This is a genomic window from Streptomyces sp. NPDC096079, assembly GCF_040303145.1.
In the GTDB taxonomy this organism is placed as follows: domain Bacteria; phylum Actinomycetota; class Actinomycetes; order Streptomycetales; family Streptomycetaceae; genus Streptomyces.
Window position 1 is genome coordinate 288,358 of sequence record NZ_JBEOST010000009.1, and the last position, 53,843, is coordinate 342,200.

The 53,843-nt window shown below is 73.8% G+C and carries 53 protein-coding genes (1 of these 53 running past the window's edge); 29 read left to right on the top strand and 24 right to left on the bottom strand.

Going from position 1 to position 53,843, the window contains the following annotated elements; genetic code table 11:
- The 3 genes from ABTY59_RS20575 to ABTY59_RS20585 form a co-directional block, all read right to left on the bottom strand.
- Positions 1-247, bottom strand: partial view of an alpha/beta hydrolase gene (locus tag ABTY59_RS20575; protein WP_352020425.1) — the start only. Its footprint begins 1,658 nt before the window's first position; 247 of the gene's 1,905 nt are visible here — the first part of the coding sequence; it begins with the start codon at positions 245-247; its stop codon lies off the left edge, out of view.
- A gap of 141 nt (positions 248-388) precedes the next feature.
- Positions 389-1,693 (bottom strand): sensor histidine kinase, encoded by a 1,305-nt coding sequence (locus ABTY59_RS20580; RefSeq protein WP_352020426.1) that lies wholly within the window; start codon positions 1,691-1,693, stop codon positions 389-391.
- Positions 1,690-2,364, bottom strand: coding sequence for a response regulator transcription factor (locus ABTY59_RS20585; protein WP_352020427.1), 675 nt, complete (start codon positions 2,362-2,364; stop codon positions 1,690-1,692). The genes ABTY59_RS20580 and ABTY59_RS20585 overlap by 4 nt, the downstream gene beginning before the upstream one ends.
- A gap of 119 nt (positions 2,365-2,483) precedes the next feature.
- On the opposite strand from ABTY59_RS20585, the gene ABTY59_RS20590 reads away from it, so the two are divergent.
- The 5 genes from ABTY59_RS20590 to ABTY59_RS20610 all read left to right on the top strand — a co-directional run bounded on the left by ABTY59_RS20590 (position 2,484) and on the right by ABTY59_RS20610 (position 7,673).
- The gene (locus ABTY59_RS20590; RefSeq protein ID WP_352020428.1) at positions 2,484-3,356 is read left to right on the top strand and encodes an Fpg/Nei family DNA glycosylase; all 873 of its coding nucleotides are present in this window, start codon (positions 2,484-2,486) and stop codon (positions 3,354-3,356) included.
- 47 nt (positions 3,357-3,403) lie between these two features.
- Entirely contained in the window at positions 3,404-4,156 is a 753-nt protein-coding gene (locus ABTY59_RS20595; protein ID WP_352020429.1) for a LytR/AlgR family response regulator transcription factor, read from the top strand.
- 78 nt (positions 4,157-4,234) lie between these two features.
- The gene (locus ABTY59_RS20600) at positions 4,235-4,621 is read left to right on the top strand and encodes a DUF485 domain-containing protein (protein WP_352020430.1); all 387 of its coding nucleotides are present in this window, start codon (positions 4,235-4,237) and stop codon (positions 4,619-4,621) included.
- An 18-nt stretch (positions 4,622-4,639) separates the two neighbouring features.
- Positions 4,640-6,442: a sodium/solute symporter gene (locus ABTY59_RS20605; protein WP_352020431.1), complete on the top strand. Its 1,803-nt coding sequence runs from the start codon at positions 4,640-4,642 to the stop codon at positions 6,440-6,442.
- 19 nt (positions 6,443-6,461) lie between these two features.
- Positions 6,462-7,673, top strand: coding sequence for a histidine kinase (locus ABTY59_RS20610; protein ID WP_352020432.1), 1,212 nt, complete (start codon positions 6,462-6,464; stop codon positions 7,671-7,673).
- A 6-nt stretch (positions 7,674-7,679) separates the two neighbouring features.
- Here ABTY59_RS20610 and ABTY59_RS20615 read toward each other — a convergent pair whose 3' ends face one another.
- The 3 genes from ABTY59_RS20615 to ABTY59_RS20625 all read right to left on the bottom strand — a co-directional run bounded on the left by ABTY59_RS20615 (position 7,680) and on the right by ABTY59_RS20625 (position 9,371).
- Positions 7,680-8,177: a hypothetical protein gene (locus ABTY59_RS20615; RefSeq protein WP_352020433.1), complete on the bottom strand. Its 498-nt coding sequence runs from the start codon at positions 8,175-8,177 to the stop codon at positions 7,680-7,682.
- A 209-nt stretch (positions 8,178-8,386) separates the two neighbouring features.
- Positions 8,387-8,800: a PaaI family thioesterase gene (locus tag ABTY59_RS20620; protein WP_352020434.1), complete on the bottom strand. Its 414-nt coding sequence runs from the start codon at positions 8,798-8,800 to the stop codon at positions 8,387-8,389.
- 4 nt (positions 8,801-8,804) lie between these two features.
- Positions 8,805-9,371: a sigma-70 family RNA polymerase sigma factor gene (locus ABTY59_RS20625; protein WP_352020435.1), complete on the bottom strand. Its 567-nt coding sequence runs from the start codon at positions 9,369-9,371 to the stop codon at positions 8,805-8,807.
- A 260-nt stretch (positions 9,372-9,631) separates the two neighbouring features.
- On the opposite strand from ABTY59_RS20625, the gene ABTY59_RS20630 reads away from it, so the two are divergent.
- Entirely contained in the window at positions 9,632-10,834 is a 1,203-nt protein-coding gene (locus tag ABTY59_RS20630) for a CapA family protein (protein WP_352020436.1), read from the top strand.
- A 115-nt stretch (positions 10,835-10,949) separates the two neighbouring features.
- The gene (locus ABTY59_RS20635; protein ID WP_352020437.1) at positions 10,950-11,810 is read left to right on the top strand and encodes a polysaccharide deacetylase family protein; all 861 of its coding nucleotides are present in this window, start codon (positions 10,950-10,952) and stop codon (positions 11,808-11,810) included.
- Positions 11,811-12,039: 229 nt separating this feature from the next.
- Here the strand turns inward: ABTY59_RS20635 and ABTY59_RS20640 are convergent, their stop codons facing one another.
- Positions 12,040-12,702: a class F sortase gene (locus tag ABTY59_RS20640; protein ID WP_352020438.1), complete on the bottom strand. Its 663-nt coding sequence runs from the start codon at positions 12,700-12,702 to the stop codon at positions 12,040-12,042.
- Positions 12,703-13,093: 391 nt separating this feature from the next.
- Here ABTY59_RS20640 and ABTY59_RS20645 point away from each other — a divergent pair, with 391 nt between their 5' ends.
- A complete protein-coding gene (locus ABTY59_RS20645) occupies positions 13,094-13,621 on the top strand; it encodes a hypothetical protein (RefSeq protein WP_352020439.1) in 528 nt (175 codons plus the stop codon).
- Between the two features lie 113 nt (positions 13,622-13,734).
- Here the strand turns inward: ABTY59_RS20645 and ABTY59_RS20650 are convergent, their stop codons facing one another.
- The 3 genes from ABTY59_RS20650 to ABTY59_RS20660 all read right to left on the bottom strand — a co-directional run bounded on the left by ABTY59_RS20650 (position 13,735) and on the right by ABTY59_RS20660 (position 15,973).
- Positions 13,735-14,292 (bottom strand): hypothetical protein, encoded by a 558-nt coding sequence (locus tag ABTY59_RS20650; RefSeq protein ID WP_352020440.1) that lies wholly within the window; start codon positions 14,290-14,292, stop codon positions 13,735-13,737.
- A 163-nt stretch (positions 14,293-14,455) separates the two neighbouring features.
- A complete protein-coding gene (locus ABTY59_RS20655; RefSeq protein ID WP_352020441.1) occupies positions 14,456-15,220 on the bottom strand; it encodes a bestrophin-like domain in 765 nt (254 codons plus the stop codon).
- 9 nt (positions 15,221-15,229) lie between these two features.
- Positions 15,230-15,973, bottom strand: coding sequence for a hypothetical protein (locus tag ABTY59_RS20660; protein ID WP_352020442.1), 744 nt, complete (start codon positions 15,971-15,973; stop codon positions 15,230-15,232).
- A gap of 543 nt (positions 15,974-16,516) precedes the next feature.
- Here ABTY59_RS20660 and ABTY59_RS20665 point away from each other — a divergent pair.
- A complete protein-coding gene (locus tag ABTY59_RS20665) occupies positions 16,517-17,329 on the top strand; it encodes an SAM-dependent methyltransferase (protein WP_352020443.1) in 813 nt (270 codons plus the stop codon).
- Positions 17,326-19,491 carry a putative bifunctional diguanylate cyclase/phosphodiesterase gene (locus tag ABTY59_RS20670; protein WP_352020444.1) on the top strand — a complete coding sequence of 722 codons (2,166 nt, stop codon included), beginning with the start codon at positions 17,326-17,328 and terminating at the stop codon, positions 19,489-19,491. The genes ABTY59_RS20665 and ABTY59_RS20670 overlap by 4 nt, the downstream gene beginning before the upstream one ends.
- Before the next feature lie 255 nt (positions 19,492-19,746).
- Here the strand turns inward: ABTY59_RS20670 and ABTY59_RS20675 are convergent, their stop codons facing one another.
- Positions 19,747-20,628, bottom strand: a complete 882-nt coding sequence (locus ABTY59_RS20675) for a LysR family transcriptional regulator (RefSeq protein WP_352020445.1) — start codon at positions 20,626-20,628, stop codon at positions 19,747-19,749.
- A 195-nt stretch (positions 20,629-20,823) separates the two neighbouring features.
- On the opposite strand from ABTY59_RS20675, the gene ABTY59_RS20680 reads away from it, so the two are divergent.
- The 6 genes from ABTY59_RS20680 to ABTY59_RS20705 all read left to right on the top strand — a co-directional run bounded on the left by ABTY59_RS20680 (position 20,824) and on the right by ABTY59_RS20705 (position 27,313).
- Entirely contained in the window at positions 20,824-21,450 is a 627-nt protein-coding gene (locus ABTY59_RS20680) for a succinate dehydrogenase (RefSeq protein WP_352020488.1), read from the top strand.
- A gap of 1 nt (position 21,451) precedes the next feature.
- Positions 21,452-23,392: a fumarate reductase/succinate dehydrogenase flavoprotein subunit gene (locus tag ABTY59_RS20685; RefSeq protein ID WP_352020446.1), complete on the top strand. Its 1,941-nt coding sequence runs from the start codon at positions 21,452-21,454 to the stop codon at positions 23,390-23,392.
- Complete coding sequence (locus ABTY59_RS20690) at positions 23,389-24,138, top strand: succinate dehydrogenase/fumarate reductase iron-sulfur subunit (RefSeq protein WP_352020447.1); 750 nt, start codon at positions 23,389-23,391, stop codon at positions 24,136-24,138. The genes ABTY59_RS20685 and ABTY59_RS20690 overlap by 4 nt, the downstream gene beginning before the upstream one ends.
- A 291-nt stretch (positions 24,139-24,429) precedes the next feature.
- Positions 24,430-24,813: an apotyrosinase chaperone MelC1 gene (melC1, locus tag ABTY59_RS20695; protein WP_352020448.1), complete on the top strand. Its 384-nt coding sequence runs from the start codon at positions 24,430-24,432 to the stop codon at positions 24,811-24,813.
- Between the two features lie 21 nt (positions 24,814-24,834).
- On the top strand, positions 24,835-25,662 hold the full coding sequence (gene melC2, locus ABTY59_RS20700; protein WP_352020449.1) for a tyrosinase MelC2: 828 nt from the start codon (positions 24,835-24,837) through the stop codon (positions 25,660-25,662).
- A 199-nt stretch (positions 25,663-25,861) separates the two neighbouring features.
- Positions 25,862-27,313 (top strand): MFS transporter, encoded by a 1,452-nt coding sequence (locus tag ABTY59_RS20705; RefSeq protein WP_352020450.1) that lies wholly within the window; start codon positions 25,862-25,864, stop codon positions 27,311-27,313.
- Between the two features lie 118 nt (positions 27,314-27,431).
- Here ABTY59_RS20705 and ABTY59_RS20710 read toward each other — a convergent pair whose 3' ends face one another.
- On the bottom strand, positions 27,432-29,795 hold the full coding sequence (locus tag ABTY59_RS20710) for an ATP-binding cassette domain-containing protein (RefSeq protein ID WP_352020451.1): 2,364 nt from the start codon (positions 29,793-29,795) through the stop codon (positions 27,432-27,434).
- Between the two features lie 127 nt (positions 29,796-29,922).
- Entirely contained in the window at positions 29,923-30,945 is a 1,023-nt protein-coding gene (locus tag ABTY59_RS20715) for an MsnO8 family LLM class oxidoreductase (RefSeq protein ID WP_352020452.1), read from the bottom strand.
- Between the two features lie 58 nt (positions 30,946-31,003).
- On the opposite strand from ABTY59_RS20715, the gene ABTY59_RS20720 reads away from it, so the two are divergent.
- Positions 31,004-31,492, top strand: a complete 489-nt coding sequence (locus ABTY59_RS20720) for a phosphatase domain-containing protein (RefSeq protein WP_352020453.1) — start codon at positions 31,004-31,006, stop codon at positions 31,490-31,492.
- A gap of 16 nt (positions 31,493-31,508) precedes the next feature.
- On the opposite strand, the gene ABTY59_RS20725 is transcribed toward ABTY59_RS20720, so the two are convergent.
- Positions 31,509-31,724 (bottom strand): dodecin, encoded by a 216-nt coding sequence (locus ABTY59_RS20725; protein WP_352020454.1) that lies wholly within the window; start codon positions 31,722-31,724, stop codon positions 31,509-31,511.
- A 280-nt stretch (positions 31,725-32,004) separates the two neighbouring features.
- Here ABTY59_RS20725 and ABTY59_RS20730 point away from each other — a divergent pair, with 280 nt between their 5' ends.
- The 3 genes from ABTY59_RS20730 to ABTY59_RS20740 all read left to right on the top strand — a co-directional run bounded on the left by ABTY59_RS20730 (position 32,005) and on the right by ABTY59_RS20740 (position 35,124).
- Complete coding sequence (locus ABTY59_RS20730) at positions 32,005-33,255, top strand: extracellular solute-binding protein (protein ID WP_352020455.1); 1,251 nt, start codon at positions 32,005-32,007, stop codon at positions 33,253-33,255.
- Positions 33,256-33,394: 139 nt separating this feature from the next.
- Entirely contained in the window at positions 33,395-34,228 is an 834-nt protein-coding gene (locus ABTY59_RS20735; RefSeq protein ID WP_352020456.1) for a GNAT family N-acetyltransferase, read from the top strand.
- Entirely contained in the window at positions 34,225-35,124 is a 900-nt protein-coding gene (locus ABTY59_RS20740) for a lysophospholipid acyltransferase family protein (RefSeq protein WP_352020457.1), read from the top strand. The genes ABTY59_RS20735 and ABTY59_RS20740 overlap by 4 nt, the downstream gene beginning before the upstream one ends.
- Here the strand turns inward: ABTY59_RS20740 and egtD are convergent.
- Genes egtD through egtA form a run of 4 tightly spaced genes read right to left on the bottom strand, consistent with a single transcriptional unit; the run spans position 35,019 to position 39,314 of the window.
- Positions 35,019-35,984 (bottom strand): L-histidine N(alpha)-methyltransferase, encoded by a 966-nt coding sequence (gene egtD / locus ABTY59_RS20745; protein WP_352020458.1) that lies wholly within the window; start codon positions 35,982-35,984, stop codon positions 35,019-35,021. The two genes, ABTY59_RS20740 and egtD, sit on opposite strands and share 106 nt — an antisense overlap.
- Complete coding sequence (gene egtC / locus ABTY59_RS20750) at positions 35,981-36,733, bottom strand: ergothioneine biosynthesis protein EgtC (RefSeq protein ID WP_352020459.1); 753 nt, start codon at positions 36,731-36,733, stop codon at positions 35,981-35,983. Before egtC ends, egtD begins: the two co-directional genes overlap by 4 nt.
- The gene (egtB, locus tag ABTY59_RS20755) at positions 36,733-38,058 is read right to left on the bottom strand and encodes an ergothioneine biosynthesis protein EgtB (RefSeq protein ID WP_352020460.1); all 1,326 of its coding nucleotides are present in this window, start codon (positions 38,056-38,058) and stop codon (positions 36,733-36,735) included. Before egtB ends, egtC begins: the two co-directional genes overlap by 1 nt.
- The gene (egtA, locus tag ABTY59_RS20760) at positions 38,055-39,314 is read right to left on the bottom strand and encodes an ergothioneine biosynthesis glutamate--cysteine ligase EgtA (RefSeq protein WP_352020461.1); all 1,260 of its coding nucleotides are present in this window, start codon (positions 39,312-39,314) and stop codon (positions 38,055-38,057) included. The genes egtB and egtA overlap by 4 nt, the downstream gene beginning before the upstream one ends.
- A gap of 179 nt (positions 39,315-39,493) precedes the next feature.
- Here egtA and ABTY59_RS20765 point away from each other — a divergent pair, with 179 nt between their 5' ends.
- The 3 genes from ABTY59_RS20765 to ABTY59_RS20775 all read left to right on the top strand — a co-directional run bounded on the left by ABTY59_RS20765 (position 39,494) and on the right by ABTY59_RS20775 (position 40,993).
- Positions 39,494-40,324, top strand: a complete 831-nt coding sequence (locus ABTY59_RS20765) for a TIGR02452 family protein (protein WP_352020462.1) — start codon at positions 39,494-39,496, stop codon at positions 40,322-40,324.
- A gap of 121 nt (positions 40,325-40,445) precedes the next feature.
- Positions 40,446-40,616, top strand: a complete 171-nt coding sequence (locus ABTY59_RS20770; protein WP_352020463.1) for a hypothetical protein — start codon at positions 40,446-40,448, stop codon at positions 40,614-40,616.
- Between the two features lie 161 nt (positions 40,617-40,777).
- Positions 40,778-40,993, top strand: coding sequence for a hypothetical protein (locus ABTY59_RS20775; protein ID WP_352020464.1), 216 nt, complete (start codon positions 40,778-40,780; stop codon positions 40,991-40,993).
- A gap of 52 nt (positions 40,994-41,045) precedes the next feature.
- Here ABTY59_RS20775 and ABTY59_RS20780 read toward each other — a convergent pair whose 3' ends face one another.
- From ABTY59_RS20780 to ABTY59_RS20795, 4 genes are all read right to left on the bottom strand, one after another.
- On the bottom strand, positions 41,046-42,452 hold the full coding sequence (locus ABTY59_RS20780; protein ID WP_352020465.1) for a flotillin family protein: 1,407 nt from the start codon (positions 42,450-42,452) through the stop codon (positions 41,046-41,048).
- An 82-nt stretch (positions 42,453-42,534) separates the two neighbouring features.
- Positions 42,535-42,738, bottom strand: coding sequence for an NfeD C-terminal domain-containing protein (locus tag ABTY59_RS20785; protein ID WP_403537084.1), 204 nt, complete (start codon positions 42,736-42,738; stop codon positions 42,535-42,537).
- 41 nt (positions 42,739-42,779) lie between these two features.
- A complete protein-coding gene (locus ABTY59_RS20790) occupies positions 42,780-43,487 on the bottom strand; it encodes an alpha/beta fold hydrolase (protein ID WP_352020467.1) in 708 nt (235 codons plus the stop codon).
- A gap of 124 nt (positions 43,488-43,611) precedes the next feature.
- On the bottom strand, positions 43,612-44,883 hold the full coding sequence (locus ABTY59_RS20795; protein ID WP_352020468.1) for an MFS transporter: 1,272 nt from the start codon (positions 44,881-44,883) through the stop codon (positions 43,612-43,614).
- A 156-nt stretch (positions 44,884-45,039) separates the two neighbouring features.
- On the opposite strand from ABTY59_RS20795, the gene ABTY59_RS20800 reads away from it, so the two are divergent.
- From ABTY59_RS20800 to ABTY59_RS20810, 3 genes are all read left to right on the top strand, one after another.
- Complete coding sequence (locus tag ABTY59_RS20800) at positions 45,040-46,074, top strand: LacI family DNA-binding transcriptional regulator (RefSeq protein ID WP_352020469.1); 1,035 nt, start codon at positions 45,040-45,042, stop codon at positions 46,072-46,074.
- Positions 46,075-46,139: 65 nt separating this feature from the next.
- Positions 46,140-46,409 carry a hypothetical protein gene (locus ABTY59_RS20805; RefSeq protein WP_352020470.1) on the top strand — a complete coding sequence of 90 codons (270 nt, stop codon included), beginning with the start codon at positions 46,140-46,142 and terminating at the stop codon, positions 46,407-46,409.
- 139 nt (positions 46,410-46,548) lie between these two features.
- The gene (locus tag ABTY59_RS20810; RefSeq protein ID WP_352020471.1) at positions 46,549-47,736 is read left to right on the top strand and encodes a thiolase family protein; all 1,188 of its coding nucleotides are present in this window, start codon (positions 46,549-46,551) and stop codon (positions 47,734-47,736) included.
- 171 nt (positions 47,737-47,907) lie between these two features.
- Here the strand turns inward: ABTY59_RS20810 and trxA are convergent, their stop codons facing one another.
- Positions 47,908-48,273 (bottom strand): thioredoxin, encoded by a 366-nt coding sequence (trxA, locus tag ABTY59_RS20815; RefSeq protein ID WP_352020472.1) that lies wholly within the window; start codon positions 48,271-48,273, stop codon positions 47,908-47,910.
- 114 nt (positions 48,274-48,387) lie between these two features.
- Here trxA and ABTY59_RS20820 point away from each other — a divergent pair, with 114 nt between their 5' ends.
- Positions 48,388-49,830 (top strand): dihydrolipoyl dehydrogenase family protein, encoded by a 1,443-nt coding sequence (locus ABTY59_RS20820; protein ID WP_352020473.1) that lies wholly within the window; start codon positions 48,388-48,390, stop codon positions 49,828-49,830.
- A gap of 7 nt (positions 49,831-49,837) precedes the next feature.
- On the opposite strand, the gene ABTY59_RS20825 is transcribed toward ABTY59_RS20820, so the two are convergent.
- Positions 49,838-50,464 (bottom strand): TetR/AcrR family transcriptional regulator, encoded by a 627-nt coding sequence (locus ABTY59_RS20825; RefSeq protein WP_352020474.1) that lies wholly within the window; start codon positions 50,462-50,464, stop codon positions 49,838-49,840.
- A 155-nt stretch (positions 50,465-50,619) separates the two neighbouring features.
- Here ABTY59_RS20825 and ABTY59_RS20830 point away from each other — a divergent pair, with 155 nt between their 5' ends.
- Both ABTY59_RS20830 and ABTY59_RS20835 read left to right on the top strand, forming a co-directional pair.
- Positions 50,620-52,023: a purine-cytosine permease family protein gene (locus ABTY59_RS20830; RefSeq protein WP_352020475.1), complete on the top strand. Its 1,404-nt coding sequence runs from the start codon at positions 50,620-50,622 to the stop codon at positions 52,021-52,023.
- Positions 52,024-52,055: 32 nt separating this feature from the next.
- Positions 52,056-53,717, top strand: coding sequence for an amidohydrolase (locus ABTY59_RS20835; protein ID WP_352020476.1), 1,662 nt, complete (start codon positions 52,056-52,058; stop codon positions 53,715-53,717).
- Positions 53,718-53,843 lie beyond the last annotated feature (126 nt).

Sequence of the window (53,843 nt, forward strand, 5' to 3'; positions counted from 1 at the left end):
CGTCACCGGGACGGGAGTAGTCCATCGGCACGGTCAGCGAGGCGCACTGGACGTCGCCGCAGGGCCGCCACGCGAGCTTCTGGCCGTAGAAGCCCCGCAGATCGGCGCGAGCGGCCGGGTCGGCGGCGGCCGGGGCACGCCGGCCCGCGTCCTGGCCGGGCGCGCCCGTGCAGGCGGCCAGGGAGGTCCCGCCGAGGAGGGCGAGGGCGAGGACGAGGGCCCGGCGGCGGGCGGTGGTGCTCAACACGAGGAACTCCCCTGAGTGGTCGGTCCACGGAAGGGTCGCGCACGCATGCTGAGGATTTCCTGAGGACGGGCACCCGGAGGCCAGGTCCGGGCGGGACCCGGGGGCGGCGTCGAGGCCTCCGGCCTCCCCGCCGCCCGCCGGTCAGCGCGCGACCGGCAGCCGCAGGACGAACCGGGCCCCGCCGGTCCCGGACCGCTCCGCCCCGAGCGTGCCGCCGTGCGCGTGGGCGACCCAGGAGGCGATGGACAGACCGAGGCCCGTGGAGCCCGCACCGCTGCGGAACCGCTCGAACAGCGCGCCCGCGACCTCCGGAGGGAGACCGGGACCCGCGTCCTCGACCGTCAGCGTGCCGTCCGCGCTCACCGTGACCCGTACGTCCGCGGGCACACCCGGCGCGTGGCCGTGCGCGAGCGCGTTGTCGACGAGGTTGCCCACCGCGCGGCGCACGAGATCGGGATCGGCGACCACGATCGCCTCCACGGCCTCGACCCGGACGCGATGCCCCTCCGTGGGGGCCTCGTCCACGACCGCCTCGACCAGCTGGTCCAGGCGCAGCGGCTGCCGGGCCACCGCGGCCGTACCGGACATGAGACGGGCCCGGGTGAGCAGCCCGTCGACGAGCCGGCCCATCCCCTCGGCGAGCCGCAGCGTGCGCCGGTGCACGTCCGCGCTGTCCGTCTCGCCGCGCAGGGCCGTCTCGGCGAGCGTCCGCAGCGAGGCGGCCGGGGTCCGCAGATCGTGCGCGGCGTCCGCGAGGAACGCCTCCTGCCGGTCGAGCGCGGCGAGCGCGGGCCGGACCGCCCGGCCCGACAGCACGTGACCGACGGCCGCCGACAGCAGCACGAGCACCGCGCAGCCGCCCGTCACCACCCCCACCAGCCGCCGGTGGTCGTCCCGGGGGCCGCGCGCGTCGGCCACGGTCACCAGCGCGCCCTGCGGGCCCTCGTCGTCCGCCGCCTCCGGCGCGTAGAAGGGCTGCGCGAGGACCCGTACCGGACCGCCGTCCGTCGTGCGACCGTCGAAGGCCCGCACGCCGTCCGCCCGCACCGCCGCGGACCCCGCCGCCAGCACCACGGCCCGGCTCACCGCCAGGCACGGTTTCGCCGGCGCGTGCTCGACCCTCAGCGAGCCGGGGGCGGCCGCGTCCACGAGCAGCACGGTCAGCGGCGGGCACGCGGTGTCCACCGAGTCCGCCAGCACGTCCAGGACGAGCCGCCCCTCCTCGTCGGTCTCCAGGAGTCCGAGCGCCCAGCTCGTGTCGGCGTCCATCGTGTGATCGAGCTGTTCCCGCCACCGGCCGCTGTCGCCGCGCACGGCGAGCACGGCCATCGCGACCAGCCCCACGGCGCTGGTCAGCGCGAACAGCAGACTGATCCGCCGCCGCAGCCGCAGCACCCGCGCCGTGGGGGTGAGCGTCGCCGACCGACGGGAGCGCGCGGGCCTCACCGCGCACCGGCGTCGGGCGCGAGCCGGTAGCCGACCCCGCGCACGGTGTGGATCAGCGGCGGCTCCCCGAGCTTGCGGCGCAGCTGGGAGACGAGCACCTCCAGGACGTTCGACCGGTGCTCGGCCATCTCGTCCCAGCAGCTCTCGACCAGCTCGGCGCGGGACACCGCCTGGTCGGAGCGGGCCGCCAGGACCTCCAGGACCGCGAACTCCCGGCTCGTCAGCGTGAGCAGCACCCCCGCCCGGCGGACGTGACGGCGGGCCGTGTCGATCTCCAGGTCGCCGACGTGGTGGACCGGCGGACGGACGACGGCGGACCGGCGGCACAGGCTGCGCACCCGGGCGACGAGCTCGGGCACGGCGAACGGCTTGACGAGGTAGTCGTCCCCGCCGCTCGCGAAGCCCTCCACCCGGTCCGCGACCGTGTCGCGCGCCGTCAGGAACAGCACCGGCACGTCACGGCCGCCGCGGCGGAGCCCGTCGACGTAGGCGGCGGCGTCGCCGGACGGAAGCATCCGGTCGAAGACCGCGCAGTCGTACGCGGTGACGAACAGTGCCTCGTCCGCCCGGGGAAGGTCGGAGGCCTCGTCGACGGCGAGCCCGGCGGCCCGCAGAGCGGCGGCCACCCCGAAGCGGAGGTCTTCGTCGTCCTCGACGAGCAGTACACGCACGTCGGACACCCTAAGGGCTGTCCGGATCGTCCCGTCCGGCCCGGCGGGCGACCACGCTCCGGTGGGGTCCCGAGCGCTGCCGCCGCGCGGCCCGGTGCGCCGTGCGGCAGGGTGGAGCCATGCCCGAACTCCCCGAGGTGGAAGCGCTCCGCGCGTTCCTCGACACGCAGCTGGTGGGCAAGGAGATCGCCCGCGTGCTGCCCGTCGCGATCAGCGTCCTCAAGACGTACGACCCGCCCCTGAGCGCCGTGGAGGGCGCCGAGTTCACCGCGGTCGGCCGGCACGGGAAGTTCCTCGACCTCACCACCACCGGCGCGGCCGGCGAGCTCCACCTCCTGATCCACCTGGCCCGCGCGGGCTGGCTCCGCTGGCAGGACCCCCTGCCGTCGGGGCCGCCGAAGCCCGGCAAGGGCCCGCTGGCGCTGCGTACGGCCCTGACCGGCGGCGACGGCTTCGACCTCACCGAGGCCGGCACCACCAAGCGGCTCGCCGTGCACCTGGTCCACGACCCCCAGGAGGTCCCGGGCGTCGCCCGCCTGGGCCCCGACCCGCTCGCCGAGGACTTCGGGCCCGAGGAGTTCGCCGCGCTGCTCGTGGGCGAGCGCCGTCAGATCAAGGGCGCCCTGCGCGACCAGAGCCTCATCGCCGGCATCGGCAACGCCTACAGCGACGAGATCCTGCACGCCGCGAAGACGTCCCCGTTCAAACCCACCCAGAACCTCACCCCGGAGGAGACCACCGCCCTCTACACGGCGATGCGCACCACCCTCCGCGAGGCCGTCGAACGCTCCCACGGCCTCGCCGCGGGCAGGCTCAAGGCCGAGAAGAAGACGGGCCTGCGCGTCCACGGCCGCACCGGCGAACCCTGCCCGGTCTGCGGCGACACCATCCGCGAGGTCTCCTTCAGCGACTCCTCCCTCCAGTACTGCCCGACGTGCCAGACAGGGGGCAAGGTCCTCGCCGACCGGCGCCTGTCGAAGCTCCTCAAATAGCCGAAGCTCCCGAGGCCCGCACCTCCTCCTCCTCTAGACTCCCGCGCATGCTGCGCGTCCTGGCCGTCGACGACGAGGAGCCCGCCCTCGGCGAGCTGCTCTACCTGCTGCGCGCCGACCCCCGGGTGCGGACCGCCGAGGGCGCGGGGGACGCCACCGCGGCGCTGCGCAGGATCGGGCGCGCCCTGGAAGCGGGGCCCGACGGCGACCGGGCCGTCGACGTCGTCTTCCTCGACATCCACATGCCCGGCCTCACCGGTCTCGAACTGGCCCGGCTGCTCGCCGGTTTCGCCCGGCCCCCGCATCTGGTCTTCGTCACCGCCCACGAGGGCTTCGCCCTCCAGGCCTTCGACCTGAAGGCCGTCGACTACGTGCTCAAGCCGGTCCGCCGCGAGCGGCTCGCCGAGGCCGTACGCCGCGTCCACGAGCTCGTCCACGCCACCGCCGTGCCCGCCGCCCCGGCGGCTCCCGAGCAGATCCCCGTGGAGCTCGGCGGCGTCACGCGCTTCGTCTCCGTCGACGACATCGCCTACGTCGAGGCCCACGGGGACTACGCCCGCCTCCACACCGACCACGGCAGCCACCTCGTCCGCATCCCGATCTCCGTCCTGGAGGAACGGTGGGCCGACCGGGGCTTCGTCCGCGTCCACCGCAGCCATCTCGTGGCCCTGGGCCGCATCGACGAGCTGCGGCTCGACGCCGGCGCCACCTCCGTGCGGATCGGCGCCACCGACCTGGCCGTCAGCCGCCGTCACGCCCGCCACCTGCGGGACCTGCTGATGCGCCGGGCCGGCGGCTGAGCCGCGTACCCCTACCGGCGCCGCACCCCCTCTGCGTACACTCCACGGGCCAAGGAGCCAGTCAGAGAGCGGTCGCCGATGCCGGAGCAGCACCCCCCGCGCAGGCCCCGGCGCGAGACCGTCACCTACGCCTCCGCCCACGGCCCGGGCGCCGTGCCCGCCCCCGCCGGGCGGCGCGCCGCCCACCCGCCGGCCCGCTCCGAGATCGACGAGCAGACCACCCTCGGCCACACCTACGTCCGCTCCCTGATGCGCAGTCAGCTCCGCGCCGCCCTCAGTGCCCTCGGCGCCCTCGTCCTGCTCGTCGGCTCGCTGCCGCTGGTGCTCGCGCTGCCCGCACCCGAGGCGCTCGTCTGGGGCACGCTCGGCATCGGCGTGTACCCGGTCGTCTGGGGCATCGCCCACTGGTACGTCCGCCGTGCCGAGCGCAACGAGCGCGACTTCACCGGGCTCGTCGAGCGCTGAGAACGGCGAACCGCCCCCGTGAACCAGACCCACGCCGTCGCGGCCGTCACCGCCGTCGTCCTCGCCACCGTCCTCATCGGCGCCCTCGGCCTGCGGATCTCCCGCACCACCTCCGACTTCTACGTCGCCTCGCGGACCGTCCGCCCGGCCCTCAACGCCGCCGCCATCAGCGGCGAGTACCTCTCCGCCGCGTCCTTCCTCGGGATCGCCGGGCTCGTCCTCGTCCAGGGCCCCGCGATGCTCTGGTACCCGGTCGGCTACACCGCCGGATACCTCGTGCTGCTCGTCCTCGTCGCCGCCCCGCTGCGCCGCTCCGGGGCGTACACGCTCTCCGACTTCGCCGAGGCCCGCCTGGAATCCCCGCAGGTCCGCCGGATCGCCAGCCTGTTCGTCGTCGGCATCGGCTGGCTGTACCTGCTGCCGCAGCTCCAGGGCGCCGGACTGACCCTGGAGATCCTCACCGGCGCCCCCGACTGGGTCGGCGGGCTGCTCGTCGCCCTCGTCGTCACGGGCACGGTCGCCGCGGGCGGCATGCGCAGCATCACCTTCGTACAGGCCTTCCAGTACTGGCTGAAGCTCACCGCGCTGCTCGTCCCCGCCCTGTTCCTGCTCGCCGCCTGGTACGGGGACGGCGCGCCCCGGGCCCGCTTCGACGCCCCCGCCGTGCTGCGCGGCCACACCGCCGTCCAGGTCGCCGACACCGTACGCGTCGGCCTCGACGAGCCGCTCACGGTCACCGTCACCGGCAGCGTGGACTCCGTCCCGTACACCGGCCGGGCCGTCACCCTCGCCCCCGGCACCCACCACGTCCTGGGCGGCACCACGCTCTCCTTCGCGCCGGGCACCCCGCTGCCCGAGCGCGCCGCCACCGGCTCCGACCCCCTCGGGTGGTCCCAGCCGCTGGCCGGCGGCCGTGACGGGCACCAGCTGTACGCCACGTACGGACTGATCCTCGCGACCTTCCTCGGCACCATGGGCCTGCCGCACGTCGCCGTCCGCTTCTACACCAGCCCGCACGGCCGCGCCGCCCGCCGCACCACCCTCGTCGTCCTCGGGCTCGTCGGCGCGTTCTACCTGCTGCCGCCCCTGTACGGAGCCCTCGGGCGGATCTACGCGCCCGAACTGGCCCTCACCGGTTCCGCCGACGCCGCCGTCCTCGTCCTGCCCGACCGGATCCTCGGCGGGCTCCTCGGCGACCTCCTCGGAGCCCTGCTCGCGGGCGGCGCCTTCGCGGCCTTCCTCTCCACCGCGTCCGGGCTCACGATGTCCGTCGCGGGCGTCCTCACGCAGGACGTGCTGCCCTCCCGGGGCGTCCGGCACTTCCGCCTCGGGACGCTCCTCGCCACCGCCGTCCCGCTCGGCGTCGGGGTCGTCGCGTCGAAGGTGCCGGTCGCCGACGCGGTCGGTCTCGCCTTCGCGGTCTCGGCGTCGTCGTTCTGTCCGCTGCTCGTCCTCGGGATCTGGTGGCGGCGGCTCACCCCGCCCGGCGCCGTGGCCGGGCTGCTGCTCGGCGGCGGCACGGCCCTCGCGGCGGTGATGGCCACCCGGGCGGGACTCGCGCCGGGAGGCTGGCCGCACACGCTGATGGCCTGGCCCGCCGTCTGGTCGGTCCCCCTCGGGTTCCTGACGATGGTGCTGGTCTCGCTGGCCACCCCTCGCCGGATCCCGCCCGGCACGCCCGCCATCCTCGCCCGGCTCCACCTCCCGGAGGAGATCACGGCCCTCCCGGAGGAGAGCACGGGCGCCGTCCCCACCCAGGAGGCCCGGACGATGACCGCCCCCGAGGCGCCGCCGACGACCACGCCCGAGGCACGCCGATGACCGCCCCCGGGGCTCGGCGATGAGCGGCATCGCGCTCGCCGCCGCGGCGGCCGCGGGGGCGGTGCTGCTCGCCGCGGGCTTCGTCCTGGGGCGCCTCACCGCACGGCGCGGCGGCCGTACCGCCGATCCCGACCTCGGCACACCCGTGGAACGGGCCACCTTCCACACGCTCCACACCGCGTCCCTCGCCGCGCCCCCGCTGCGCGCCGGGCTCACCGAGGACACCGCGCGCAAGGCGGCCCGCACGCTCCGCTCGCTGCTCGGCACCGAGGCGCTCTGCCTCACCGACCGGGGCGGCGCGGTCCTCGCCTGGGACGGCCCGGGGGAGGACCACCACCTGGCCCATGCCCCCGAGCAGGCCGCCGAGACCCTGGAGACCGGCCGCAGCCGCTCCGCCCACACCGGCTGCGAGGATCCGGCGTGTCCGCTGCGCTGGGCGGTGATCGCCCCGCTCACCGGGGAGGACGGGGTCCTCGGCGCGCTCGTCGCCTACGGCTCGCGGGAGTCGGCCGTGCTCGTGCGGGCCGCGACCGAGGTGGCCCGCTGGGTCTCGGTCCAGCTGGAGCTGGCCGAGCTCGACCGCTCGCGCACCCGGATCGTGGAGGCCGAGATCCGCGCGCTGCGCGCCCAGATCTCCCCGCACTTCATCTTCAACTCCCTCGCGGCCATCGCCTCGTTCGTGCGCACCGACCCCGAGCGGGCCAGGGAGCTGCTCCTGGAGTTCGCCGACTTCACCCGCTACTCCTTCCGCAGGCACGGCGAGTTCGCCCAGCTCGCCGACGAACTGCGCTCCGTCGAGCAGTACTTGGCCCTGGCGGGGGCCCGGTTCGGCGACGGTCTCCAGGTGACGCTGCAGATCGCGCCCGAGGTGCTGCCGGTGACCCTGCCGTTCCTCTGTCTCCAGCCCCTCGTCGAGAACGCCGTGAAGCACGGCCTCCAGGACCGGGAGCGGGGCTGCCGGGTCACGATCGCCGCCCGGGACGCGGGCGCCGAGGCGGTGGTGACGGTCGAGGACGACGGCGTCGGCATGGACCCGGAGCTGCTGCGGGCGGTCCTGCGCGGGGAGCACCCGGCGGGCTCCGGCATCGGCCTGTCCAACGTGGACGAGCGGTTGCGCCAGGTGTACGGGGCGGAGCACGGTCTGGTCATCGAGACGGCGGTCGGCGCCGGGATGAAGGTGACGGTACGGGTCCCCAAGTACCGTCCGGGGGTGCACCCTTCGGCGCCGTAGGAGCCGTCAGCGCAGGTGCAGCGACAGGTGTGCGAGCGGGAGGCCCAGTTTCCAGGCGGGCAGCCAGATCTGCTCGGCCTCGTCGACGGGGCCCTCGGGGTCGGTCCGGCCGTCGAGGTCGGCGGCGCGGATCCAGGTGTCCCGCAGCCGTGCCCAGGCAGTCCGCGCGAGCGCCAGGTCCGGTCCCTCGTCGCCGGCCGCCTGCCGCGCGGCGAGCCGCTCCTCGACCCAGGGGGGCCAGGGCCGGTCGTAGGCGGTGTGCCGCAGCCACTCGTCGACCCGCCGGGCGGCCCACGCGCCGGACGGACCGTCGGGTTCGCCGGCGAGGTGGACGGTGAGGGCCAGGGCCTGGAGGCCGGCCCGGTACTCCAGCGAGCCGGGGGCGACGAGCGCGGCCGCCCGCAGCACCTCGTCGGCCAGGTACTCGGCGCACAGCCACGCCATCGGGACGGCGAGGCCGCCGCCGCTGGTGCCGCCGGTGCCGTTCGTGCTCTCGGGCAGCAACGCTCCCACCTTCTCCCGGATGTGTGGGCCCCGGACGTCGGGACCCGGGGGCTCGGGGGAGAGCCTCCTCCGTGAAGGGCGTCCGCGGGTCCCGCTTTGCTCAACTCGCCGGTGTGGATTCGGATACGTTTCCCGGCCGGATCGGTGCGGGTGGGTTCCGGGTGCCGGGCGGGTCGAGCGTGGCGGGCGGGGCGGGGAGCCGGTCCGGTTCAGCCGAGGAGCGCGTAGACGGCGGTCGCGTGGGCCGCGGTCTCCTCGGTGCCGTCGGCCGTCATGGTGATGTCCGCGAAGGCCATCCGCTTCCCGGCCTTGGTGAGCCGGGCGCGGACGAGGACGTCGGCGCCGACCACCGCGCGCTGGAAGCTGATGGACTGCTGGACGGTGGTCATCGGCACGAAGCCGCCGCGCGCCGCGGCGACGGCGATCACCGTGGCGGTGTCGGCGGCGGCCATCAGCGCCTGGCCGGAGAGCCCGCCGCCCTCCCGGGCGAGCCGGTCCGACCAGGGGAGGCGGAGGACGGCCTCCTCGGCGTCGACGGAGACGACCGAGAGCCCCAGATCGAGCACCCAGGGGGCGAAGTTGTCGGCGAGGACCTGTTCGGCGGAGGTGAGAGTCAGCGTCACGGCGTCATTGTGGGGCCCCGGCGCGGGCCCGGGCAACGGGCGCGCGGCGCGGCCGGTAGCCGGGCAGGGAGCGGCCCAGCTGCCGCAGCGCGTAGTGCGAGCGGGACTTGACGGTCCCGGCGGGGATGCCGAGTTCGACGGCGGCCTCGTTGACGGTGAGTCCGTGGAAGTAGAGCCGCACGAGCACCGCGCGGTGCTCGGGGCTCAGTTCCCGCACGGCCGCCCGTACGTCGAGCGCGGCCTCGGCGGAGGCGGTGGCGTCGGCGGGGTCGGGCGTCACCGCGAGGACGCCGTCGCCGATCTCCGCGGGCCGGGCGAGGCGTGAGCGCCGGGCGTCGATGGCGAGGCGGCGGGCCACGGTGAAGAGCCAGGGGCGCATCGAGGTGTAGGGGCCGTCGAAGGCCTCGGGGTGGAGCCAGGCCCGTACCAGGGTCTCCTGGACGAGGTCCTCGGCGCGCTGCCGGTCTCCGTGGGTCAGTCCGAGCAGGAAGGAGAGCAGGGCGGGCCCGTGGTCCCGCTGCAGCTCTTCCAGGGCCCGCTCGTCGGTCGTCGCCGTCGCCACCGTGGTCATGCCGCCCGCCTCTCCCGCGCCTCGTCGTCCGGGGCGTATCCGAACGCATCCGGACGGCGGGCGACAGGGAGCGGGCAGCGGTGTGCGACGAACGGTCGCACCGCGCGGCGAATGGCACGTCGAACGGTCGGACGGAGTCGGTGCGTCCGTTTCAGCGGGGTTCGTCACCCCGTGCGGCCTTGACCCTTGACTGCCGCTTTCCCAGGAGCTCAATTCATCAGAACAGATGTTCATCACATGATTCGGGCGGAGCGCCGTACATGACCTCACGCACCAGACCCGCGGGGGCGGCGCTCGCCGCACTCCTGCTCGCGGCGGCGACCGGCTGCACCGACGGGAGCGGCCCCGCCGACGGCACCTCGACTCCGGGCGCGGCGGCCGGGCGGAGCGGCGGAGCGCGCCCCGCCGCTCCCGGAGGGTCCTCCGCGCCCGCCGGCTTCACCCTCGTCGCCTCCGGCGACATCCTGCCGCACGACTCGATCATCCGGCGGGCGGGCGAGGACGCCGACGGGGCCGGCTACGACTTCCGCCCGATGCTGTCCGGCGCCAAGTCCGTGGTCTCCCGGGCCGACCTGGCCATCTGTCACATGGAGACGGTGTACGGGCAGGAGGGCGGCCCCTACACCGGCTACCCGGCCTTCACGTCGCCCCCCGAGATCGCCACCGCGCTCAAGGCCACCGGCTACGACTCCTGCTCCACCGCCTCCAACCACACCCTCGACGACGGCGCGGCGGGCCTCGGCCGCACCCTCGACGCGCTCGACAAGGCGGGGGTCCGGCACGCCGGCTCCGCCCGAACGGCCGAGGAGGCGGCGCGGCCCACCCTCCTCAAGGCCGGCGGCGCCACGGTCGCCCAGCTGGCCTACACCTACGACACCAACGGCTACCCGCTCCCCGAGGGGCAGCCCTGGGCCGTCAACCTGCTCGACGAGGGCAAGGTGATCGCCGACGCGCGCGCCGCCCGCGCGGCGGGCGCCGACGTGGTCGTCGTCAGCGTCCACTGGGGCAGCGAGTGGCAGACCGAACCCGACGAGCGGCAGCTCTCCCTCGGGCGCGCGCTGACCGCCTCGCGCAGCGGCGGCCGCCCGGACGTCGATCTCCTGATCGGCACGCACGCCCACGTCCCGCAGGCCTACGAGAAGGTCAACGGGACGTGGATCGTCTACGGCATGGGCGACCAGATCGCCGGGGACATGATCAACCACGAGGGCTCCTACGACCCGCGCGGCAACCAGAGCAGCATCGGCCGCTTCACCTTCGCCCCGCCCCGGACCCCCGGCGGTCGCTGGGAGGTCACGAAGGCCGAGTTCCTGCCGCAGTGGTTCGACACCGCGCGCGGACGCGTGGTGAACCTCGGCGGGCGGGAGGACGCGGACGCCCGCGAGGCCGGGATCCGCGACACCATCCGGGACGTGGTCCTCAGCCGGGGCGCCGGCAGGGACGGTCTGGTGATGGGGAGGTAGACGGCCCGGGTGCCGGGATCCTTCGGCTCATCGGGTGTTTTCGGACGGGGGGCCGGTGTCGTGGAGCCGTGGGGGCCCTCGCCCGTATGAACCATTGGTCATGAAAAAGGATCAGATGCCCAGTGGGCGCCGGGCCGTGCTGCGGCTCGCCGCCGCCCTGGGGGCCACCGCCACCGTAGGAGTGTTCGCGGCGGACCGGTTCGCCGGGCCGGACACCGCCAACGGCGCCGTCTCCACCCCCCGGGGCACGTCCGGCGCCGGCCACGCCGGCCCGGCCGCCGGACCCCAGGCGCAGGGCGCCCGCCTCAGCCCGTCCGCGTACCGGCTCCAGCCCATGACCGCGTACGCGCCGCCGGCCTTCCGGCGCGCGCTGCCGCCGGTGCGGCAGCGGCCCTTCGCCGGCATGTCCGGGGTCGGCCGCTCGATGGTGCTGACCTTCGACGACGGCCCCGACCCCCGCTACACCCCCGGCATCCTGGAGACCCTGCGCCAGTACGGCTGCCGGGCGATGTTCTTCGTCTGCGGCGAGATGGCCGTGGAGAACCAGGACCTGCTGCGCGAGATGGACGCGGACGGCCACGTCGTCGGCAACCACACCTGGTCCCACCCCCTCATCCCGAAGCTCAGGCCCTCCCGGATCCGCGACGAACTCGGCTCCACCAGCGAGGTCGTCGAGCGGGCGCTCGGCGCGGCCCCGCTCTGGTACCGCGCTCCCTACGGGGCGTGGAACCGGCACTCCTTCGAGATCGGCGCCGAACTCGGCATGGAGCCGCTCGCCTGGACCGTCGACACCCTGGACTGGAAGGAGCCCGGCACCGGCACCATCGTGCGCCGGGTTCTCGACGGCGCCGCGCCCGGCGTCGTCGTCCTCTCCCACGACGCGGGCGGCGACCGTTCCCAGAGCGTGGCCGCGCTCCGCCGCTACCTCCCCGAACTCCTCGACGCGGGCTACCACATCACCGTGCCGCGGCGCTGACCGCCCGGACGCGACGGCAGGGCCCCGGCACCACGGTGCCGGGGCCCTGCCCTGCGCGCGGGTGCTGGGGGGTGTTTCGGAAGTCCCGCACAGCACCCGCGGCGCCCGGCACGCCCCCTCGCCGCACCGGCCGAAGACCCGAGTAGCTCCGCCACGAGGGCCTTCGTCCGGCACGCCGAGGGCACGCACCGGACACCGCGGGCACCGCACAGGACTTTCGAGGCACCCCCTAGCGCGAGCCGACCATGCGCGCGTAGACCACGACGTTCCCGTCGTAGCCACGCGCGCGCGTGTAGCCGCCGCCGCAGGTGATCACCCGGAGCTCCGGCTCGCCGTTGTCGGCGTAGACCTGCACGCCGGGGAAGTTGTCCTTGGCGTACACCTCGACGCCGTAGATCTCGAAGACGGCGACCCGGCCGTCGTACCGCTCGACCTCGATGTGCTGGCCCTTCTGCAGGGATCCCAGACCGTAGAAGACCGCCGGGCCCTTCGCGTTGTCGACGTGGCCGACGACGACGGCCGTGCCGCGCTGACCGGGCGCGATGCCGTTCTGGTACCAGCCGGCCAGGTTGGGGTCCTCGGGGGGCGGGGCCGCCACCCAGTCGTCCGCGTCCAGACCCACGTCCATGATGGGGGCCGCCACCTGGATCGCCGGGATCTTGATCCGGGACGCCGGGGCGAAGGGCAGCGGCTCCAGACCCGTGCTCGCGGCGGGCGGCGTCGGCATGACCGGATGCGCCACCGGGCGTGCCGCGGCGGCGGGTTGGGGCGGCCCGAGGGCGACGTCCACCCCGTTGCGCATCATCGCGAGCCCGGACAGCATGGCGAGGGCCAGGACGCCCCAGGGTCGGCGTCTCCTGCGCTCGAAGACGCGGAAGTCCTTCGGGGGCATGGTTCTCCCTTCTCGGCGTCGTCAGAACGGTAAGGGCGGCCGTGCGGGCCGTCGCGCCGGACGGCGCGAACGGGTGGGGCCCACCGCCGGACGGGTGCCCGGCCCCGAGCGGCACCGGGCCGCTCCGGCGCGCGCCCGGCGACGGCGTGGAGGGCAGGCGGGTGACAGCCCGGCTGACCCATCCGAGTAATCGTCAGATAAGCACCCCGGACGGCCTTGACCTGCGATTCCGTCGCTCCCGAGGCTCCTGCCCACGGCGTGTCGCCTCACCGGGGTGGCCCAGTGCCGACATGCACGGCTCGCACCGACTTGTGATGGTTCGTCATGGAAGGCGTACTCGTCGAATCTCCCGGAGCACCGCTTTGGGGCGTCTTCCACAGGAGGTTCAACCATGCGTGCTGCACGCACTCTGGCGGTGACGGCGACCGCGTTCGCGGCGCTCGGACTCGCGGCCCCCCTCGCCACCGCCACCCACGGGCCCAGCAGCGTGACCGTCGACGCCTTCCAGGCGGAGCGCGGCGGAGACGGTTCCAACGGCGTCACCGTGTCCCCCTTCGCGGTCCACCAGGGCGCGATCCTCACGATCACCGTCCGGGGCTGCGCCGGTGGCACGGTCACGTCCAACGCCTTCCCGACGACGACGCTCTCCCCGGCCGTCAACGGGGTCTCCACCGCCACGCCCCGCATCTTCAACAACGCCACGCCCGGCCAGTACAACCTGGCCGCCCAGTGCAACGGCCGCACCCTCACCGCACCGTTCCGGGTCCTCGCCGGGCAGGGCGCGCAGGGCGGCCTCGGCGGTTCGATGGCCCCGAGCTCCACGGAGATGGCCATCGGCGGTTCGCTCGTCGCCGCCGCCGCGCTCGGCGGCGGCATCTTCATCGCCCGCCGTCGACGCCTGACCGGCGCGGGAGTCTGACCGGCCGAACCTCCCGGTCGGCCCGCCGTGCCCGTCGCCCCCGAGTCCCCACCGGGACCCGGGGGCGACGGGCGTCCACGAGCACCCGCCCGCCGCTCCCGGCCCGCACCCGGTCAGTGCCGCCGGCCCGCGCCGGTGCGGCGGCGGATCGCGTAGACCGCGCCGCCCGAGACGGCGCCGACGGCCAGCACCGCGCCCACGGCCAGTTCCGTGGTGCTGGGGGCCATCGAGCCGCCGAGACCGCCCTGCACCCCGCGCGGGGGCGTGAGGACCGTGGCACTGATGGTCGGGGTGGCGGTGGGGGAGCCGCTGATCGTCAGGGCGACGGTGTCCTGCACGCCACCCGTGCAGTTGAACAGCACCGTGTACACGGCCCCGCGCTTGGCGTCCGCGTCCACGGTGGCGGTCACCGCCGCACCCGGTGCGATGGTGGCGGTGTCGAAGATGCCCGCCGAGGCCGTCGCCGTGCTGGCGCAGCCGGGGGCGCTCAGCGTCACCCGGCCGCCCGGGGCGACGACCGCGGGCGACACGAGGAAATCGCCCGGTGCCTTGGCCCCGGGTGCCCGCGCGCCGGGCGCGGGGACACCGTCCGCCGCGAGGGCGGCGGGAGCGGCCAGGGCGAGGGCGGCCGCCCCCAACAGGGCAGTGGAAGCGGCACGTATCGCGCGCATGGTGAATCCTCCGGGTCCCGAGGCGCGGCCGCGGAAGGGGGTTCCCGCGAAGGGCCGTACACCTCGCTGCCCGAAACGCTAGGAGCGCACTACCACAGCCGCGATCCCAGACGTGCGAATGGGGCACCGATGTCCCCCGGGCGGCCCACTCGCACGGGCCGGATCACCGCGTGATCTGCGGGAACAGATCGGTGAACGGCGCGGCGGTCGCCGAGATGCCCCGGCCGAACGGCGCGTCGAAGTCCCAGATGAGGAACAGCAGGAAGGCGATCAGGACGCTGAAGAGGCCGGCGAGCAGCAACTCCCGGCCGGTTCTGCGGATCTGCAGCGTGAAGATCAGGCCGACCGTCACCAGGGCCCCGATGATCAGGCCGAACCACACCACCCCCGGCATCGTCGCCCCCGCGTTCTGTCCACGGGCCCCCCGGGCGTCGTCGGCGGCGGCCACCTGGTCCACCAGCGGCTGGTAGGCCTGCCCCTCGAAGTCGTCGGCCGGCTGGTAGTCGGTGACGCTGCGGCGCACCTTCTCCAGGAGCGCGGTGCCCTCGTCGCTGAGCTCGCCGTGCTCGGCCATGTGGGGCCATTCGTCGTGGACCACGTACGAGACGTACGCGTCGACGTCGGCGCGGATCCGGGAACGGACCTGCGGCGGGTACACCTCGGCGCGGGCCGAGATCTCGTGCATCGCCTGGGCCTCCTGCCGGACCGTCTCCTGGGCGGCCCCCCGGGCCTCCCAGACACCGGCGATGGCCAGGCCGAGCACGATCGCGTAGATCACGCCGATCATCATCGTCATGTACTCGATGACGTCCGGGGTCTCACTCGGGTCGTCGTCCTCCGGGAGCCGGCGGTTGTTGATGACGACGATGGTGAGCACGACGGCGCACGCGGCGGCCATCGCGAGGGAGAGAACGAGCCATTCGGACATGGATTCCTCCTACTTGGACCGGGGGCGCAGGATCGCCGTCGCGAGCACGGCGGGGGCGGTGATCATCAGCGTCGCCGTGACGACGGAGGTGCCGCCCTGCTTCTTGGCCCGCGTCGCCTGGCGGTAGTGGGGCAGCGCCACGGGCGAGGGGGCGGGTGGCCGGGGCCGCGCGGTGGGCGTCGGGGACGGGGGAGGCGGCGGCGCGGGTGCCGGCTGGGGCGGCCTCCTGGGCGGGGGCGCGGGAGACGGCGGCTCCGGGCGGGGCGCGGACCTGGCCGGCGGCGGCTTCGGCACGGGGCGCGGCGGAACCGGCTCGGGCGGCGCCGGCGTGGGCTCCGGCGTCGGCTTCGGAGTGGGCGTCGGCTCAGGAGGAGAGGGCGTGGGCGTGGGGGTCGGCGTGGGGGTGGGTGTCGGAGTGGGTGTGGGGCACGGTGGGGGCGGTTCGGGGTCGCAGGGCTTCGGGTGGTGGTGATGCCCGTGCCCGTGGCCCTTCCCGTCGCCGTGGTGGTCGTGGCCCTTGCCCTTGCCGTGGCCCTTCCCGCCGCCCTTGCCCTTCCCTTCGCCGTTCCCCCTTCCGTGGTCGTCGCCGTCGTGGTGGCCGCCACCGGCGACCGCCACCGCGATCTGCGAACCGCCCGAGTCGGTCGAGGCGTAGGCGCAGGCGTCGGCGGCGGCGGGCACGGGTGCGGCGAGCAGCCACACCAGCCCCAGGGCCGCCAGCGGCCGCGCGAGGAGTGATCCGTACAGAGACACGCCGTCGAGCTTGATCACAACGGCGGCGCGCCGGGGCCGAATCCGGTGGGATTCGCCAGATGGAGGGGATCTCCGGATGGGTGGGCTTGACGTTTCGCCGGATGTCGGTGACGGATTCGGCGCAATGCCCGGTATTGCCGGGCGCGATGATTCCCCGCGGGTGGCCGACACGGCTCCTTCCGGCCTTCCGGAGAAGAACTGTCCGGTTGTCGCCCTGTCGTGCGGGACCGTCAACAGGGCATCCTGCACCGGCGACCGGGCCCGGGAGCGGCAACAGCCGAGGTGCGGACGGGACCTGGAGGGTCCCCCGGGCGCGACCGGGGCCGTACCGGGAACCGACGCACGATCATATGCACGTGAATTTGCACAGCCTGAAGGCGTGAACTCTGCGTTCCAGGAGCACGTGCCAATGGCGTGTGACCAAGAACGGACCGCGAATTTCCGTTTCTACTCGCTCTCCCGGCGGGCGATCAGTAGCCTCACCTCGAACACCGGCCGCGAACACATGGCCGCATCCCCCATGGCGACTTGTTGGAGACATCGATGGAGCGTCCCGCCTGGGCCCCGCCCGGTATCGACATCTCGGTACCGAGCGTGTCCCGTATGTACGACTTCTATCTGGGCGGCTCGCACAATTTCGAAGTGGACAGGGAAGCGGCCCGCAAGGCCATGGAGTTCATGCCTGGTCTGCCCAAGATCATGCAGGCGAACCGTGCCTTCATGCGGCGCGCGGTCCGCCATGCCGTTGACAACGACGTCACCCAGTTCCTCGACATCGGCTCCGGCATACCCACCTTCGGCAACGTGCACGAGGTCGCCCGGGCCGCCGACCCCGCCGCCCGGGTCGTCTACGTCGACCACGACCCCGTCGCCGTGGCCCACAGCCGCGCCGTCCTCGACGGCGACGACGGCGCCGCCGTCGTCGCCGCCGATCTGCGCAAGCCGGCCGACATCCTGCACAGCCCCGAGGTGACCCGACTCCTCGACCTGGAGCGGCCGGTGGCCCTGCTCCTCGTCGCCGTCCTGCACTTCCTGGAGGACGAGGACAGGCCCTACGAGGCCGTCACCGAACTCCTCGACGCCCTCGCGCCCGGCAGCCTCCTCGTGCTCACCCACGCCTCGTACGAGAACATCCCGCTCTCCGAGGAACAGGCCGGCGGCACCGTCGGGGTCTACCGGAACATCCGCAGCCCACTGGTGATGCGGTCCAGCGGCGAGATCACCCGCTTCTTCGAGGGCACCGAACTCGTCGAGCCCGGACTCGTCCCGATGCCGCTCTGGCGGCCCGGCAGCCCGGCCGAGGAGGAGGATCCGTACGCCTTCTCCGGGTTCGCAGGGGTGGGGCGCAAGGCGTGAAGGTCCCGTCGCAACCGACCGGCGCCGTCGCCGAAGCCGACGGCCCGGAGGACAGACTCAGGCGGTTCGTCACGATCTGGAGCCGGGCGATCTTCCCGGTGACCGCCACCTCGCTGACCCGCGCCGAGTTCGAGGGGCACCTGCTGCCGCTGGCCCGCACCCTGTGCGATGCCCTGCACGCCCGCCCCTTCGACACGGCACCCGCGCAGCGCACCGGCGCGGCCCTCGTCGCCGCGCACTGCACCGACCCGGACGCGCTCGGCCGCAGCCTCGGTGTCGTCGACTCGTACCTGGTGCTCTACTGCGGCGCCGAGTCGGACCTGCCGGCCGAGGAACTGCGCGCCCGCTGCGCCCGTCTCCAGCACGCCATGGCCGCCGGCTACGCGCAGGCCCTGCGCGAGCGGACCCGCGCCGAGCAGGAGGCCATCGCCCGCTCCGCGCTCACCGCCCGCAGCGCCGCCGAGATCGCCCTGCACGCCACCGAGAGCCGCTTCCGCGCGGTCTTCGACGGAGCGGCGGTCGGCATCGGCATCGCCGACCTCGACGGCAACGTCCTGGAGGTCAACGAGACCCTCACCCGCATGTTCGGCGGGATGGAGGGCCAGGTGCGCAGCCGGAACGTCAGCGAGTGGGTGCACCCCGAGGACGGGCCGCACGTCTGGAAGCTGTACGAGGAGCTGGTCCGCGGCGAGCGCGAGCACTACCGCGTCGAGAAGCCGTACTACCGCGGTGACGGAACGGTTCTGTGGACCAACCTCACCGTCTCCCTCCTCCGCGACGCCGACGGCCGCCCCCAGTACCAGCTGGCCCTCCTGGAGGACACCACCGAGCGGCGGCTGCTCCATCTGCGCCTGCGGTACGAGGCCACCCACGACGCGCTCACCGGGCTGCCCAACCGGACCCTGTTCTTCGAACGCCTGGAGAAGGCCCTCGCCCCCGGCGAGAACGCCCGCTTCGGCCTCTGCTACCTCGACCTCGACGGCTTCAAGGTCATCAACGACAGCCTCGGCCACTCCACGGGCGACCGGCTGCTCGTCGAGGTCGCCGACCGGCTGCAGAGCTGCGTCACCGGCGCCGGGGAGATGGTGGCCCGGCTCGGCGGCGACGAGTTCGTCGCCCTCACCACCGCGCCCGGCGGCGAACGCGACGTCACCGAACTCGCCGACCGCATCCTCGGCGCCCTCGCCACCCCCCTCCGCATCGACGGCCGCGAACTCACCGTCCGCGGCAGCCTCGGCGTGGTCGAGGGGCCGGCGGGGGAGCGGACCCCGGCCGAGGTGCTCCGCAGCGCCGACATCACCATGTACCGGGCCAAGTCGGCGGGCGGCAACCGCTTCGAACTCGCCGACGCCGAGGCCGACGCGCGCGCCATCACCCGCCACGGGCTCACCACCGCCCTGCCGACCGCCCTGGAGCGCGGCGAGTTCTTCATCGAGTACCAGCCGCTCGTCCACCTCGACGACGGCAGCGTGCACGGCGCCGAGGCCCTCGTCAGGTGGTGCCACCCCCAGCACGGGGTGCTCGGCCCCGACCGCTTCATCCCGCTCGCCGAGGACACCGGCCTCATCGTGCCGCTCGGCCGCTGGGTGCTCCAGGAGGCCGTGCGCCAGGCCCGCTTCTGGCAGACCCGGCACTCCGACGGCGGCCCCCTGCGGATCAACGTCAACCTGTCCCCGACGCAGCTCCACCACCCGCGCCTGGTCGCCGACACCGTCGACGTCCTGGAGCGGTCCGGCCTCGAACCGGGCGCGCTCTGCCTGGAGGTCACCGAATCGGCCCTGATCGGAGCCGACGAGGACCTGCTGAAGCCGCTGCGGCAGCTCGCCGAGATGGGCGTCGACATCGCCCTCGACGACTTCGGCACCGGCTACTCGAACCTGGCCAACCTGCGGCGGCTGCCGGTGAGCGTCCTCAAGCTCGACCGGTCCTTCACGCGGGGCATGCAGCAGCACCCCGTGGACCCGGTCGACCTGAAGATCGTCGAGGGGATCGTCTCCCTGGCCCACAGCCTGGAGCTGGCCGTCACCGTCGAGGGCGTGGAGACGGGGGCGCAGGCGCGCCAGCTCCGTGACCTCGGCTGCGACACGGCCCAAGGCTGGTACTACGCCCGCCCGGGCGCCCCGGACCGCATCCACTCCCTGCTCCTGGCCGACGCGGTCTAGGGGGTGTTTCGAAAGTCCCGCACAGCACCCGCGGCGCCCGGCACGCCCCCTCGCCGCACCGGCCGAAGACCCAAGTAGCTCCGCTACGAGGGCCTTCGTCCGGCACGCCGAGGGCACGCACCGGACACCGCGGGCACCGCACAGGACTTTCGAAACACCCCCTAGCTCCCGCGGTCCCACGCCCCGCGAGGCGCGCGACCGTTCCTCCCCCGGCCGGAGCCCGGGGGAGGAACGCATGCCCCGACAGTCGCGGTCTCAGCCGCGGCGGCGGAGCAGCAGCCGCTGGAGCTCCCGTGCCGCCCGCGGCGGAGCCACATCGCTGCGGTGCGCCAGCGCGATCGTGCGCCGCAGGCCCGGCCGGGCGAGGGCCGTCACCCGGAGGTCCCGCCCGGCGCGCCCCGCGACCATCGCGGGGACGACCGCGAGCCCGAGCCCCGCCCGCACGAAACCGAGCACGGCGTCCAGCTCCCCGCCCTCCACCGTGAACGTGGGCTCGAAGCCCTCCGCACGGCAGGCCGCCACGGTCAGTTCCCGCAGGTCGTAGCCGTGCCGGAACATCACGAGCGGCTGGTCCCGCAGGTCCGAGATCCGCACCGGTCGGCGCGGTGCCGGCTCCGAGGCCGCGGAGACCACCACGAGGTCCTCCCGGAGCAGCTCGACCGTGGTCAGCGCGGGGGAGGGGGAGGGCAGCGGGAGGACGACGAGCGCGAGGTCGAGAGCGCCGCGCGCCAGCTCCCGTACGAGATCGTGCGAGCCGCCCTCCTCGATGAGGAGCTCGATCCCCGGGTGCAGGTCGTGGAAGGCCCGCAGCACGTCGGGGAGGAACCCCGTGCACAGGCTCGGGGTCGCTCCGAGCCGTACCCGGCCGCGCTTGAGCTGGGCCAGCTCCTGGACCTCCAGGCGGGCCGTCTCCGTGTCGGCGAGGATCCGGCGGGCGAGCGGCAGCAGGGCCTCGCCGGCGTCGGTGAGGGTGATGTTCCCCCGGGCGCGGCTGAACAGCTCGGCGCCCAACTCCTGTTCCAGCGCCTTGATCTGCTGCGAGAGAGAGGGCTGCGAGACGTGCACCCGCTCGGCGGCGCGCGTGAAGTGCCGGGTCTCGGCGACGGCGACGAAGTAGAGGAGCTGCTGGAACTGCATGCTCCCAGCGTAGAGGACATGGATAGGCTCGGCCTATCGAGATCAGCCGGACCATGTCTTGGACCTCTCGGGTCCTTCGGCCCTAGCGTCGAGAACATGGCTCTGGCACCCACGAGGGACCGGACGGCCGCCCGCCCGCCGTCCCCCACACCCTCCCGCGGATTCTGGTCGTCGACCCTCGGCAAGAAGACGGTCATGGCCGTCAGCGGGCTGATCATGCTCGGCTATCTCGTCGCCCACGTCGCCGGGAACCTGAAGGTCTTCTTCGGCCCCGAGGAGTTCAACGCCTACGGCCGCTGGCTGCGCGTCATGGGCGCCCCCGTCCTGCACCACCACTGGGCCCTGTGGATCGTCCGGATCGTGCTCCTCGCCGCCGTCGTCGCCCACGCGGTCTCCGCGTACCAGCTCAGCCGGCGCGACGTGAAGGCCCGCCCCACCGCCTACGTCCACCGCCGCAGGCGCGCCTCGTACGCCACCCGCACCATGCGCTGGGGCGGCGTCATCCTCGCCCTCTTCATCGTCTGGCACCTCCTCGACCTGACCACCGGCACCCTCCACCCCGGCGGCTTCGAGGAGGGCAAGCCCTACCAGAACGTCGTCGACACCTTCTCCACCTGGTACGGGAACGTCGTCTACATCACCGCCATGCTCGCCCTCGGCCTCCACGTCCGCCACGGCTTCTGGAGCGCCGCACAGACCCTGGGCGTCGGCAACGCCCGTCGCGAGCGCCTCCTGAAGGTGCTCGCCGACACCCTCGCGCTCGTGCTGACCGCGGGCTTCGTCTCCGTCCCCGTCGCCGTCATGACCGGAGTGGTGAGCTGACATGAGTTACCTCGATTACGTCACCGGTGAGCCGATCGCCGACACCAAGGCGCCCGCCGGGCCCATCGCCGAGCGCTGGGACACCCGCCGCTTCGAGGCGAAGCTGGTCAACCCCGCCAACCGCCGCAAGCACCGGATCATCGTCGTCGGAACCGGCCTCGCCGGCGGCTCCGCCGGCGCCACCCTCGCCGAACAGGGCTACCAGGTCGTCCAGTTCTGCTTCCAGGACTCCCCGCGCCGCGCCCACTCCATCGCCGCCCAGGGCGGCATCAACGCCGCCAAGAACTACCGCAACGACGGCGACTCGATCCACCGCCTCTTCTACGACACCGTCAAGGGCGGCGACTTCCGGGCCCGCGAGTCCAACGTGCACCGGCTCGCCCAGATCTCCGTCGAGATCATCGACCAGTGCGTCGCCCAGGGCGTCCCCTTCGCCCGTGAGTACGGCGGCCTCCTCGACACCCGCTCCTTCGGCGGCGTCCAGGTCTCCCGCACGTTCTACGCCCGCGGTCAGACCGGCCAGCAGCTCCTGCTCGGCGCCTACCAGGCGCTCTCCCGGCAGATCGCCGCGGGCAACGTCGAGATGCACGCCCGTACGGAGATGCTCGACCTGCTCGTCGTCGACGGCCGGGCCCGCGGCATCGTCGCCCGCGACCTGATCACCGGACGGATCTCCACCCACTTCGCGGACGCGGTGGTCCTCGCCAGCGGCGGCTACGGCAACGTCTTCTACCTGTCGACGAACGCCATGAACTCCAACGCCACCGCCGTGTGGCGGGCCCACCGGCGCGGCGCGTACTTCGCCAACCCCTGCTTCACCCAGATCCACCCCACGTGCATCCCGCGCACCGGCGACCACCAGTCCAAGCTGACCCTCATGAGCGAGTCGCTCCGCAACGACGGCCGGATCTGGGTGCCGAAGGCGAAGGGCGACGAGCGCCCAGCGGCCGAGATCCCCGAGGACGAGCGCGACTACTACCTGGAGCGCATCTACCCGTCCTTCGGCAACCTCGTCCCCCGCGACATCGCCTCCCGCGCGGCGAAGAACGTCTGCGACGAGGGCAGGGGGGTCGGCCCCGGCGGCCAGGGCGTCTACCTGGACTTCGCCGACGCGATCCGCCGGATGGGCCGCAAGGCCGTCGAGGCGAAGTACGGCAACCTCTTCGACATGTACGCGCGGATCACCGCGGAGGATCCGTACGAGGTCCCCATGCGGATCTACCCCGCCGTCCACTACACGATGGGCGGACTCTGGGTCGACTACGACCTCCAGACCACCGTCCCCGGCCTCTTCGCCATCGGCGAGGCCAACTTCTCCGACCACGGGGCCAACCGGCTCGGTGCCTCCGCCCTCATGCAGGGCCTCGCCGACGGCTACTTCGTCCTGCCGGCCACCATCAACGACTACCTCGCCCGCCATCCGTCGAGCGAGCCGGTCACCGACGACCACCCGGTGGTCCGCGAGGCCCTCGCCGAGACCGAGGACCGCCTGAACCTCCTCCTCTCCGTCGACGGCGACCGCACCCCCGACTCCTTCCACCGCGAACTCGGCGAACTCATGTGGGAGTACTGCGGCATGGCCCGCACCGAGGAGGGCCTGACCAAGGCGCTGCGCCGGATCCCCGAGATCCGCGAGGAGTTCTGGAGCCGGATCAAGGTCCCCGGCAGCGGCGAGGAGTTCAACCAGTCGCTGGAGAAGGCCAACCGGATCGTCGACTACCTGGAGCTCGCCGAGCTCATGTGCCTCGACGCGCTCCACCGGGCCGAGTCCTGCGGCGGGCACTTCCGCGAGGAGTCCCAGACCCCGGACGGCGAGGCGGCCCGCCACGACGAGGAGTTCGCGTACGCGGCGGCCTGGGAGTTCGCCGGGGCCGCCCCAGTCCTCCACAAGGAGGACCTGACCTTCGACCACGTCCACCCCACCCAGCGGAGCTACGCATGAGGCTCAACCTGCGCGTCTGGCGCCAGAAGAACGCCGGCACCGAGGGCGCCATGGCCACCTACGAGGTGGACGGGGTCTCTCCGGACATGTCGTTCCTGGAGATGCTCGACACCCTCAACGAGGACCTCATCCTGCGCGGTGAGGACCCCGTGGCCTTCGACCACGACTGCCGCGAGGGCATCTGCGGCGCGTGCAGCCTCGTCATCAACGGCGACGCGCACGGGCCGGAGCGCACCACGACCTGCCAGCTCCACATGCGTTCCTTCCGCGACGGCGACACGATCGACGTCGAACCCTGGCGCGCCTCCGCGTTCCCGGTGGTCAAGGACCTGGTCGTGGACCGCTCGGCCTTCGACCGCGTCATCCAGGCGGGCGGCTACATCACCGCGCCCACCGGGTCCGCCCCCGAGGCCCACGCCACCCCCGTGCCCAAGGCCGACGCGGACTCGGCGTTCGAGCACGCCGAGTGCATCGGCTGCGGCGCCTGTGTGGCGGCCTGCCCCAACGGCTCCGCCATGCTCTTCACCTCCGCCAAGGTCAACCACCTCAACGTCCTGCCCCAGGGCTCCCCGGAGCGCGAGACCCGCGTCCTCGACATGGTGGCCCAGATGGACGCCGAGGGCTTCGGCGGCTGCACCCTGACAGGGGAGTGCGCGACCGCCTGCCCGAAGGGCATCCCGCTGCCCTCCATCGCGGCGATGAACAGGGAGTGGCTGCGGGCGCGTCGCAAGGCCCCCCGCGGCTGACCGGATTCCGGACAGTCTGGCGGCGTGGGCTCCGCCACACCGCACACCCCGAGACCGAAGATCCTTCACGAGAAGATCACTTTCTCCGTAGGATCTTCGCTCCGGGGTGTTCCTGTCGGTCGCGACAGCAAGATCAACTCCGTTCAAAGCTGTACTTACCGTGGCATCTTGTCCACTTCACGGCCAACCGGCCGCCGGAGATTTCCGGCACGCCGACACCCCCGGGTACTGATGGGAACCGCCGGGGGGACATGACCGACCCCCCGGTCGCACAGACCACTTGGGGGTTTCATGTCCAGCATCACCCGCCGCCGGGCCCTCGGCGTCGCCGCCGGCGCGGCAGGCGCCGCCGCAGGGCTCGCCCTGGCCGGCCAGGCCGTCGCCGCTCCCCGGGCCGCCGCTCCCGCCGCCGCCCCGGGCGCGTTCGACGAGGTCTACCAGGGCCGCCGCATCAAGGGCGGGCCCTCCCACGGCGGCGGCCACCACGGGGGACACCACGGGGGCGGCTACTCCGTGACGATCGACGGCGAGGAACTGCACGTCATGGAGAACGCCGACGGCACCTGGATCAGCGTGATCAACCACTACGAGCCGGTCGCCACGCCCAAGGCGGTGGCGCGCGCCGCCGTCCGCGAACTCCAGGGCGCCCCGCTCGTTCCCCTCACCCTCGCCTGACCGATCCAGGAGCGCAACTCCATGACCGTACGCAAGAACCAGGCCGCCCTCACCGCCGACGAGAAGCGCCGCTTCGTCAACGCCCTCCTGGAGCTCAAGCGCTCCGGGCAGTACGACACCTTCGTCACCACGCACAACGCGTTCATCATGAGCGACACGGACAGCGGCGACCGCGTCGGCCACCGCTCACCGTCGTTCCTGCCCTGGCACCGCCGCTTCCTCATACAGTTCGAGCAGGCGCTCCAGTCCGTCGACGCGTCCGTCACCCTGCCCTACTGGGACTGGACGGCCGACCGCACCTCCCGCTCCTCCCTGTGGGCCCCCGACTTCCTCGGGGGCACCGGCAGGGCCCGGGACGGCCAGGTCACGGACGGCGCGTTCGCCCGCACCGGGAACCGCTGGACGATCAACGTCCGCGTCGACGGCCGCGACTACCTCCGGCGCGACCTCGGCGCCGGCGGCCGCCAGCTGCCCACCCGCGCCGAGGTGGACTCCGTGCTCGCCATGGAGACCTACGACACGGCCCCCTGGAACAGCTCGTCGGACGGCTTCCGCAACCATCTGGAGGGCTGGCGCGGGGTGAACCTGCACAACCGCGTCCACGTCTGGGTCGGCGGCCAGATGGCCACCGGGGTCTCCCCGAACGACCCCGTGTTCTGGATGCACCACGCCTTCGTCGACAAGCTGTGGGCCGACTGGCAGGCCCGCCACCCCCGGTCGACGTACCTGCCCGCCGCCGGCACCGCGAACGTCGTCGACCTCCACGACACCATGCGCCCGTGGAACGACGTGACCCCGGCGGACATGCTCGACCACACCCGCCACTACACCTTCGACACGGCGGCCTGACGGGCCCGGAACCCCACCCCGCCCCGGGTGCCCGCAAGGGCGCCCCGGGCGGGATCGGCGTATTTGCTGACGTCAACGGATGATCTGGAGGAAAAGGAGGAATCGGAAGCGCGCGCGACGGGTACCCGGGTCTTCGCAGGCCGAAAGGCGCGCACGGTCGGCGCGCGTCGGGCCGTACCCGACGGAACGAGGAGGACGCGTGACCCGGCAAGAGTCGGCGCAGGCCCCGCGCCGGCAGCAGGAGGAGCCGGGCCCGAACCGATGGAAGGCGCTCGGCGTCTGCCTCGTGGCGGGCTTCATGATCCTCCTCGACGTGTCGATCGTGAACGTCGCGCTGCCCTCCATCCGCTCCGGGCTCGACGCTCCCGAGTCGGACCTCCAGTGGGTGCTCTCCGGGTACGCGCTCGCCTTCGGCCTCCTCCTCATCCCGGCCGGACGGCTCGGCGACGCCCGTGGACGGCGGACCGTGTTCATGGTCGGCCTCGCGCTCTTCACCCTCGCGTCGGTCTCCTGCGGAGCGGCGCAGTCGAGCCTGTGGCTGGTGATCTCGCGGCTGGCGCAGGGAGCGGCCGGCGCCCTCGTCTCACCGCAGATCTCCGCGCTCATCCAGCAGATGTTCCGGGGCGCCGAGCGCGGCAGGGCCTTCGGGATGTTCGGCACCGTCGTCGGCGTCTCCACGGCCGTCGGCCCGCTCCTCGGCGGGCTGCTGATCCAGGTGGCCGGAGCCGAGGAGGGCTGGCGCTGGGTCTTCTACGTCAACCTCCCGATCGGGGTGGTGTGCCTGTTCCTCGCCCGGCGGCTGCTGCCCGACACGCCGGACGCCAGGCCGGTGCGGATCGGCAGACTCGACCCCGTCGGCGTGGTGCTCCTCGGCGCCGCCGTCCTCTCCCTGCTGTTGCCCTTCGTCCAGTCCCGGCAGTGGTCCGGGAACGGGAAGCACCTGCTGCTCCTCGTCGCCGCCGTGCTGCTCGCGGCCTTCGTGGGATGGGAGCGGCGCTGCGTGCGGTCGGGCACCGAGCCCCTCGTCGACCCGGCGCTCTTCCGCCTGCGGTCCTACTGGCTCGGCTCGCTGCTGATCCTGCTCTACTTCGCGGGCTTCACCTCGATCTTCTTCGTCAGCACGCTCTACCTGCAGAACGGACTGCACTACACCGCGCTCCAGGCCGGGCTCGCCATCACCCCCTTCGCCCTGGGCTCGGTGTTCTCGGCCGGGATCGGCGGCCGGCTGGTGGACCGCTTCGGCCGGCCGCTCGTGGTCCTCGGCCTGACGATGGTGACGGTCGGCTTCGTCGGGGCCGCGTTCGCGGTGCACCAGGTCCCCGGCCGGGGGGTGGGCTGGGCCCTGCTCGCCCCGCTGCTCCTCGCGGGCCTCGGCAGCGGCCTGGTGATCTCCCCGAACCAGGCCCTCACCCTCTCCGAGGTGCCGGTGCGCCAGGCGGGCAGCGCGGGAGGCACCCTGCAGACCGGTCAGCGGGTCGGCTCCGCGATCGGCATCGCCGCGGTCGGTTCGGTCTTCTTCGACCACGTCTCCCGGGACGGCTGGGCCGCCGCCTTCGACCACGGCCTCCTCGTCTCGATCGCCTTCGTCGCCGGCGCCCTCGCCGCGGCACTCGCCGACGTGGCGGCGGGCCGCCGCACCGCCCGCCGCTGACCCCGCGGGCCAGGACGGGCACACCGCGCCGGCCCGGCGGGCCCGAGCGGGTCCCGGCGCCGCCACGGAGGGCGGAAGGTCCCGGCCGGGGCGGGGGCCGCCCCGTGCGAGGGGTTCCTCAGGGCCGCCCGGAGAGGGCCCGGGCAAGATACGGCGCGGTGCGGCTCTCCGCCGCCCGCGCCACCTGGGCCGGGGGACCCGCCGCCACCACACGGCCGCCCTGGTCGCCGCCGCCGGGACCGAGGTCGACCACCCAGTCGGCGGTGGCGACCACGTCCATGTCGTGCTCGACGACGACCACGGAGTGCCCGGCGTCCACGAGCCCGTGCAGCTGCCGCATCAGGACCTCCACGTCGGCCGGGTGGAGCCCGGTCGTCGGCTCGTCGAGGACGTACAGGGTGGGGGCGCCGCGCGGCCGCTGGAGTTCCGAGGCGAGCTTGATGCGCTGCGCCTCGCCGCCGGACAGCTCGGTGGCGGGCTGCCCGAGCCGCAGATAGCCGAGGCCCACGTCGAGGAGGGCCCGCAGGCTCCGGGCCGCGGCGGGCGTCCCGTCGAAGAACGCGGCGGCGGACTCCACGGTCAGGTCGAGGACCTCGGCGATGGTGAGTCCACGCAGCCGCACCTGGAGGGTCTCGGGGCGGTAGCGGGCGCCGTGGCAGTCGGGGCAGGGCGCGTACGTACTGGGCAGGAAGAGCAGTTCCACCGAGACGAAGCCCTCGCCCTGGCAGGTCTCGCAGCGGCCGCCGGGCACGTTGAAGGAGAACCGGCCCGCCTTGTACCCGCGCGCCCGGGCCTCCTCGGTCTCCGTGAAGAGCTTGCGCACGACGTCGAAGAGACCCGTGTACGTGGCGAGGTTGGAGCGCGGCGTCCGGCCGATCGGCCGCTGGTCCACCGTCACGAGACGCTCGACTCCGGCCACTTCCTCGGTGAGCGCGTCGACGAGCGTGGACTTCCCGGAGCCCGACACGCCGGTGACGGCGGTGAGGACACCGACCGGGAAGCCCGTGTCCACGTCCCGCAGGTTGTGCCGGGTGACCGGCCCCGGCCGCAGCCACCCCGCCGGTTCCCGCACCGTCCGCGCGGGCGCCGGCGCGCTGTCGAAGAGGAACCGCCGGGTCGCCGAGTCCGCCACGTCGGCGAGCCCGTCCGGCGGCCCGCTGTGCAGCACCCGCCCGCCGTGCACCCCGGCGCGCGGGCCGACGTCCACCAGCCAGTCGGCGTGCCGGACGACGTCGAGGTGGTGCTCGACGACGAAGACCGAGTTCCCCGCGGCCTTGAGCCGGTCCAGGACCACGAGCAGGGCCTCGGTGTCGGCCGGGTGCAGCCCCGCGGACGGCTCGTCGAGCACGTACACCACGCCGAAGAGACCGGAGCGCAGCTGGGTGGCGAGGCGCAGCCGCTGGAGCTCGCCGTTGGAGAGGGTGGGGGTGGACCGGTCCAGGCTCAGGTAGCCGAGGCCGAGTTCGGTGACCGTGGCGATCCGGGCGACGAGGTCCTCGGTGAGGACCCGCGCCGTCTCCGAGGCGCCCGGCGCCGTCGCCGCGGCCGTCGACAGGAGGCCGGACAGGGCCGTGAGCGGCAGCGCGGCCATCTCGGCCACGTTCCGTCCGGCGAAGGTGACGGCGAGCGCCTCCGGCCGCAGCCGGCCGCCGCCGCAGGCCGGGCAGGGCGCGCTGGTGAGGAACCGCTCCGCCCTGGCGCGCAGCGACGCGCTCTTCGAGTCGGAGAAGGTGCGCAGGACGTGACGGCGCGCGCTCATGTACGAGCCCTGGTAGGGGCGTTGGATGCGACCCGCCTCGCGCACCGGGTGCACGGTGACGACCGGCTGCTCGTCCGTGAACAGGATCCACTCCCGGTCCTTCGCGTCGAGTTCGCGCCACGGCCGGTCGACGTCGTACCCCAGGGTGTCCAGGACGTCCCGCAGGTTCTTCCCCTGCCAGGCACCCGGCCAGGCGGCGATCGCTCCCTGACGGATCGACAGCTCCGGGTCGGGGACCAGGAGTTCCTCGCTCGTGCCGTGGATCAGGCCGAGGCCGTGACAGGAAGGGCACGCGCCCGCCGCCGTGTTGGGGGAGAAGGCGTCGGAGTCCAGCCTCTCCGCGCCCTCCGGGTAGTGACCGGCCCGCGAGAACAGCATCCGCAGGGAGTTGGAGAGCGTGGTCACCGTGCCGACGGAGGAGCGGGCGTTCGGCGAGGAGCGTCGCTGCTCCAGGGAGACCGCCGGCGGCAGCCCGGTGATCTCGCCGACGGCGGGCGCCCCCACCTGGTGGATCAGCCGCCGCGCGTACGGTGCGACCGACTCGAAGTAGCGGCGTTGGGCCTCGGCGTAGATCGTCCCGAAGGCGAGCGACGACTTGCCGGAGCCGGAGACCCCCGTGAACACGACGAGCGCGTCGCGCGGGATGTCGACGTCGACCCCGGCGAGGTTGTGCTCACGGGCGCCTCGGACGCGGACGTACGGATCGTGGGGGGTGTCGTGCATGGGGCGACCCTATCGAATGGTCCGCGTTTGCCCCGGTCGGTCCCCGGCGGCTCCCCGCCCGGCACCGTCGCCGGCGCCGTCCCCGGCGCCGTCCCCGGCACCGTCCCCGGCACCGTCGCCGGCGCCGTCACGCGACCGGCGGCCCCGTCAGGCCGACCGCGCGGGCGAGACGGCGGTACGAGTCGCGCAGCGCCCCCCGGTCGTACGTGCTCGTGGTGACCAGGACCTCCTGCGCCCCGGTCTCCTTCACCGCCCGCTCCAGGGCCTCGGCCACCTGCTCCTCCGTCCCGTGCACATGCCCTTCGAGCCCCGACGCGAAGAAACCGCGCTGCTTCTCCGACATCGGAAGCCCCTCGATCCGCTCGGGCGGGGCGAGTGGAGAGAAGACGCCGCGGGTGCGCGAGTCCGCCAGCGACCAGGCCTCGGGGACCAGCAGCCGCCGCGCCTCCTCCTCGGAGGCGGCCACCGCGACCGTCCCCGCGACGACCACGTACGGCTCGGCGGCCCAGAGCGACGGGCGGAAGCCGGTGCGGTACGTGTCGATCGCGGCCAGCAGCCGGTCCCGGCCCCGCAGATCGCCGATGACCAGGGGCAGCCCCGCCGCCGCGGCGATCCCGGCGCCCTCCCCGGTGGCCAGCACGAACGGCGGCACCCGCAGGCCCTCGGCGGGCCGGGCCCGCACCTGCGGGTGGGCCGTCTGCGCGCCGGTGAACCAGCCGAGCAGCTCGTCGAGCTGCTCCGCGAACCGGTCGGCCTCGTCCTTGTCCCGCCCGAGGGCCCGGCGGACGCCGTCCGTGAAGCCCACCGAGCGGCCGACCCCCATGTCGACGCGGCCGGGGAAGAGGGACTCGAGCACCCCGAACTGCTCGGCCACCACCATCGGCCGGTGGTTCGGGAGCATCACCCCTCCCGCACCCACGCGGATCGTGGAGGTCGCGGCGGCGACGGCCGCGGCGAGGACCGTGGGCGCCGAACCGGCGACACCGGGCACGCCGTGGTGCTCCGACACCCAGAACCGGTGGTAGCCGAAGGCCTCCACGTCCTGGGCGAGGCTCACGGTGTCGCGCAGCGCCTGGGGGGCGTCCTCGCCCTCCCGGATGCGGGAGCGGTCGAGGACGGAGAAGCGGATGCCGTCGGGAAAGGTGCTCACAGAGGGTTCAACGCGTGGAGCCGGGAGGGATTCCCGGGGCGGGTCCTACGCTGGTCGCGTGACAGCGGACCACCGGCCCCTGGCCGTCTTCGACCTCGACAACACCCTCGCCGCCACCGCGCACCGCCAGCACTTCCTGGAGCGCGGGCCCAAGGACTGGGAGGCCTTCTTCGCGGCGGCGCCCGACGACCCGCCGCTGGAGGAGGGCGTGGCGCTGTGCCGCGAGGCGGCGGAGGAGTGCGACGTGGTCTACCTGACGGGGCGGCCCGAGCGCTGCCGCCGCGCGACCCTGGAGTGGCTGGCCGGGCAGGGGCTCCCGGAGGGGCCCGTCCACATGCGGCGCAACCGCGACTTCCGGCCGGCCCGGGTGACGAAGGTGGAGATCCTGCGCCGCCTCGCCGCCGACCGCACGGTGAGGATGCTGGTCGACGACGACCTGGCGGTGTGCGACGCGGCGGAGGCGGCGGGCTTCCGCGTGGTCAGGGCCCGCTGGGCGGAGCCCTCCGAGGCGCTGAGGGAGGCTCAGGAGAAGGAGGGCAGGACCTGACGAGGGGCGGAACAGGTTACTCCTCGTCCTCCAGGCGGAAGCCGACCTTGAGGCCGACCTGGTAGTGCTCGATCGCGCCGTCGACGAGGTGGCCGCGGACCTGCGTCACCTCGAACCAGTCGAGGCCCCTCAGGGTCTGCGAGGCGCGCTTGATGCCGTTCTTGATGGCCTCGTCGACGCCCTCGGTGGACGTGCCGACGATCTCGGTGACGCGGTAGGTGTGATTCGACATGGGGGCCGAACTCCTCTCGGTGCGTTCCCTCCACGGTGCCCCAGCAGGCGTCGGCGCGCGACACGACGGTGACCGAGTGACCCAGGAGTAACTACCGAAGGTAAGGGCGCGGACCGTCCGTCCGGGTGCGGAACGGGATCGTCAAGGACTTGACCATCTCGTTGGTCCAGACCAGAATCCAGGCCACATACCCGCGCGAACACCCCGTTCGGTCCCCCCATGCCGGGTCAGCCCCCCATGCGCACGACCCTGTGCTGAACCCGAGCAGAAGGTGACCCACGTGAAGAACCGCCCCCTGGCATGCCCCCTGGCCGTCGTCGCCGCGCTCTCCCTCGCCGGCTGCGGGATGCTGCCGGGCGGCGACGGCGGGACGCAGACCGTGCACGTCTGGCTCATGCGGGACAGCGTCAGCGAGGACTTCCTCGACCGCTTCACCGAGGAGTACGAGCGGGAGCACAAGGGGGTCGAGCTCGAGTTCACCATCCAGGACTGGACCGGCATCGGGAAGAAGGTCACCGAGGCCATCCAGGGCTCCGGCGGCCCCGACGTCATCGAGGTCGGCAACACCCAGGTCGCCCAGTACGCCGACACGGACAAGCTGTTCGACCTCACCCTGGAGTCGGTCCGCGACCTCGGCAGGGAGGACTGGCTGCCCGGTCTCGCCGAGCCCGGCAGCATCTCCGGATCCCAGTACGGCATCCCCTGGTACGCGGCCAACCGCATCGTCATCTACAACAAGGACCTGTTCGACGCCGCCGGCGTCGACAAGCCCCCGGCGACCCGCGCCGAGTGGCTCGACGACACCGAGAAGCTCAACAAGAGCGGCTCCCAGGGCATCTACCTGGCGGGCCAGGACTGGTACACCCTCTCCGGCTTCATCTGGGACGAGGGCGGCGAACTCGCCGTCGACAGCGGCGGCCAGTGGACCGGGGCGCTCGACAGCCCGGCCGCCCAGCGCGGCATGGCCTACTACAAGAAGCTCCAGGCCCTCGGCTCCGGCCCGAAGAACGCCGACGAGCAGACCCCGCCCCAGGCCGACGTCTTCGCCAAGGGCGACGTCGCCCAGCTCATCGCCACGCCCAGTGCCGTCGCCGCCATCCTCAAGGCCAACCCGGACCTCGAGGACAAGCTCGGCTACTTCCCGATACCCGGCAAGAAGGCCGGCCAGCCCTGCGCCGTCTTCACCGGCGGCTCCGACCTCATCATCCCGGAGAACGCCCCCCGGCGCGGCGCGGCCCTCGACGTGGTCAAGGCCCTCGCCGGCGAGAAGTGGCAGACCGAACTGGCCCGCGCCATGGGCTACGTGCCCAACAAGAAGAACCTCGCCTCCGTCGTCGCCGGCCAGGAGGCCACCGCCGTCATGGCCAAGGGCGCCGCCCGCGGCCGGGCCACCCCGAACTCCCCGCAGTGGGCGGACGTCGAGGCCGACAACCCCATCAAGCCGTACATGACGGCCGTCCTCCAGGGCGCGGACCCCGTCAAGGCGGCCAAGGGCGCCTCGGAGGCGATCACGGACACCCTCGCCGAATAGCATTTCAGCGTTCGCACACCCGCGAGCCCCCGGACGGTCATGTCGAATCCAGCCGGTGACGGAAGAAGTAAGGGGCCGGGCCACCGCTCACGCGGCCCGGTCCCGCCCCTTCCCCTTCCGTCCGCCGGAGGAGCCCGCCATGTCCGCACCGACGCACACGCTCGCCGTCCCCGCACAGCTCCCCGCCGTCCCCCCGCAGCCCCAGCCCCAGCCCCAGCCCCAGGCCTCGGCCGAGCAGCCGGCGCCCCGGTACGTCGTCGGTCTCGCCAGGGACGAGGAGGACGTGCGGGCCGCCCAGCGGCTGCGCCACCAGGTCTTCGCCGGTGAGCTGGGCGCCCTGCTCGACGGCCCCGAGCCCGGCCTCGACACCGACGCCTTCGACGCGTACTGCGACCACCTCCTCGTACGGGAGGAGACCACCGGCGAGATCGTCGGCACCTACCGGATCCTGCCGCCCGAGCGGGCCGCCGTCGCCGGACGCCTCTACTCCGAGAGCGAGTTCGACCTCACCCGGCTCGCCCCCGTCCGCCACGACCTGGTGGAGGTCGGCCGCTCCTGCGTCCACCCCGCCCACCGCAACGGCGCCGTGATCGCCCTCATCTGGGCCGGCCTCGCCCGCTACATGACCCGCACCGGCCACAACTGGCTCGCCGGCTGCTGCTCGATCCCGCTCGCCGACGGCGGCACCCTCGCCGCCGCCACCTGGGACACCGTCAAGGCCAAGCACCTCGCCCCCGAGGAGTACTGGGTCACCCCGCACAAGCTGTGGAGCCCCGACGGCGTCGCCCGCCCCGAGGGCCGCACCGAGCTCCCGCCGCTCCTCCGCGGCTACCTGCGGCTCGGCGCCTGGGTCTGCGGCGCCCCCGCGCACGACCCCGACTTCGGCGTCGCCGACCTCTACGTGCTGCTCTCCCTGCGCCGCACCAACCCCCGCTACCTCAACCACTTCCTCTCGCTCGCCCCGGCACGGTGAACGGATCCACGGCCCTCCCGCCGTGGCTCCCCACGGCGCCCTGCACCCCGGGCCACTGCACCGCCCACCCCGACACCGACGGCGGCCCGCGGGCCGGGCAGGCCGGCGCCGTCCTCGCCGCCGCCCGGCTGACCGCCGGGATCAGCACCGTCCTCCTCGGCGTCCTGCTCGCCCCGGCCGCGGGCCTGCTGCCCGCCGCCGGGCGGCTCGCGCTCGTCCGGGCCTGGGTGCGGACGGTGGTCCGCGCCTTCGGCGTGCGCGTGCGGTACGAGGGGGCCGCCGGCGCCGTCACCGGTCCGCTCCTCGTCGTCGCCAACCACATCTCCTGGCTGGACATCCCGCTCCTCGCGGCCGTGCTCCCGGGACGCATGGTGGCCAAGACGGAGGTCCGGCACTGGCCCGTCCTCGGCACGCTCGCCGCGCTCGGCGGCACCCTCTTCATCGACCGCGACCGGCTCAGGGCCCTGCCGGGCACCGTGCGCGCGATGGCCGGGGTGCTCGCCGGCGGGGGCCGGGTGGTCGTCTTCCCCGAGGGGTCGACCTGGTGCGGCCGGGCCCGGGGGCGCTTCCGCCCGGCCGCGTTCCAGGCGGCCCTGGACAGCGGGAGCGCCGTGCTCCCCGTACGGATCGACTACCGGCCCGTCGGAGCCGCCGCGTACGTCGGGGACGACCCGCTCGGCGCGTCCCTGTGGCGCGTCGTCAGCACCCGGCGGATCGTCGCCACCGTCCGCGTCCTGGACCCCCTGCCCAGCGGGGGGTACCCGGACCGCCGTGCCCTGGCCGCGGCGGCTCAGCGCGCCGTCGCCAGGGACAACGCGAACCTGCCCTCGCCGTCCGTCCACCAGCGGGCCAGGTCCAGGTCCGCCGCCGCCAGCTCCTTGCGCACACCCGCCTGACGGAACTTCGCCGACACCTCCGTCCGCAGCTCCTCGCCCGCCGCGAACGGCACCACCAGGTCCAGCTCCGGGATCTTCACGGTCAGCGCGCGGCGGGCGCGCAGCCGCATCTCGATCCACTCCCGCTCGGCGTCCCACACGGCCACGTGGTCGAAGGCCGCCGGATCGGCGTCCGCGCCCAGCTCACGGTCGATCACGGACAGCACGTTCTTGTTGAACTCGGCCGTCACCCCGGCCGCGTCGTCATAGGCCGCCACCAGCGTGGCCTCGTCCTTCACCAGGTCGGTGCCGAGCAGCAGGGCGTCGCCCGGCGTCAGCATGGCGCGGACCGACCGCAGGAACGTGTGCCGCTCGGCGGGGAGCAGATTGCCGATCGTGCCCCCGAGGAAGGCCACCAGGCGTGGGCCGGGCGTCCCCGGCAGCGCGAGCCCCCGCGTGAAGTCCGCCACCAGGGCGTGCACCCACAGGTCGGGCCGGTCCGCCAGCAGCGACTCGGCCGCCCCGACCAGCGCGGACTCGCTCACGTCGACCGGCACGTACGCGTCCAGACCCGGCAGCAGCGCGTCGATCAGGAAGCGCGTCTTCTCCGAGGAACCGGACCCCAGCTCGACCAGCGTCCGGGCCCCGGTCGCGGCGGCGATCTCCGGCGCCCGCGCCACCAGGATCTCCCGCTCCGCGCGCGTCGGGTAGTACTCGGGCAGCCGGGTGATCTCCTCGAAGAGCACACTGCCCCGGGCGTCGTAGAACCACTTGGGCGGAAGCTCCTTCGGGGAGCGGGTCAGACCGTGGAGGACGTCGGCACGGAGATCGGCGCCGGCGGCGTCGGGGGCGAGGGTACGGGTCAGCTGGAACGGGCTCACGCGGACGGCTCCTTGAGCGGGGAGAGGGTGACGTCGGCGCGGTCGGCGGTGACGAGCGTGTGCTCGGGCACCTCCCGCCAGCGCGGATCGTCGTCGTACGGTTCGGAGGCCACGACCACCCGGCCGGGGCCCGACAGGTACCAGAGGCTGTTCCGCCAGGCGGTCGCGGCGATCCGCTCACCGTCGGTGAGCAGCAGGTTCAGCCGGGAACCCGGGGCGGCGGCCGCGACCTCCCGGACGGTGTCGGCGAGTGCCGCCCCCGGCGCGTCCCCCGCCCGCAGCCGGTGCAGCACCAGCGCCCACAGCAGCGCCGAGTCGCTGCGCGCCTCCAGACGCAGCAGTTCCCCGGCCGACAGCGCCCCGGCGAGCGGCGCGAGGGAGTCCGGCCAGCCCTCGACCGCGCCGTTGTGACTGAACAGCCAGGGCCCCGCGGCGAACGGCGCCGCCGCGGCCTCCCCGTCGGCGCCCGGCACCGTCGCCCCCCGGACGGCCCCGAGGAACGCCCCCGAGCGCACCACCCGGACGAGGTCCGCGAAGGACAGGTCGCCCCAGATCGGCCCGGCCCGCCGGTACCGCGCCGGCACCGGATCGTCCCCGGCGTACCAGCCGACACCGAAGCCGTCGGCGTTCACGACGCCGCTGTCCTGCGTGCGGGGCTCCCACGACTGGCGCAGCAGCGCGTGCGCCGGCCGGACGAGGAGTTCCCCGAGCGCCACCGGCCCGCCCAGATAGGCGAGATGACGGCACATCAGTCGAGCTCCGCGGTCCGCGCCGTCCGGAAGCCGGAGAAGATCTGGCGCCGCACCGGAAGGTCCCAGTTGCGGAAGGTCCCCCGGCAGGCGACCGCGTCCACCGCGAACGAACCGCCCCGCAGCACCTTGTACTCAGGGCCGAAGAACACCTCCGAGTACTCCTTGTACGGGAAGGCCGTGAACCCCGGATACGGCAGGAAGTCGCTCGCCGTCCACTCCCACACGTCACCGATCAGCTGCCGTACGCCGAGCGGCGAGGCGCCCGCGGGATAGCTCCCCGCGGCCGCCGGGCGCAGATGCCGCTGCCCGAGGTTCGCGTGCTCCGGACCCGGATCCGCGTCACCCCACGGGTAGCGGCGGGAGCGCCCGGACCCCGGGTCGTGCCGGGCCGCCTTCTCCCACTCCGCCTCGGTCGGGAGCCGCCGCCCCGCCCAGCGCGCGTACGCGTCCGCCTCGTACCAGCTGACGTGGAGGACCGGCTCCTCCTCCGGCACGGGCTCCGTCACCCCGAACCGGCGGCGGAGCCACTGCCCGCCGTCCCGGCGCCAGAACAACGGCGCGCCGATGCCGTGCTCCCGGATCTGCGCCCAGCCCTCCGGCCGCCACCAACGGCGGTCCGTGTAGCCGCCGTCGGCCATGAAGGCGAGGTAGGAGCCGTTCGTCACCGGCGTGGTGTCGATGTGGAAGGCGGGGACGAGACGCGGATGCGCCGGCCGTTCGTTGTCCAGGGCCCACGGCTCGTCCGAGGTCCCCATGGTGAACGGGCCGGCGGGGACGAGGACCTCGGTGGGCAGCGGCCCGGACCGCCGGGCCGGCGGCGGGGGAGCGGTCAGGGCCGCGGGCCCCTGCCTCAGCTGATGGGTGATCAGCATCGTCTCGTCGTGCTGCTGTTCGTGCTGGGCGATCATGCCGAACGCGAAGCCCGCGTCGAGCAGCGGCCGCCCTTCCAGCGGGCTCCGTTCGAGCACGTCGAGGACCCGGAGCCGCACGTCCGCCGCGTACACCCGCGCCTCGCCCGGCGAGAGCAGCGGCAGCGACGGACGGGACGCGCGCGAATGCCGGAAGGCGTCGTACAGCGAGTCGATCTCGGGTCGCAGGGCCTCGCGCCCCGCCACCGCCCGCCACAACCACTGCTCCTCCTGGTTGCCGATGTGTGCCAGGTCCCAGACCAGCGGCGACATCAGCGGCGAGTGCTGCGCCGTGAGCTCGTCGTCCTCCACGCAGGACGTGAGCAGCGCGGTGCGCTCCCGCGCCGTCGTGAGGGCTTCGAGGGCCCGCCGTCGCAGCGCCTCGGAACCCGCGTCCGTCTCGGTCGCGGTCATGACGTCACCACCTGGAGTCCGTCGGCCGGGCAGCTCCCGGGGATCACGTACCGCTCGTGGAAGGCGGCGACCGCCCGCCGCACCTCCTCGCTCGCCCCGATCCGGGGCAGCGCGTCCAGCGCGGCGGAGAACACCGCGCGCGCCGCCTGGTGCAGCCCGGGATCGGCCAGACCGTCACGCGCCGCCGCCAGCCACAGCGGATTGCGGGGCGCGGGACCCGTGCCCGCCTGTTCCGCGAGCGGCTTCACCGCCCGGTACACGGTCTCCGCCGCCTCCGGGTCGTCGAACACGGCCGTCGTCACCGCCACCGGCACCATCCATCCGTCCGGACCCGGCTGCGCGTCCACCATCCGCAACTCCAGATGGCCGCGCGGCCGCACCGGCGGGAACAGGGTCGTCATGTGGTACCTCAGGTCGTCCGCGTCGGCCGGACGGGGGAGACCCGTCCGCAGCCACTCCCGGAACGTCAGCCCCTCCGGCACCGCCCACGGCCCCTCGTCGGCCCGCACGCACATCACCGGGGTGTCCAGGACGTGCGCGGCCCACTCCGCGCGCGGCTCCCCGTCCGGCGACGGCGCGAGCGCCCGGAGCGGGTCGAGATCCGCCCACAGGGCCTGCCGCGTCGAACGCCAGCCGGTGCGGCGACCGCCGTGCACGGGGGAGTTCGCGAACGCGGCCACGAGCACCGCGCCGAGGAGGTGCGCCAGCTGCCAGCGCCGGTGATAGCCCAGCGGACCCGGTTCCTCCAGACCCGCGTCGAGGCAGATCTGCACCGAGGCCGAGTCGCACATCATGGCCCGCCCGGCGGGCCCGGTCCGGTCGAGCACCGCCTCCATCGCGTCGTACCGCGGCTCGTGCAGCACCCGGCCGCGCGGCGCGTGCCACGGGTCCACCCCGTAACCGCTGAGGGTCAGACCCAGCGGCCCGAGCGCCGCCCGCACCGCCCGCAGGTCGCCGGCGAGCGAGTCCAGGCACTCCATGAGGGAGCCGGCCGGGCGCGAGCTCAGCTCCAGCTGCCCGCCGGGTTCGAACGTGAGGGCCGACACCAGGGACAGCGCCCGTACGGTGTCCAGCGCGGCCGCGAGCCTCGGCGGCCGTACGGGACGGCGGGGGTCGCGCAGCTCGTGCACCAGCCACTCCAGCTCCACCCCCAGGGTGCGGGGCGGGCCGGTCTTGAAACAGATACATCGCAGCAGGTCCTCCGCCTCCGCCTCGGTGAGAGGGGGGCCGCCACGCGGTATGCCGCCAGGCGACATCCGTGCACCTCCTGGTCCTCGGGTGAACCGCTGCTTCCACCTAAAGCCACCATCGGGCGGCGTGCAAGAGCGCCCCGACCGCCCCGCGTGCGCCCTCTGTGCTCCCCCATGTCCGGATTCCCCCGCAGCCCCGGAAAACACCTTGTCCCCAGGACGAGGAAACGATCACCCTGAGGAACATGAGTGCACGACTGCGCGAGATCGCGCGGCGGACCGAGGAGATCGTCGCCGCGGGCCACTACCGCGCCCCCGACGGCCGGACGGTCCTTCTGACCGAGGACCTCGCCGCGGCCCTGTCCGGAACCCGCCTCCACGGCCCCGAGCCCGTCCCGGTCACCCCGGACACCGACCGGACGCCCACCCTCACCGTCACCCCGGAGAGCAGCCTCGCGGCCGCCCGCCGCATGACCGCCGCCGACCCCGCCCGCCCGGTCGCCGTCCTGAACTTCGCCTCGGCCCGCAACCCCGGCGGCGGCTACCTCAACGGCGCCCAGGCCCAGGAAGAGGCCCTCTGCCGGTCCTCCGCCCTCCACGCCACCCTGCTCCGCGCCCCCGCCTACTACGCCCACCACCGCGCGGAGCGGAGCGCCCTCTACACCGACCGGGTCATCCACTCGCCGCGCGTCCCCGTCTTCCGCGACGACCGGGGCGCCCTGCTGGACGAGCCCTTCACCGTCGGCTTCCTCACCTCGCCCGCGCCCAACGCGGGCGTCGTCCACCGCAACACCCCCGAGCTCGCCGACCGCCTGCCCGCCGCCCTCGCCTCCCGCGCCGAACGCGTCCTGGAGACGGCCGCCGCGTCCGGATACCGCCGGCTCGTCCTCGGCGCCTGGGGCTGCGGCGTCTTCCGCAACGACCCGGCGCAGGTCGCGGGCACCTTCAAGACCCTCCTCACGGGAGCCGGCCGCTTCGCCGGCCACTACGAGGAGATCGTCTTCGCCGTCCTGGACCGCGCCTCCGGCACCCCGACGCTGTCGGCCTTCCGCCGGGTGATCGGCGGGGAGCACTGACCGGCGGAGTCAGGCCCACCCCCGGCCGCCACGCACCGCCTGACGTGCGGGTCCCGTACCCCCGTGCCAGGCTGAGGGAACACGGACCCTCGTCCGACACCCGTCATCGGGAGGCACGATCGTGGGCAAGAAACAGACCCGGACGAACCGGGGAGCCCGTACCGGCGGCCATGAGCACCGCACCGACGCGGCGGCCAAGGAGAAGAGCGCGCCGGCCCCCGCGAGAGAGACGTCGATGCCCCTCGTCGAGCACGCGTCCCACCGCAAGGAGCGCAAGTTCGGCCACAACTGACAGGACAGCCGCGGGAACGGCCTCCGAGGAGGCCGCACCCTGACCGGCACCTACCGGCGGGGCACATTCAGGGCAGGTCCTGGATGGCCTCGCCGTACTCCTGCCGCGCGACCCACGGCATCGGGCGTGCCCTGTCCCGGCCCGTGCTCGTTGAGCCCGGCATGACGATCTTCACTCGCCGTGCGCTCGCCGCCGCCACCGTCGCCGCCACCGCCGTCCTCGCCTCCGCGGGGGCGGCCGCCGCGGACAGCGTCGGCAACAACCTCCCCGGGGTCGGACTCCTGTCCCAGACCTTCGGCAACGGCGACCAGCAGCAGCACAAGGCCGCCGAGACCCTGCCGACCCACGACGCCCTCAACAACGTCACCCTTCCCTGACCACACGAAAGGGGCCCGGCGCCGGAACGGCGCCGGGCCCCTTCGCACGCGGTTACCGCTCGTCGCCGACCGGGATCTCCACGCCCTCCGGTGCCGGCGGCAGCACCGCACCACCGGCCTTCTCCTGGGCGGCCGGGCTCATCGTCGCCAGGAGCTGGCGGGCCAGGCCGAGGCCCGTTCCGCCCATGGTCAGCGCCTTGGCGAAGACGTCCGCCATGCCGTCGGCGCCGTTCAGGAGCACCATCTGGTCGACGTTCCCGAAGGCGGAGGCTCCCGCGGACACGATCTCCGGCCACTTCTCGGCCAGCTGCTGGGCGACCACGGCCTCCTGGTTCTCCGCGAGGGCCGCCGCCCGCGCCTTGATCGCCTCGGCCTCCGCCAGACCCTTCGCGCGCGTCGCCTCGGCGACCGCGAGGCCCTTGGCGTGCTGCGCCGCGGCCTCCGCCTCACCGGTGAGCCGCGTCGCCGTCGCCTTGGCCGCGCTCGCCAGCTCGGTCTCCTTCGCCTCGGCCTCGGCGGCCGAGATCCGGGCGTCACGCTCGGCCTGGGCCAGCGTCCGGGTCTCGTACGCCATCGCGTCGGCCGGCTTGCGGACCTCCGCCTGGAGCTGCTGCTCCTTGCGCAGGCCCTCCAGTTCGGCGACCCGTGTCTCCTGGACGACGACCTCCTGGCGGGAGGCGGCGTCGGCCAGCGGGCCGGCCTGCCGGGCCTTGGCGGACGCCTGGTCCCGTTCGGCCTGGTAGCCCGCCTGGAGGATCTCGCTGTCGCGGGTGGCCTCGGACATCCGCGCCGCGGCCTGCTGCTCGGCCTCGGTCGCCCGCCGGTTCGCCTCGGCCTGCGCGATCCGCGCGTCCCGCTGGACGGCGGCGGCGTGCGGGGCGGCCAGGTTCTTGATGTACCCGGTCGGGTCCTCGATCTCGTGGATCTGCAGCGAGTCCACGATCAGACCGAGCTTCTCCATCTCCGTGCCACAGGCCGACCGCGCCTGCCCGGTGAGCTTCTCCCGGTCACGGATCATGTCCTCCACGGTCAACCCGCCGACGATGGCGCGGAGATGACCGGCGAAGACGATGTGCACCCGCTCCGACATGAGTTTCTGCTGGTCGAGGAAGCGGCGGGCGGCGTTGGCGATCGACACGAAGTCGTCACCCACCTTGAAGATCACCACACCGCGCACCTTGAGCGGAATGCCCTGGTGGGTGACGCACTCGACGGACAACTGCGTCTCGTTGAGGTCCAGCGACAGCTTCCGCACCGCCTGGACGCCGGGGAGCACGAGGGTGCCGCGGCCGGTGACGATGCGGAATCCCATGCCGTCGCCGAGGCCCTCGTTCTTGTGGTTGGAACCGGAGATGATCAGCGCCTCGTTGGGTTCCGCGACGCGCCACATCAGCTTGAACACACCGATCAGAACGGCGAGAGCGCCGACGACGACTCCCGCCAGAATGCCGATGCCCATGGACAAGGTCCCCCTTCACCGGAGCCGTGCGGGTCCGGTGAAGGGAGTGTGCGCCCGTGACGGGCGCCACTCAACGGTTCGGTCAACTGTCGTACGCGGCTGTGACATAGACGGTGCGTGGAGGGAGATGTTCCATGACCATCACGACCGTTCCGACCTCGATCCGTTCCTTCGGCGAGGCGGGATGAGCGAGGAAGTGCTCGGCGCCGCCGCGGATCCGGACGATCACCTCGCCGACGAGGCCGGGGCCGACGGTGCCGGTGACCCGGCCGAGCAGTCCCACCATCGAGCTGTGCATCGACGCTTCGTCCATGCCTGAACGGTACGTCAGATCCAGCCGTCCAGGGCGGACATGAACCCGTCGAAGTCGTCCCGGTGGATCGTGTGTCCCGCCCCCTTCACCGTACGGAGTTCGAAGCCGCGCTCCGTCAGCATTCGGGCGTGCTCCGGCCGCACCAGCGTGCTCGGGTCGGCGAGCGTGACGAGGGAGGGCACCACCGGACGCACCGGCCACAGGTCGGCGCCCACGAACGGGGTGAGGCCGTGGGCCGTCCGCTCGTCCCAGTCCCGTACGGTCGCCATCTCCACGTCGACGTCCTCGTCGGGCCAGTGCGGGTTGAACCCCTTGATCTGCTCCCGGGTCATCGACGCGCCCCGGACGAACAGCTCGGCCCGGTAGCCACAGGGACCGGCCGCCAGGTGCCAGGCGGGGTCGCAGTACACGGCGCGGGCCGGGGCCAGCCGCTCCACGGCCCGCGCGAGGGCCAGAGCGCCGAGCGAGTGGCCGATCGCCAGCTCCGCGCCGGCCGGCAGGGACGCGACCAGGTCGTCGGCGTGGTCCTCCGGCCCGTACGCCTCCGGGCCCGCCGCCCGGTCGCTCGCCCCGTGGCCCCGCAGGTCCACGGCGATCACCCGGTAGCCGCGCTCCGCGAGCGCGGGGCCGACCCGGCGCCAGGTGCGGTGGTCGGCCATGAGGCCGTGGACGAGCAGGGCCGTCCGGTGGCCGGATCCCCACGTGGTCGTGTGCAGGCGCACGGTGCCGCCTTCCTGCGGTGCTCGGCGGGCGCCGACGGGGCCGGCGCACGCTGCGGACGGGCGCGGCGCGCACCGGCCGGGGCCGGCACGCGCCGCTTCTGGGTCCCGGCGTGTGCCGACGGGGTCAGCGCACGCTGCGGATGGGGCGCACGGCCAGCGCGCCGAGTACCGACAGTACGGCCGCGATCAGGAAGAGCGCCGTGTATCCGCCACTCAGCGAGACGACGAGCGAGGCCACGAAGGGGGCGACGATCTGCGGACCCGCGTTGGCGACGTTGAGGACGCCCATGTCCCGCGCCGCGTCCTCGGCCTTGGGCAGCACCATGGTCACCAGGGCGGTGTCGACGGCCATGTAGCAGCCGAAGCCGAGGCCGTTGACGACGGAGAAGGCCAGCATCGCGGTCCAGCTCGCCGAGAGCGCCGGGATGAGCAGGGCGACGGCTGCGAGCACGGCTGAGGCGCCGACGAAGAGCTTGCGGCGGTCGAAGCGGTCCGAGAGCCAGCCGCCGAGGACGGTGGAGACCACCATGGCGAGCGAGTTGACCGGCATGAGGATCGCGACGGCCTCCTCGGGGCTCAGCCCGGCGGGCAGCTGGGTGTGGTCCTTGAGGATGTACAGCTGGAACCCGGCCACGGCGAAGTAGCCGAGGACGAGCAGGGCGCGGCCGATGAAGGCCCAGCGGAAGTCGTGGTCCTTGAGCGCGCTGCCGAAGGCCGCGATCTGCTCCTTGACCGGGAGCGCCGCCTTCGGGGGCATCCGCTCCTCGCGGGCGCAGGTGGTGAAGAGGACGGCGGTGGCGGCGACGATCGCGCCGAAGACGAGGTAGCCGGTGCGGTAGTGCTCGGAGAAGGCCGCGCCGAGGAGGGCGCCGATCGTGGAGCCGATGGGGAGGCCGAGCCCGACGGCGGCGGAGGCCTTGCCCCGCGCGGCCAGGGGGACCCGGTCGGGGACCACGGAGGTGATGGCCGCCTGGTAGATGTTCATGACGGCCTGGCCGAGACACCAGGCGATGGTCACCAGCAGGATCGTGTGGACGCTGCCGAGGAGCAGCATCACGGGGAGGGCGAGCAGGCCGCCGGCGAGGATCCACGGGTTGCGGCGGCCCGAGCGGTCCGAGAGGGCGCCCGCGACCGGGTTGAAGACCGTCGCGAAGATCGCGGATATGCCGGAGACGAGGCCGAAGTTCGCCACCTTGTCGGCGGGGTCGATGGCCTCGATCTGGAGCGCGAGGAGCATGCCGGGGACGCCGATGTACAGGGTGTACATCGCGGTGTTGCCGGCGAGCAGCAGGGGCAGCAGGCCGCGTGTCGGCCGGGGGGCCGTGGCGGAGCCGGGGACGGTGGCGGAGCCGGGGGCGCCCGTGTCGGAGCCGGTCCCGGGGGAGGAAAGGGCCACTTTGCCCTCCTGAGGAGATCGCCCGATGCGGGGGCGAGAAACGGATGGAGAAGGGGAGGTGACACGTGTCAGTGACGCGTGTGAGCATTGTGTAGCACCCAAATCCGGCCATCCGCCAGACCCTGCGCCGGATTGTTCTGGAAAGATGCCGGATCGATGAGTCAGCCAACCGAACAGTCCCCCGAGCGCCCCTCCGGGCGGGCGGTCCCGACCAGCGCCGATGTCGCGCGGCTCGCGGGCGTCTCCCGGGCCACCGTCTCGTACGTCCTGAACAACACCTCGGCCGTCCGCATCAGCGAGCCCACCCGGCAGCGCGTGCGGGAGGCGGCCGAGGAGCTGGGCTATGTGCCGCACGCCGCGGCCCGCAGCCTCCGCGCGGGCCACAGCCGCATGGTGCTGCTCCCGGCCTCCCACGTCCCCGTGGGTCCGCTGTACAGCCAGTTCTTCAACGACTTCCAGTGGGCCCTGCGCCGCCTCGACTACACGGTCGTGCAGTACGGCAGCGTCGGCCTGGAGGCCGAGGAGGCCGCCCGCGCCTGGGCCGAGCTGCGGCCGGTGGCCGTGGTCTCCCTCGGCGAGGTCGAGCTCACCGGGCAGGGCGTCGAGATCCTCAAGCGGTCCGGCGCGCGGGCCGTGATCACCCTCGGCACCCAGCGCGTCGAGGGCGCCCACGCCCTGGTCCTGGACCAGGGACGGGTCGGCGAGGTGGCCACCGGGCACCTCCTGGAGACCGGGCGGCGCCGGATCGGAGTCGTCGTCCCCGAGGAGCCGGGCCTCGCGATGTTCTCGGGGCCCCGTCTGGACGGCGCGCGCCGCGCGGCCGAGACCGCCGGGGCCACCGTCGTGCCCCTGCCGCTGCGGTACGAGGAGGAGTCGGCCGGCGCGCTCGCCGCACGGTGGCGCGAGCTCGGGCTCGACGGCGTCTTCGCGTACAATGACGAGTACGCGATGCTCCTGATGCGGGCGCTCCAGGACGCCGGGATCTCCGTGCCCGAGGAGACCGCCGTCATCGGCGCGGACGACCTGCTGCTCGGCCGGCTGCTGCGGCCCCGGCTCAGCACCGTACGGATCGACATGGTGGTCGGCCGTGAGCTGGCGGAGCTGGTCGACCGCGCCGTACGGGACCCGGCCACCGTCCCCGTCTCGCGCGACCTCCTCGACTCCCGGGCGGTCCGGCGCGAGTCGAGCTGAACGGGGCGCGGGTCCGTGGGGTGGCCGGGCGGGCGGGGCTTCCGCGCAGCGCTTAGCTTCGGTGCATGAGCACAGTTCCGAAGCGGTTCGAGATCCTGCTGGTGCCCGAGCACGTCGAGGACCGCGGCGGTGCCGCCGTCGCGGACAGCGCCGTCCGCTCGGCCGTCGTCGAGGCCACCGGGCGGCACGGCGAGACGGGCTATCCGATCTACGAGGGACACGGCATCCGGGCGGACATCGACCTGGAGACGCTGACGGTCGAGGCGCTGCTCGTCGACGGCCGCGAGCTCGACTACGGACTCACCGCCCTGGTCCGCCCCGCCGTGACCCACTGACCCCTTCCGTCGCCCCCGGTGTCCCGAAGGGGCTGTTGACACCACGGGCCGACCGGCAGACACTCTGCGGGCCCCGCCGGGCGAAGATTGATTCACCAGGGGAACAGAGTCGTTCCGCAGGTCACGTGGGAGAGAACCGATGAGCATCCGCGACGTCTACATCGTCGACGCCGTCCGCACCCCGATCGGGAAGTTCGGCGGCGCCCTCGCCTCCGTGCGCCCCGACGACCTCGCGGCCCACGTCGTCCGGGCGCTCATCGACCGCTCGCCCGCACTCGACCCCGCGCGCGTGGACGACGTCTACTTCGGCGACGCCAACGGCGCGGGCGAGGACAACCGTGACGTCGCGCGGATGGCGGTGCTCCTCGCCGGGCTGCCCGTCAGCGTCCCCGGCGTCACCGTCAACCGCCTCTGCGGCTCCGGTCTGGAGGCCGTCATCCAGGCGGCCCGCGCCATCGCCCTCGGCGACGCCTCCGTGGCCGTCGCGGGCGGCGTCGAGTCCATGTCCCGCGCCCCCTGGGTGCTGCAGAAGCCCGAACGGGCCTTCCCCGCCGGGCACCAGCAGCTCCACTCCACCACCCTCGGCTGGCGCATGACGAACCCGAGGATGCCCGCCGACTGGACGGTCTCGCTCGGCGAGGGCGCCGAGCTGATCGCCGACAAGCACGGCATCACCCGCGAGCAGCAGGACGCCTTCGCCCTCGCCAGCCACCGGAAGGCCGCCGAGGCCTGGGCGAAGGGGCTGTACGACGACGAGGTCGTCCCGTATCCCGGCGTGGACCTCACGCGCGACGAGTGCATCCGCGACACCACGTCGATGGAGGCCCTCGCCAAGCTCAAGCCCGCGTTCCGCCCCGACGGGGGGACCGTCACCCCGGGCAACTCCTCGCCGCTCAACGACGGCGCGGCCGCGCTGCTCCTCGTCGACGAGGAGGGGCTGCGCGAGACCGGACGCGAACCGCTCGCCCGGATCCGTGCCTCGGCGGTCACCGGGATCGAGCCGCAGCTCTTCGGCCTCGGCCCCGTGGAGGCGGTCCGCCGCGCCCTCGGGAAGGCCGGGCGCTCCTTCGCGGACCTGACGACCTTCGAGCTCAACGAGGCCTTCGCGGCCCAGTCGCTCGGCTGCCTCGCCGAATGGCCGGAACTGGACCCCGAGATCGTGAATCCTCGCGGTGGAGCGGTCGCGATCGGTCATCCGCTCGGCGCCTCGGGCGCCCGCCTGGCCGGTTCGGTGGCGCACCAGCTCGCCGCGGCGGGCTCCGGCACGGGCCTCGCGGCGCTCTGCATCGGTGTCGGCCAGGGCCTGGCGCTGGTCCTGGAGCGCTGAGCGGGACGGGCTACGGGGCGCGGCGAGGCGTGGCGGGTGACGGGAAGCACGGGCGCCCGTCCCCCACCGCCCGGCCGTCGCCGTCCTCCCGCCGCGTGAGGCCGTCCCGTACCGTCCGGGCATGACGCGAGGGGGGTACGGGAGCCTCTCCCGTACCCCCCTCGCGGTGGGTCACTTGGCCTGCGCCTCCGCGATGGACTTGCGGACCTCGTCCATGTCCAGCTGCCGCGCCTGCCCGATGACGTCCTCCAGAGCGGCCTCCGGCAGCGCTCCGGGCTGCGCGAACACGGCCACGTTGTCCCGGACGATCATCAGGGTCGGGATCGAGCGGATCTCGAACGCCGCCGCCAGCTCCTGCTGCGCCTCGGTGTCGACCTTGGCGAAGACGAGGTCCTGGTGCCGCTCGGACGCGGCCTCGAAGACCGGGCCGAACTGACGGCAGGGACCGCACCAGGAAGCCCAGAAGTCGATCAGGACGAAGTCCCCTCCGCCCACGATCTCGTCGAAGTTGTCCTTGGTGAGCTCTACGGTGCTCATACTGCCTGCCTTTCGGGTCTCCTGGCGGTGTCCTCACGGTCCCCTGGGGACTCGCCCGGCACAACGGCGTATCGAGCCGCGCTATTCCGCACCGCTGCCACCAGACTGGGAACCATGACACGAACGGTGGAAGACGAGCACACGTACGACGTGGTGGTGATCGGCGCGGGCCCGGTCGGCGAGAACGTCGTCGACCGGGTGCGGGCGGGCGGCCTGAGCGCGGCGATCGTGGAGAGCGAACTGATCGGCGGGGAGTGCTCGTACTGGGCGTGCATGCCCAGCAAGGCCCTGCTCCGCCCGGCCATCGCCCGCTCCGACGCCCGCAGGGTCGCCGGTCTGCGCGAGTCCGTCTACGGTCCGCTGGACGCGATGGAGGTCTTCGCCCACCGGGACGAGGTCGTCGGCCACTGGAAGGACGACGGCCAGATCGACTGGCTGGACTCGATCGGGGCCCGTGTCTTCCGCGGGCACGGCCGGCTCCTCGGCCCGCGCCGCGTCGAGGTCGCGGGCCGCGAGGGCGAGCGCCATGTGCTCACCGCGCGGCACGCGGTCGCCGTCTGCACCGGCACCCGCGCCCTGCTGCCGGAGCTGCCGGGGTTGCCGGGCGCCCACCCCTGGACCAGCCGTGAGGCGACCAGCTCCGACCGGGTGCCCGGGCGGCTCGTCGTGGTCGGCGGGGGAGTGGCGGGCGTGGAGATGGCCACCGCCTGGCAGGCCCTCGGCTCCCAGGTGACCCTGCTCGTGCGGGGCGGGGGGCTGCTGCCCCGCATGGAGCCGTTCCTGGGCGAGCACGTGGCCGCCGCGCTGGCCACGCGCGGCGCGGACGTCCGTACCGGCGTGACGGTGAGCGCGGTGGTACGGGACGGGGGCACCGGTCCCGTCACCGTGGTCCTGGAGGGCGGCGAGCACGTCGAGGGCGACGAGGTGCTGTTCGCGACCGGCCGGAAGCCGCGCACCGAGGACATCGGCCTGGAGACGGTCGGTCTGGCACCGGGCTCCTGGCTCGACGTCGACGACAGCCTCCGCGTCACCGGAACCGACTGGCTCTACGCGGTCGGTGACGTCAACCACCGCGCCCTGATGACCCACCAGGGCAAGTACCAGGCCCGCATCGCGGGCGCGGCGATCGCCGCCCGCGCGCACGGCGACGATTCCCTGGACACCGGGCGGTGGGGCGCGCACGCGGCCACCGCCGACCACGCCGCCGTGCCGCAGGTCGTCTTCAGCGACCCCGAGGCGGCGTCCGTCGGCCTCACGCTCGCGGAGGCCGAGCGCGCCGGGTACCGGGCCCGGGCCGTGGACCTGGACATGAGGCAGGTCGCCGGGGCGGGCCTGTACGCCCAGGGGTACCGGGGGCACGCCCGGATGGTCGTGGACCTGGAGCGGGAGGTGGTCCTCGGCGCGGCGTTCGTCGGGCCCGGCATCGGGGAGCTCCTGCACTCGGCGACCGTCGCGGTCACGGGCGAGGTTCCGATCGCCCGGCTGTGGCACGCCGTCCCCGCGTACCCGACGCTGAGCGAGGCGTGGCTGCGCCTCCTGGAGGCCTACCGAGGCTGATCTACCGTCAGTTTCCTTCGTCCGTAGGGGAGCAGGCCGGGATCAGGGCGCGCGCCGCCGAGCGCGCCGCCTCCAGGGCGGGCCGGGGATCCCGGCCCGTCTCCTCGCCGAGGACCACCCGGGTGCTCAACCCGTCCAGCAGGGCGAGGAGTTCGGAGGCGCGGGCGCCGGCGTCCAGCGGGGCGAAACGCCGGCGTGCCGCGCCCGCGGTGAGCAGCGCCTCCAGGTCCTCCTGCCAGCCCGCGTCCAGTTCGGCCTGCGCGTCGCGGAGCGCCGTGTTGCCCGGGGTGCGGGCCCAGAGCTCGATCCACAGGGTCCAGCGCGGATCGCGCGGGCCGCGCGGGAGGTAGAGCCGCAGGAAGAGGTCGAGCTTGCGCTCGGCGGTGATCCGCCGGGCGAGGAGCGCGCGCCGCTCCTCGGCGAGCGCGGCCTCGCTCCACCGGAGGGCGGCGAGCAGCAGCAGGTCCTTGCTGCCGAAGTAGTACAGGATGTGGCCGCCGCTGGTGCCGAGCCGCTCGGCGAGCGCCGACATGGTCAGGGAGGCGAGGCCGTTCTCGGCGATCGCCGCCATGGCCTCCTCCAGCATCCGCTCCTGGGTGACGTGTCCGTCCCGCCGTCGTGCCGCGCCTGTCACCGCCGCCGTCCCCGTCCTGCCGTTCCGCTGTCTCCGGGACCGACCTTAACCGCATCCCCCGAAGGTCTTGACGTGGCCTGAATCTATCGCACATCTTGAATGCCGTTCCAAAACTTAGAACGGCATTCAAGATCGATCCACGACAGGAGTGCGATGTGCTCGAACGCGAGACGGCGCCCGTGACCACGGGCCGGACAGCGACGGACGAGGTCTTCCAGGTCGAGGAGCACGGAATCGACCCCATCCCCGACGCCGAACGCCACGGCGGGGCCAAGGACGTCTTCTGGCTCTGGTTCGGCTCGAACCTGACCTTCACCTACGTCATCAACGGCGCCCTCGCCGTCGCCTTCGGGCTCTCCTTCTGGCAGGCCACCGCCGTCGTCGTGATCGGCGGGATCTCCTTCCTCGCCATCGGCGCGGCCGGACTCAGCGGCGTGCGCACCGGCACCGCCACCCTCGTCATCTCCCGCGCGACCTTCGGCCGCCGCGGCAACTGGCCCGCCGGCCTGCTGAACTGGATCGTCAGCATCGGCTACACCATCGTCAACACCGTGGTGGGCACCCTCGCCCTCGAAGCCTTCTTCGCCGACCTCGGCTGGCACGGCGGACACGCCGCCCGCGCCCTCGCGCTCGCCGTCACCCTCGCCCTGACCTTCGCCGTCGCCCTCTGGGGCCACGCCACCGTCCAGTTCGCCGAACGCTGGATGGCATACGTCCTCGCCGTCGGCTTCGCCGCACTGCTCGTCCTCGTCCTGCCCGGCGCCGACACCTCCGCCCCGGCCGCCGCGCCCGGCGCCTCCGGCTGGAGCCTCGCCTTCGTCGTCATGCTGGCCGGCCCCTTCTCGTACCTCCCCATGCCCGCCGACTACACCCGCTACCTGCCGCGCACCACCAGCCTCAAGGCCGTCACCTGGAGCGGCGCGCTCGGCGGCTTCGTCTCCTCCGTGGCCCTCGGCGTCGCCGGCGTGGCCGCCGCGACCCAGGCCGACATGACCGACGCCGTCGCGGGCACCGAGAGCCTGCTCCCCGGCTGGTTCCAGCCGCTCTTCCTCGCCCTGGTCCTCGGCGGCTCCGTCACCAACTCGATCATCACGCTCTACTCGTCGAGCCTGAACCTCCAGGTCCTCGGCATTCCCTGGACCCGGGCACGCGCCATCGTCATCAGCGCGGGCGTCACCGCCGTCGGCTCGCTCGGCGCCCTCTTCCTCACCGACTTCACCACGTCCCTCCTCTCCTTCCTCTCCCTCCTGATCATCGTCTTCGCGCCCTGGGGCGGCGTCTTCCTCGCCGACATGGTGCTCCGCCGCTGCACCTACGACTCCGCCGGACTCCACGCGGACACCGGCGGCCCCTACTGGTACCGCTCGGGCTGGCACCCCGCCGGCCTGACCGCGCTCCTCGCCGGCCTCCTCTTCTCCGCGCTCACCTGCGACTCCGAGCTGTGGACCGGCCCCCTCGTGGCCCCGCTCGGCGGCGCGGACCTCACGCTCCTCGGCGCCCTCGTCTCCGCCCTGGTGTACGTGCTCCTCGCCCGCGGGCGCGTCACCCCCGTCCCGTAACCCCTCCCCGAACGACTCCGGAGCCCCGCCCCATGAACCGCACCACCCCCGCCGACCTCGTCCTCACCCGGGCCCGCATCCACACCGTCGACCCGGACCTCCCGGAGGCACAGGCCCTCGCCGTCGTCGCCGGCCGCATCGTCTGGATCGGCCCCGACGCCGAGGCGGCCGACTGGACGGGCCCCGACACCCGGATCCTCGACGCCGGCGGACGGCTCGTCCTGCCCGGCTTCGTCGACGCCCACAACCACGTCCGCCTCGGCTCCGACGACGCCTGCGTCCAGCTCGCCGGGGCCCGCACCCTCGACGAGATCCACGCGCGCGTCCGCAGCTGGCACGAGGCCCACCCGGAGGCCGGCTGGATCGAGGCCGAGGCCTTCGACTACTCCGCGATCCCCGACGGCCGGATGCCCACCGCCGCCGACCTCGACCCGGCCACCGGGGACACCCCCGCCCTCGTCCTCAGCTACGACGTCCACACCGCGTGGCTCAACACCGCGGCCCTGCGGAAGCTCGGCGTCGACCGCGACCACACCGAGCTGCCCTTCGGACGGGCCGTCACCGATCCCGCCACCGGCGAGCCCACCGGCTTCGTCAAGGACTTCGCGATCAAGGGCCTCTCCCGCGACGGCCACCGCGCCCTGCGCGAACTCGGCCTGCCCTGGGCTTCGCCCGACCGGCAGTACGGACGGCTCGCCAAGAGCCTCGACGACGCCATCGGCTTCGGCATCACCACCGTCGTCGAACCGCAGAACTCCCTGGACGACCTCGCCCTGTTCGAGCGGGCCCGCACCGAGGGCCGGCTGCGCTCCCGGATCGTCGCCGCGCTCTTCCACCCGCGCGGCACCACCGAGGCGGACCTCGACGCCTTCGAGACGGCGGCCGACGCGTACGCCGACGACCGGCTGCGGGTCGGCCCGCTCAAGCTGTACATCGACGACGTCGTCGAGCCCCGGACCGCCGCCCTCCTGGAGCCGTACGCCGGCTGCTCCCACCACCGCGGCGACACCTTCTACCCGCCCGAGGAGTTCGCCGAGCTGCTCACCCGGCTCGACGCCCGCGGCTTCCAGTGCTTCGTCCACGCCACCGGCGACCGGGGCATCCGCACCGTCCTCGACGCCGTCGAGCGGGCCCGCGCCGTCAACGGCCCGCGCGACGCCCGGCACCAGGTCGTCCACGTCGAGTGCCTCGACCCGGCCGACACCCCGCGCTTCGCCGAGCTCGGCGTCGTCGCCTGCATGCAGCCCCGGCACGCCGCCCCCGACATCGCCGGGCCCGGCCAGGACTGGGCCGAGAACGTCGGCCCCGAGCGCTGGCACAAGGCCTGGCCGCTGCGCAGCCTGCACGCGGCCGGCGCGGTCCTCGCCCTCTCCAGCGACTGGAACGTCGCCGAGATGGACCCCATGGTCGGCATCCACGCCGCCGTCACCCGCCGCCCGCCCGGCGGCGGGGAGGCCTGGACCGCGGGCGAGACGATCGACGTCGCCACCGCCGTGGAGGGCTACACCATGGGCTCTGCCCACGCGAACTTCCTGGAGCACGAGCGCGGCTCCCTGACGGTGGGCAAGCTGGCCGACTTCGTCGTCCTCTCCCGCGACATCCTGCGGGTCGCGCCCGAGGAGATCCCGGGCACGGTGGCGGAGACGGTCGTGGTCGGCGGCGAGGTGGTCGTGGACCGGCGGCCGGAGGCGTAGCGGGGCCGCGGGCGGCGGCGCCCCCGCCCGTACGGGACGGGCACGTCGACCTGGTCGCCGCCGGCTCCGAGTCGAGCCAGGTCGTGGTGCTCGAGGGCGACGGCACCGGCGCGTTCGGCGAGCCGC

Excerpts from the sequence above, each read along its gene's own strand:
- ABTY59_RS20690 (WP_352020447.1), top strand. The coding sequence starts at position 23,389 with ATGAGGCTCAACCTGCGCGTCTGGCGCCAGAAGAACGCCGGCACCGAG.
- egtA (WP_352020461.1), bottom strand. The coding sequence starts at position 39,314 with ATGTCGCCTGGCGGCATACCGCGTGGCGGCCCCCCTCTCACCGAGGCG.
- ABTY59_RS20645 (WP_352020439.1), top strand. The coding sequence starts at position 13,094 with ATGCGTGCTGCACGCACTCTGGCGGTGACGGCGACCGCGTTCGCGGCG.
- ABTY59_RS20610 (WP_352020432.1), top strand. The coding sequence starts at position 6,462 with ATGAGCGGCATCGCGCTCGCCGCCGCGGCGGCCGCGGGGGCGGTGCTG.
- ABTY59_RS20835 (WP_352020476.1), top strand. The coding sequence starts at position 52,056 with ATGAACCGCACCACCCCCGCCGACCTCGTCCTCACCCGGGCCCGCATC.
- ABTY59_RS20810 (WP_352020471.1), top strand. The coding sequence starts at position 46,549 with ATGAGCATCCGCGACGTCTACATCGTCGACGCCGTCCGCACCCCGATC.
- ABTY59_RS20685 (WP_352020446.1), top strand. The coding sequence starts at position 21,452 with ATGAGTTACCTCGATTACGTCACCGGTGAGCCGATCGCCGACACCAAG.
- ABTY59_RS20630 (WP_352020436.1), top strand. The coding sequence starts at position 9,632 with ATGACCTCACGCACCAGACCCGCGGGGGCGGCGCTCGCCGCACTCCTG.
- ABTY59_RS20635 (WP_352020437.1), top strand. The coding sequence starts at position 10,950 with ATGCCCAGTGGGCGCCGGGCCGTGCTGCGGCTCGCCGCCGCCCTGGGG.
- ABTY59_RS20590 (WP_352020428.1), top strand. The coding sequence starts at position 2,484 with ATGCCCGAACTCCCCGAGGTGGAAGCGCTCCGCGCGTTCCTCGACACG.
- ABTY59_RS20775 (WP_352020464.1), top strand. The coding sequence starts at position 40,778 with ATGACGATCTTCACTCGCCGTGCGCTCGCCGCCGCCACCGTCGCCGCC.
- trxA (WP_352020472.1), bottom strand. The coding sequence starts at position 48,273 with ATGAGCACCGTAGAGCTCACCAAGGACAACTTCGACGAGATCGTGGGC.
- ABTY59_RS20710 (WP_352020451.1), bottom strand. The coding sequence starts at position 29,795 with ATGCACGACACCCCCCACGATCCGTACGTCCGCGTCCGAGGCGCCCGT.
- melC1 (WP_352020448.1), top strand. The coding sequence starts at position 24,430 with ATGTCCAGCATCACCCGCCGCCGGGCCCTCGGCGTCGCCGCCGGCGCG.
- ABTY59_RS20600 (WP_352020430.1), top strand. The coding sequence starts at position 4,235 with ATGCCGGAGCAGCACCCCCCGCGCAGGCCCCGGCGCGAGACCGTCACC.
- ABTY59_RS20655 (WP_352020441.1), bottom strand. The coding sequence starts at position 15,220 with ATGTCCGAATGGCTCGTTCTCTCCCTCGCGATGGCCGCCGCGTGCGCC.
- egtB (WP_352020460.1), bottom strand. The coding sequence starts at position 38,058 with ATGACCGCGACCGAGACGGACGCGGGTTCCGAGGCGCTGCGACGGCGG.
- ABTY59_RS20765 (WP_352020462.1), top strand. The coding sequence starts at position 39,494 with ATGAGTGCACGACTGCGCGAGATCGCGCGGCGGACCGAGGAGATCGTC.
- ABTY59_RS20625 (WP_352020435.1), bottom strand. The coding sequence starts at position 9,371 with ATGACCACGGTGGCGACGGCGACGACCGACGAGCGGGCCCTGGAAGAG.
- ABTY59_RS20785 (WP_403537084.1), bottom strand. The coding sequence starts at position 42,738 with ATGGTGGGACTGCTCGGCCGGGTCACCGGCACCGTCGGCCCCGGCCTC.
- ABTY59_RS20820 (WP_352020473.1), top strand. The coding sequence starts at position 48,388 with ATGACACGAACGGTGGAAGACGAGCACACGTACGACGTGGTGGTGATC.
- ABTY59_RS20640 (WP_352020438.1), bottom strand. The coding sequence starts at position 12,702 with ATGCCCCCGAAGGACTTCCGCGTCTTCGAGCGCAGGAGACGCCGACCC.
- ABTY59_RS20800 (WP_352020469.1), top strand. The coding sequence starts at position 45,040 with ATGAGTCAGCCAACCGAACAGTCCCCCGAGCGCCCCTCCGGGCGGGCG.
- ABTY59_RS20650 (WP_352020440.1), bottom strand. The coding sequence starts at position 14,292 with ATGCGCGCGATACGTGCCGCTTCCACTGCCCTGTTGGGGGCGGCCGCC.
- ABTY59_RS20675 (WP_352020445.1), bottom strand. The coding sequence starts at position 20,628 with ATGCAGTTCCAGCAGCTCCTCTACTTCGTCGCCGTCGCCGAGACCCGG.
- ABTY59_RS20725 (WP_352020454.1), bottom strand. The coding sequence starts at position 31,724 with ATGTCGAATCACACCTACCGCGTCACCGAGATCGTCGGCACGTCCACC.
- ABTY59_RS20805 (WP_352020470.1), top strand. The coding sequence starts at position 46,140 with ATGAGCACAGTTCCGAAGCGGTTCGAGATCCTGCTGGTGCCCGAGCAC.
- ABTY59_RS20735 (WP_352020456.1), top strand. The coding sequence starts at position 33,395 with ATGTCCGCACCGACGCACACGCTCGCCGTCCCCGCACAGCTCCCCGCC.
- egtC (WP_352020459.1), bottom strand. The coding sequence starts at position 36,733 with ATGTGCCGTCATCTCGCCTATCTGGGCGGGCCGGTGGCGCTCGGGGAA.
- ABTY59_RS20595 (WP_352020429.1), top strand. The coding sequence starts at position 3,404 with ATGCTGCGCGTCCTGGCCGTCGACGACGAGGAGCCCGCCCTCGGCGAG.
- ABTY59_RS20680 (WP_352020488.1), top strand. The coding sequence starts at position 20,824 with ATGGCCGTCAGCGGGCTGATCATGCTCGGCTATCTCGTCGCCCACGTC.
- melC2 (WP_352020449.1), top strand. The coding sequence starts at position 24,835 with ATGACCGTACGCAAGAACCAGGCCGCCCTCACCGCCGACGAGAAGCGC.
- ABTY59_RS20780 (WP_352020465.1), bottom strand. The coding sequence starts at position 42,452 with ATGGGCATCGGCATTCTGGCGGGAGTCGTCGTCGGCGCTCTCGCCGTT.
- ABTY59_RS20665 (WP_352020443.1), top strand. The coding sequence starts at position 16,517 with ATGGAGCGTCCCGCCTGGGCCCCGCCCGGTATCGACATCTCGGTACCG.